This is a genomic window from Salinisphaera sp. T5B8, from assembly GCF_040361255.1.
GTDB lineage: Bacteria > Pseudomonadota > Gammaproteobacteria > Nevskiales > Salinisphaeraceae > Salinisphaera.
In genome coordinates this window covers 1-57,671 of the sequence record NZ_APNG01000010.1, presented here as the reverse complement: position 1 = coordinate 57,671, position 57,671 = coordinate 1, and the positions used below count along the sequence as shown (strand labels likewise).

The following is a 57,671-nucleotide window of genomic DNA, read 5'->3' as shown; positions in this document are numbered from 1 at the left end:
GGGCTCCAGACGCAAACGGGCGTCCGTGGTCGCAGGCGCGCTTTCGCCTTGGGCCACCGTGCGTTGGGCCGAGCTATCCGTGGCCGTCGAGGCCAGACGCTCGACAGCTTCGGCCTGCTGTGCGCGTACCACGGCACGCGCCTCGCCCGGCGCGATCGAACGAATACGTTCGACCGGCGGAATGGCGAGCATCGCGCCGCGCAGCAGAATGTTCATATTATCGCTGAACGCCTGCGGGTTGTTGCGATAGATCGCAACCTGCATCTGATCCAGCGTGGTATCCGGACGACGCAGACGCGCAGCGATACGCGAAAGCGTCTCGCCGGCCGCGACCGGCCCGTAGCGATCGCTACGCGGCTCGGCACGCGCCGGCGCGGCCGTTGGCTCGGGCGCGGCCGGCTCGGGCGCAACCGGCGCCGTATCGGCGGCCGATGCGCGCGATGACTGGGACGAGGCTGGCTGCGCGCTTGCACCGGCCATGCCCGAGGGCGGCTGCGGCGCCTGACCGGGCGGATCGAGCAGAACCGTATATTCGCGTAGCGCACGGCCATTGCCTGTATCGGCTTCGATGAGAAAACGCAGGAACGGCTCACGCACCGGCGCGTCCGTGGTCAGGCGTAACAGCACCTGGCTGGATTCATTGCCCGGGTTGGCCACGATGCGGATACGATCGGCCAGCGCCGTGCGCTCGATGCCGAAACGCTGGAACATGTCCACGCTGGCCATATCGACCTGCAGCGCGGTTTTCTCCTCGGGCGTCAGGGCCACCAGGTTGATGGTGGCGTCCAACGGCTCGTTGAGCGCCGAATGCACCCGAATGGCACCAAACCCCAGCGCGGAGGCCACGCCTGCGTTACACAACAAGGCGGCCACGGCTGCACCTTGCAGCCTGCGCCTCAAATACGACTTTGAATCGACCACGGCGCCTGCGTATCCCCCTCGATTCGACCCGTATCCCCGCGGTTGATGAACCGCCGGAACAACCCGGGCCGACGCGTATGCCGAACTACCCACATGACGCGTCGTATATCCCTAGATGTATTTCTCGATCAGCTTCTCGGCAATCTGCACGCTGTTGAGTGCAGCACCCTTGCGTATGTTATCGGCCACGATCCAGAAATTTAGACCATTCTCACACGAAATGTCTTGCCGAATACGTGAGACGAACACCTCGTCCTGATTCGCGGCCTCGGTGACCGGCGTTGCATAGCCGTCCGGCGCGGGCGTATCGACGACCATCATCCCCGGCGCCTGGGTCAGCAGTTGGCGCGCTTTGTCGGCCGACACACCGTCGCGGGTTTCCACATGCACAGCCTGGCCATGGCCAAAAAAGACCGGGACCCGGACCGCGGTCGGGTTGATCGGCAAATCCGGCTGCCCCAGTAGCCGGCGTGTCTGGGCGATCAGCCGCATTTCTTCGTCGCTGTAGCCGTTGTCCTGCAGCCCATCGATCAGCGGCAGCGTATTAAACGCGATCTGCCGGGGATAGACCGTCGGCTCACGGATCGCCTGGCCATTGAGCAGCCGGGCCGTCTGATCGGCCAGCTCGCGCAGTGCGGCCGTACCCGATGCCGACACCGCCTGGTACGTGGCGACGTTGACCCGCACGACATCGGCAAAATCATGAATCGGCTTGAGCGCCATGGCCAGGGCGATGGACGTAGCCGACGGACTGGCGATCATGCCGCGGGCTGCATGGTCGGCGATCGCCTCGGCATTAACCTCGGGCACGACCAGCGGCACATCGTGCGCATCGGCAAAAAAACCGCTGGTATCGATGACCGCACAGCCGGCAGCCGCGGCACGTTCGGCCAGCGCTTGCGATATGCGCGCGCCGGCCGCGAACAGTGCGATCTGCACACGGGCGAAATCGAAGGACGCCGCATCGCCCACGCTGAGGTTCTTGTCGCGAAAAGCCACACGCTTGCCGGCCGAGCCCTCGCTACCCAGGGCAAACAGCCGGCCGACCGGGAACTCGCGCTGCTCGAGCATTTCGAGCATGGCTTCGCCGACGGCACCGGTGGCGCCTACCACCGCAACATCGTATGCGTCGGCCATTCAGAATCCTGTTGAGGGCATCCGCCGAGGCGGCTGACTACGCGTGATTTCAGCGTAGCATATCGACGATGGCGCCCCCGATCTCCTGGGTACTGGCGATCTGGGTTTCGTCGTCCATGATATCGCGGGTACGCAGGCCGCGATCGAGCGCATAGCCCACCGCGTTTTCGACCTTGTCGGCCAGATCGCCGCGATCGAGCGTATAACGCAGCATCATGGCCACCGAGAGAATGGTGGCCAGCGGATTGGCCACGCCCTGGCCGGCGATATCCGGCGCACTACCATGCACGGGCTCGTACAGGCCCTTGCCATGACTATCCATCGAAGCTGAGGGCAGCATGCCGATGGAGCCGGTCAGCATCGCCGCGGCGTCCGAGAGCACATCGCCGAACAGGTTGCCGGTGACCAGCGTGTCGAACTGCTTGGGTGCGCGCACCAGCTGCATGGCCGCATTGTCGACATACATATGAGTCAGCTCGACGTCTTCGTATTCGGCATGCAACTCGGTCATGACATCGCGCCAGAGTTGCGAGACCTCGAGTACATTGGCCTTGTCCACGCTGCATAGCCGGCCGCCGCGCGCACGCGCGATATCGAAGGCACGCCGTCCGATGCGGCGGATTTCGTCCTCGTCGTAGCGCATGGTGTTGAACGCCTCGCGCTTGCCGTTGGCGTTCATGTGGCGACCGGCCGGCTTGCCGAAATAGATGCCGCCGGTGAGCTCGCGCACGATCATGATATCCAGCCCGGAGACGATATCGCGTTTGAGTGCCGAAACATGCGCCAGCTGCGGATACAGAATCGCCGGGCGCAGGTTCGCGAACAGGTCGAGTTCGCTACGCAGGCGCAACAAGCCCGACTCGGGCCGTTTCTCGCGCGGCTGATCGTCCCATTTCGGCCCGCCGATCGAGCCAAACAGAATCGCATCTGCCGCTCGCGCTGCCGCCAGTGACGACTCCGGCAGCGGATCGCCCTCGGCATCGATCGCCGCGCCGCCAACCAGGGCTTCTTCCAGCTCGATATCCAGGCCATGGTCGCTGGCCAGCGCATCGAGCACGCGCACGGCTTCGCGACAGATTTCAGGGCCCACGCCATCGCCGGGCATCACGAGAATTCTTGCAGTCATGAAATACTTTTATCCTTTACCGAAAAGGCGTCCCGGCCAGCCTGGACCGATCGCGATCTTAGCTCTACAGGTCGCGGAAAAGCCACGGCTTTTCTTGCTCGCGCCGGGCCTCGAAGGCGCGAATTTCATCCGCATGCTGCAAGGTCAGGCCGATGTCGTCCAGTCCGGCCAGCATGTTCTTGCGCCGATAGGCATCGATATCGAAGCTGAATTCCCGTCCGGCGGCAACGATTGTCTGCGCATGCAGATCCACACGGGCCGTCATCCCCACCTCGTCGTACGCGGCGGCGAACAGTGCATCGATATTTTCTTCTGACAAAGCAATGGGTAACACACCATTCTTAAAGCAGTTATTGTAGAAGATATCGGCAAAACTGGGCGCGATGACGCAACGAATGCCGAAATCTTCCAGCGCCCAGACCGCGTGTTCACGTGAAGAACCGCAGCCAAAGTTCTCTCGTGTCAGCAAAATACTGGCCTGGCGATACGGCTCGCGGTTGAGCACGAAATCGGGGTTCTCACGCCGATCGGCGATATCCGTCTCCAGACCGCCCTGATCGAGATAGCGCCAGTCGTCGAACAGATGCGGGCCGAAACCCGTGCGCCGAATCGACTTGAGAAACTGCTTGGGAATGATGGCGTCGGTATCGACGTTGGCGCGATCCAGCGGCGCCACCAATCCTTCATGTACCGTAAATGCTTGCATGGTGTTGTCTTCGCTGCTTTAAAAAAGAATGGCCCTATGCGCTTGGCGTATCGCCCGGCCGGTGCGCAACAAAACGCAGCCGTACATAGGGAACGACCCAGCGCCCCTGTTCGTCCTGCAGATCGTCGACCAGCCGCGCGCGTACCGCGGCGATATAGTCACGGCGCGGCGCACCGTCGGTAAACGCGTTCACGAACGGGCCGGCGAGCGTGCTCAGCCACGCGCTCATATCGCCCGGCAACGGCGTGGGCCGCTCGAAGCTCGACAGCTGATCCACCACGAATCCGGCCCGCACCAGGCGCTGGCGGTATTCGTCGTTAGTCGGGAAATACCACGGATCGAGCGCGTCCGGGTCGTGCCCGCGTACTTCGGCTTCGGCGCGCAGCGCCGATTGCACTGGCGCGACATTGCCTGCGCCGCCGAATTCGCCGACAAAGCGCGCACCGGGCACCAGCCGCTGATAGGCGCCGTCGACAACCGCCTGCGGATCGCGCTTCATCCAGTGCAACGCCGCATTGGAAAATATCGCGTCGAACGTCCCCGCAATCGCGGCGCTACTTCCCAGATCGTGCCCGTCCCCAACCACGGCGTTCACTCCACGCTCGCGTGCGGCGGCGACCATATCGGCGCTGGCATCCATGCCCAGCACCTCGGCGCCGCGCTCTGTGATCGCCTGGCTCAATACGCCATCGCCACAGCCGAGGTCCAGTATCCGCTCGCCGGCCTTCGGGTCGAGCACATCGACCAGCGACGCGGCCAGATCGGCCACGAAACGGGCATCGCGGGCGTAATCGCGCGCATTCCAGTCGCCTCGGCTCGTATCGACGCTGGCCGTGGCGTCGCTCATTGCTCGATACCCAATTCGCGGATATCCACAAAATGGCCATACACCGCCGCAGCCGCGGCCATCGCCGGGCTGACCAGATGGGTACGCCCGCCCTTGCCTTGGCGACCCTCGAAATTGCGGTTCGAGGTCGAGGCACAACGCTCGCCCGGCAACAGGTTGTCGTCGTTCATGCCCAGACACATGGAGCAGCCGGCATCGCGCCATTCGAACCCGGCGGATTTGAAGATCACATCCAGCCCTTCCTTTTCAGCCTGCTGTTTGACCAGGCCGGAGCCGGGCACGACCATCGCCAATTCGATATTGGGCGCGATCCGGCGGCCCTTGAGATAGGCAGCGGCCACCCGTAGATCCTCGATGCGCGCATTCGTGCACGAGCCCAGAAAGATCTTGTCGAGCATGATCTCGGTCATCGGCACGCCCGGGGTGAGGTCCATGTATTCCAGCGCCGCGCGCCAGCTTTCGGCCTGGGTCTCGTTGGCCGCATCGGCTGGCGACGGCACGCGATCGGTGACCGGGCCAACCATCTCCGGCGACGTGCCCCAGGTGACCTGCGGCGCGATATCGGCGGCGTTCAGCACCACGACCTTGTCATATTCCGCGTCTTCGTCGGACACCAGCGTGCGCCAATAGGCCTCGGCGCGATCCCACTGCTCGCCCGTGGGTGCATAGGTACGCCCGCGCATATAGTCGATGGTGGTGTCGTCGACCGCCACCATGCCCGCACGCGCACCGGCTTCGATGGACATGTTGCAGATGGTCATCCGCCCTTCCATCGACAGCGCCCGCACGGCGTCGCCGCCGTACTCGATGACATAGCCCGTGCCGCCTGCGGTGCCGATCTTGCCGATGATGGCGAGCATGATGTCCTTGGCCGAAATACCGGGCGCGACCTGGCCATCGACGCGTACCAGCATGGTCTTCGACCGCGCCTGGGGCAGCGTCTGCGTGGCCAGCACATGTTCCACCTCGGAGGTACCGATACCGAAGGCCAGCGCGCCGAAGGCGCCGTGGGTCGCAGTATGCGAATCACCACAGACGATGGTCATGCCCGGCTGGGTCGCGCCCTGCTCCGGGCCGATGATATGCACGATGCCCTGACGCGGGTCGCCCAGACCGAACAGGCGAATGCCGTGTTCGTTGCAGTTTCTGAGCAGCGCGTCCACCTGGGCGCGCGAGATGGTGTCGGCGATGCCGCCATCGCGGTTGACGGTGGGCACGTTGTGATCGGGCACGGCCAGATTGGCATTCACCCGCCAGACCGGCCGGTCGGCCAGCGCCAGCCCTTCGAAGGCCTGCGGCGAGGTCACTTCATGGACCATATGCCGATCGATATAGAGCAGGCCGTTGCCGTCCTCTTCGCGAACCAGATGTTCGTTGAACAGTTTTTCGTAAAGCGTCTGTGCCATGACCGGCTCCGAATCGTGAAGATGCGCGCAAGGGTAAGCAGCCCGCGCGAATTACTCAAATGAATCTTTTGGATATAATCGATTACCTTTCGGAAAGTAACGCCTATGCAAACCGAAGCGATCCAGGCTTTCGTCAGTGTCTGCGACCGCGGCTCGTTTCAGGCCGCTGCCGAGGCACTGCATCTGAGCCAGCCCACCATCAGCAAACGCCTGGCCGCACTGGAAACGCGCCTGGGTCACGAACTGTTTGATCGGGTCGGGCGCGGCGTGGCACTCACCGAGGCCGGTCGTGCCTATCTGCCCCATGCACGGGAGCTGCTGGCGGTGATCCAGGACGGGGCGCGCGCGCTCGACAACCTGCATGCCGATACCGCCGGGCCCTTGCGCCTGGCGCTATCGCATCATGTGGGGCTGCATCGCATGCCCGAGGTGCTGCGCGCCTATATCGCGCGCTATCCGAATGTAGCCCCGGAAATCGCGTTCGTGGATTCGGAAGCCGCCTGTCGTAGCGTGGTCAACGGCGAACGCGAACTGGCGGTCATCACCCTGCCCTCGCCGGCCCATCCCGGTCTGGTCGAGGACTGTATCTGGCACGATCCGATGAGCGTGTTCGTCGGCCGCGACCATGCGCTGGCCACGGCTGAATCGGTCGCGGCCACGGACCTGGCGGCCTATCCGGCGGTATTGCCGCCGGTGGAAAGCTATACCTATGCAATCATCGCCGATGCACTCGGCGCGGCAGGCCTGGATATCGCGCCGCGTATGACCAGCCACTATCTGGAAACGCTGCGCATGCTCGCCGGCGTGGGCATCGGCTGGACGGTACTGCCGACCTCGATGGAGCATCCCGAACTCGCCCGACTCGAGCTACCCGGCGTGGCGATCCAGCGCCGCCTGGGCGCGATTCGTCATCCGCGCCGCAGTCTGTCGAATGCGGCGCGCGCCCTGCTGACCATGCTGGACGCGCGCCGCGAGCCGAGCGCCCGCGCCTAGCTCTCGCGCACGATCCGCCAGCCGCCGTCTTCGCGTACCAGGGTGACCCGTTTACGCTCGCGGTCTTCGTAGGTGTTGGACTTGTAGTGCTGGTTGAAGCTCGCCTGGGCCCGATCGTCACCCAGCAGGCTGACCTGGATATCGCTGATTTCGATACGAATCCAGGCCGGACCCTTGACCGCCTGATCGCGGGACTTGGCCCACTGGGTCAGACTGGTGCCGCCCTGCGGCTGATAGTTGTCGCTATAGGCGTTCAGATAACGGCGCACGTCCTGCGACGACCAGGCCTCGGCCCAGTCCTCGAGCGCCTGCTCCACGGCCTTGCGCGCCTGCGCCTGGCTTTCGGCCTGCATCTGCGCCGGGGCCGAACCCGCAGCGGCTTGTGTGTTCGACGCGCCATTCGCCGCAGGGGCGTTGGCCGGCGCTTCGGAGGGCGCGCTGCTGGCCGGCGGTGCTTCCGAAGGTGCAGCGTTCGCTGCCGGTGCGTTATCGGCCGGGGGGGCTTCGCTCACGACCTGGCTGTCTACGCTTTCGGTTTGCGCGGGCGCCTGGGCGACGGTGAAATCGACCGCGTCGACGTCCCCTTCACGCAGAATCCGCCAGCCGTCGGCGCTTTCCTGCATGAGCAGCGCCTTGCGCTCACGATCCTGGTAGCTGTTCGACTTGTAGCGCTGGGTAAAGGTCACCAGTGCCTGCTCCCCGCGACGCTTGATCTGGGTATCGCTCAAGCTCACATCGATACGTTTGGGTGCGCTCACGCGCTGGCGCCGCTGCGCTGCCCAGGCCGAGCGGCTCATGCCGTCGTCCGGCATGAAGTCATCGCTGTACATCGACAGATAACCGTTCACGTCCTGGGCCGACCAGACCTGTGCCCAGCTTTGCAGCGTGGCCTGCGGGGTGCTGGTATCGATATCCACCGGCGCTTTCGTGCGCGCGGTCACGTTGGGTACCGCCGGCGGTGTCGGCTTGGACGATTTAGCCGACCCCGCGCTCATGCCGCCGCCGATGAATTCGGCCAGTTGCTGACTTTTCGCACGCGCAATGGCGTTGTCGCTTTCCAGCTCGCCGGCGCGGGCATAGGCCCCCTGCGCCATCGCTACATAGATATCACCCAGATTTTCCTGGGCCGGGCCATGCTCGGGATTGATCTCGACGGCCTTTTCCAGCGCCGCCTGCGCGCCTTCGAGATCGTTGTCGCGCGCGCGCAACACGCCGAGGTTGTTCCAGGCCTCGGCCATTTCGGGGTTGTCGGAAACCAACGCATTGAACACGTCCAGCGCACCCTGCGTATCGCCGCTGCGTGCCAGGGCCAAGCCCTTGAGAAAACGCGCTTCGGCATTGCCCGGGGTCTGGGCCAGTACGCCGTCCAGCTGCTTCACCGCTCCCGCATAATCGTTGCGGGACAGCGCATCGCGTGCCGCGTCCATATCCGCATGGGCCACGCCCTGTGACAGCGCGGCAACGATAAGGGCCGTGGCGGCCGTGGTCTTGATTCTGATGGTCATGGAAACGAAATCCCCCGAGCGAGTTCTGGTGCGTTCGTATTATGCCGTTTAGTCATGACGTTGCCAGACAAACATGACCGATCAAGCCCGCTCCGACGCAATCGGCGCCAGGCCACTGTTCACGTCGGCGTTCTGGGCGCGATGGCGCAGCGCGTGATCGAGCAACACCAGCGCGAGCATGGCTTCGGCAATCGGCGTGGCCCGCAGTCCCACGCAGGGATCGTGCCGGCCGGTGGTGCGCATTTGCGTGGCCTGGCCCTGCGTATCGATGGTATCGCCGGGAATGATGATGCTCGACGTGGGCTTGAGCGCCATGCTCGCGCGGATCGTCTGACCGCTGGAAATCCCGCCCTGGATACCGCCGGAATGATTGCTGGCAAAGCCATCCGGCGACATTTCGTCGCGATGCTGGGAGCCGCGCTGATTGACCACGGCAAAGCCGTCGCCGATCTCCACGCCCTTGACCGCATTGATGCTCATCAGCGCCTTGGCGATTTCGGCATCCAGGCGATCGAATACCGGCTCGCCCCAGCCCGGCGGCACACCGGTGGCGACGACGTTGATACGCGCGCCGATGGAATCGCCATCCTTGCGCAGCGCATTGATATAGTTTTCCAGTTCCTCGAGACGCGCCGGTTCGGCACAGAAGAACGGATTCCGATTGGCCGCGTCGAGATCCTCGCAGGCCAGTTCCAGCGGCCCCATCGCCGCGAGATAACCCTGGATACGCACGCCAAAACGATCGGCGAGCACCTTGCGTGCGATCGCGCCGGCAGCCACGCGGGCCGCGGTTTCGCGTGCCGAGGAACGCCCGCCGCCACGATAGTCGCGAATGCCGTATTTCTGCAGATAGGCGTAGTCGGCATGGTTGGGTCGGAATACGTCCTTGATCTTGGAATAGTCGCGCGAGCGCTGATCGGTGTTTTCGATGAGCAGCCCGATCGGCGTGCCGGTGGTCCGGCCTTCGAACACGCCGGATAGAATCCGTGCGCAGTCGTCTTCGCGGCGCTGGGTCACATAACGCGAGGTGCCCGGCTTGCGGCGGTCGAGATCGCCCTGCAGATCGGCCTCGCTGAGTTCGATGCCGGGCGGGCAGCCGTCGACGACACAGCCGATCGCCGGCCCGTGGCTTTCGCCGAAGGTCGTGACCGTGAATCGCTCGCCCCAGGTATTGCCTGCCATATCTATTCAGCTCGTCGAAAAACTATTGCGCGACTTCGGACTGGGCTTCCACCCAGGCATCGAGATCCTGCGCTTCCAGAACGCCCACGCCCAATCCCCCGCGCTGGAGTTCTATCCATGTTATCGGCAGGTCCGGGTAAGTCTGTTCCAGCGCGAACGCGCTGTAACCGACTTCCAGCACCAGCAGTCCATCTTCGCTGAGATAGTCGCGGGCGTCGAATAACAGCCGTGCCACCAGCGACAGGTCGTCGCTGTCGCCATGAAAGGCAAAACCCGGCTCATGGCGATACTCCGGCGCCAGCCCCGACCATTCGTCCTGGGTGACATACGGCGGATTGGTCACGATCAGGTCGAAGCGTTGTTCGGCCAGACCGTCGAACAGATCGGCCTGTACGTATTCCACCTGCGGGCCGATATCGTGCTTGTCGCTATTGATCCGGGCCACATCCAGGGCATCGCTGCTGGCATCGGTGGCCACCACCCGTGCCTCGGGAAACGCCAGCGCACAGGCGATGGCAATTGCCCCGCTGCCGGTACACAGATCCAGAATCGATAGCGGCTCGCGATGGCCCAGCCACGGCTGGAAGTCGGTTTCGATAAGCTCGGCGATCGGCGAACGCGGCACGATCACCCGTTCGTCGACAAAAAACTCGAGGCCCGCGAACCAGGCCTTTTGCGTGATATAGGCCGCCGGCTTACGGCTTTCGATACGCTGCTCGATGATCTGAATGACCGCGTCGCGCTCTTCGAAGGTGAGCGTGCTGTCGAGATAGGCATCCGGCAGGCTCGCATCCAGGCCCAGCGTATCGAGCACCAGATGCGCCGCCTCGTCGATGGCATTGTCGCTGCCGTGGCCGAAAGCCAGGCCGGCCGCGGCAAAACGCGATGCGCCCCAGCGGATATAGTCGAGTACGCGCGTGAGCGTGGCGGCGATTTCGGTGTTTTCGTGCTGCGTCATACCTGCTCGTATTTAGCCTGAAAACGGCCATACCCGGCTGCTGGCCGGGCCCGACCGTCGTGCAATTGTCGTGGCGCGCCGCGCCGTTTCGCGCAAGGATAAACCACATCCGCCCTTTGCGCGGCCCGACTCGCTCTGCGCGATCGATCGCGCGGCGCCAGGCCCGCCCCGATACATCGCGATAAAACCTGTGCGCGCGGCGCTGGCCCCGATCGCGAGTCGCGCCTGGCTGCGCGCTCATCACTAATTCGCGCCCAAACCGCTTGGCGGCCGGGGCTTTGCGCCGGCTCGTCGAAACCTCGCGAGCGACACCGACAAAGCGCCTGCGATACGCGCGTTTGCACGCCGCGCTCACGCGACGGCGCTTCGCGTGAGCGCGCGGGATTATGCAGAGCTTCGCAAGCGACGCTACCCTGCCCGCATTGACCGATTCACCGACCCGCGATCATGGCTTCATCGAACCCGGCAAGCACGGGCGACCGGCTTTTCGCCGCCTTGCTGTGGCTATTGCCCACCCGTGCGATCTCGCGCGCCGCCCATGCATTGGCGCGCGCGCGCCTACCCTGGCTCAAACAGGCGCTGATCAATGCCTTCATGCGCCTGTATCCGGATATCGACATGCGCGAGGCGGCCCAGCCCGATCCGACGGCCTATTCCAGCTTCAACGCGTTTTTCACCCGTGCACTCGCGCCGGGCCAACGCCCGCTGCCCGAGGACCGCGAACGGATCGTGTCGCCGGTCGACGGTACGCTCGGCGCCTTCGGCGCGGCTCGTACCGGCATGATCTGCCAGACCAAAGGCATGGCCTACGACCTGCGCACGCTCGTCGGCGGCAGCGAAGCCTGGTCGGCCGCATTTCTGGGCGGCTCCTATGCCACCTTCTATCTGGCGCCGAGCAACTATCACCGCGTACATATGCCGCTGGATGGCTGTGTACGCGAAATGCGCTACGTGCCGGGACGGCTGTTCGGCGTGAACCCGCGCTGCGTGCGTGCGATCCCGCGCCTGTTCGCCCGTAACGAACGCCTGGTGACGCTCTTCGATACCGCGGTCGGGCCCATGGCACTGGTCATGGTGGGCGCATTCATCGTCGGCGGAATCCATACGCGCTGGGCCGGTCAGCTGTGCCCGCCGCATCGGCGCGCACCGCGCGAAGAGAGCTTCATCGACGCCACGCTGGAAAACGCCTACTACGCCCGTGGCGAGGAAATGGGCCGCTTCTCGATCGGCTCCAGCGTGATCCTGCTGTTCGGCCCCGGCGCGCTGGGTTGGGACGAGGCCCTGTTCAACGGTCAGCCCGTACGCCTGGGCGATCCGATCGCGCGCCTGGGCAGCGGCGCCTGAGAGAACGTTTCAAGACAATACGCGAGTATGGCGCGGGCTCGGTCGGCGGCGCTCCCAAAAAGCAACTCGTCCACAAATGAACGCCAAGCGCGCAAATGACGGACAACGATGCGACCGCCAGCGAAAGGACGTAGGTTGGGTTAGCGAAGCGTAACCCAACAACAAACGAAGCCCGTGGAACCGATCCAATGCACGTCGCTGAACCACGCCAAGCTGGTCGATGCATGTTGGCTTACGGCCTGCCGGTCCAGGGCGTAGGTTGGATTAGCGAAGCGTAATCCAACAACGGACGAAGCCCGTAGGATCAAATTGATCCGCGTCACCGAAGGACGCCAAGGCGCCACCGCCTATTGGCTCAAGGCCTCCGACCCAGGCCAACCTACACGTCCTTTTGTTCAATTTATTCGCCTGCCTTCGCGTTCATTTGCGCACAACCCGCTTGCTTGAATGAACGCGATCAGCGGCGCAACCAATCAAACGTTAGCGCCTCGCCAATACCCTCGAAACCACAGATTAAAGCCAGCAGCCGATCCACGCCCAGCGCCACACCCGCGCACTCGGGTAAGCCGGCATCCATCGCCGCCAGCAGGCGTTCGTCGAGCGCGGCCGGATGCCCCTCATCGGTCGCGCCCAGGCGCCGTTCACGTTGCATGCGTTGGCGTGCGATATCGGCATCGGTGAGCTCGCGCGCGCCATTGGCCAGCTCCACGCCCTGCCAGAACCATTCGAAGCGATGGGCGATACCGGCCCGCGTGGCGTCGGTGGCGACCAGCACCGCGTCATCCGCCGGAAAATCGACCACACATTCCGGCGCGTCGCGCCCGAGCGTGGGTTGAACGGCCAGGCTCATGATCAGATCGAGCCAGAAAGCGCGGTCGTCTTCGGCATCGGCCGTCGCGGGCGCGAGCTGATGTCGGCGCGCCCAATCGGCAAGTTCGCCGACCGGGCTATCGATCGGATCGAGCCCGGTCACGGCCGCGAACACCTGGCGGTATTCGCGCACGCCGCCGCAGGCCACGCCCGCCACCGCTTCGATCAGATCCGCGGTCTCGGCCACCATGTCGGCCATGGTCGCGCCGGGGCGATACCATTCCAGCATCCAGAATTCGGGGTTGTGCCAACGCCCGGCCTCGCCGGCGCGAAACACCGGCCCGAGCTGGTAGATCGCGCCCGTACCGGCGGCAAGCAGGCGTTTCAGGCCATGTTCCGGCGACGGCACGAGATAGCCGCCCTGCTCGACCTGCATACCCGCGAGCCCACGTTCGGCCGGCGCGGCGCGCGCGATCAGCGGCGTGCTTACCTCCAGCACGTCGCGATCGGCCATGAATGCGCGCATATCGGCCAGCAGGCGCGCGCGGCGCACGAGCGTGGCCCGGGTCGCGCCCGGGCGCCAGTCGGTCATCGCCAACCCCGGGTTTAGCTGCGTTGCCCGCCTAGCCTTCGTTGGCGCGGGAGACGTACTCGCCCTTGCGGGTATCGATCTTGAGTGTTTCGCCTTCTTCGATGAACAGCGGCACGCGCACCACCGCCCCGGTTTCCAGCGTGGCCGGCTTGCCGCCGCCGCCCGAGGTGTCGCCCCGTACGCCGGGATCGGTTTCGGTGACCGTCAGGGTCACGAAATTGGGCGGGTCGACCTGCAACGGCGTGCCGTTCCACAGGGTCACGCTGCAGGTGTCCTGGGCCTTGAGCCATTTGGTGGCATCGCCGACCGCGGCTTCGCCGGCCTGATACTGCTCGAAGCTGTTCGGCTCCATGAAATGCCAGAACTCGCCGTCGTGGTAGAGATACTGCAAATCCACATCCATGACGTCGGCGGCTTCGACACTATCGCCCGACTTGAAGGTGCGCTCGATCACGCGGTTGGTCTTGAGATTGCGGATCTTGACGCGATTGAAGGCCTGGCCCTTGCCGGGCTTGACGAACTCGTTCTCGACGATGGCACAGGGATCGCCATCGAGAATGATCTTGAGCCCGCCCTTGAACTGGTTGGTATTGAAGGTCGCCATAAAAGCTTGTTTCTGGTTGGTTGAAAACCGCGCGCCCGCGGCGCGCCCGGTTGGCGCAGCGCAGGCGGCGCTCTACACTGGCCGCCATGCATCACGCCCAAGTCGAGACCTTGCGCGCGCCTGCCCGAAAGCGCGCCAGTCTATCGCAAACCGGTCACGGCTGGCAGCAGGCCATGCGCGAGGCGGTGACCGATATCGATACGCTCTGCGCGCTACTCGAGCTCGACGAGGCCGAGCGGCGCCTGCTGGCCGAGGTTCACACCGGCTTCGCCCTGCGCGTGCCCCGCAGCTATATCGCGCGCATGCGCCGCGGCGATATCAACGATCCGCTATTGCGCCAAGTGCTGCCGATCGCGGCGGAAAACGAAACCGTGCCCGGTTTTGGCATCGATGCGGTCGGCGATCACACCAGCGCGCTCGGCGACGGCGTACTGCACAAATACCACGGGCGCGCGCTGCTGGTAACCACCGGCGCGTGCGCGGTGCATTGCCGATATTGCTTTCGGCGGCATTTCGACTATGCCAACCAGCATGCGGGCGCGCGCCAGGGCGAAGCCGCGCTGGCGCATATCGCCGCCGACCCAAGCATCAACGAAGTCATTCTTTCCGGCGGCGATCCGCTGTCGCTGAGCAATGCGCGTCTCGATGCGCTGGCGCGTGCGCTGGATGACATCGATCACGTCACGCGCATCCGCATCCATACGCGCACCGCCGTGGTTCTGCCCGAACGCATCGATGCCGGGCTTGTCGCCTGGGTACGCGAACGCCCTCAGCAGTGCGTGATCGTCATCCATGCCAACCACGCGCAGGAGCTCGACGATACCGTCGGCGCGCGGCTGGCCGAACTGCGCGCAGCGGGTGCCACCCTGCTCAATCAGGCAGTTCTGCTCAAGAAGGTGAACGATCGAGTCGATACATTGATAGAACTCAGCGAACGACTCTTTGCGCTCGGTGTGATGCCGTACTATCTGCACCTGCTCGACCGAGTCGCCGGTAGCGCGCATTTCGAAGTCGATCTGGCGCGTGCCCGCGATCTGGTCGACCGGGTCGCCGCGCGTCTGCCCGGCTATCTGGTGCCCAGACTGGCACGGGAAACCGCCGGCGACGCGGCCAAGCAGGTGTTCGGTCATGACGCCGGCCCGAGCGCGGCCGATACGCGAGGATCTGAAAGGGGTAAGGATTGAACCAGCACAAAACGGCATCTGTACCCGGCACCGGGGTCGGCAAGACCCTAGCGGTCATGGCGATCACCGCCGAGGACGCCGTCTTCGAGCGTATTCGCACGCTGCTCGACGACAGCAATGACCCGGTGGATCTGATCCGCTGCGAGGACCCGAGCCAGTTGGGCGAGCAAGACGCCATTTCCGGCGTGGCGGTCATCGCCCTGCACTGTCACAGCGAAGACAGCCGCGCGCGCCGCGAACTCGGGCTCGTGCATGGGCTGGCCGGACTTGCCCCGGTGATCGTGCTCGACGATGGCGACGCCGGGCTCACGCGCGCCGATGCGCTTGAAGACGGTGCATTCGACGTGGTCCCGCTCGCCGAGACCGATCTGCTCGAACTGCGCCTGCGTCAGGCGCTCGAGATCGGGCGCGTACGCGTGGAACTCCAGGATGCCGCCCAGCGGCTCAACCAGACCCAGCGCCGTCTCGATGTGCTGCTCAGCCACGGTCAGGATGCGCGCGCGACGCTGGTGGGCCAGCGGGTCGCCGATCCGAGCCCGGCCTTCGCCCGCCTGATCGGCGTGAACGATACCGAAAGCGCGCGTGGCATCGATCTGCTCGATCGGGTGGCCCCGCACGACCGCGACCGGTTTTCCAACGCGCTCGACCAGGTGACGACCGAGCAATCCGATGCATCGCTGGTCTTCGACCTGACCACGCATCTGAATCACCGCCAGAGCGTGCGGGCACTCCTGACGCCCGGGGTCGCCGAAAAAGGCGACGAACGCCGTACCAACGTCGTGCTGCAATCGGTGGATAGCGAACGCCGCACCGGCGAGGCGGCCCGCGGCCCGGCGCTGGACGGGCGCATGGCGCTGCATTCGGTGCTTTCGCATACGGTCAGCCGGGCCAAGGAATATGTGCTCGGCATGGTCTTTATCGCCGTCGACGAGATTTCCGGCTTGCAGGATCAGTTCGGCCTGGCGGAAAGCGATCTACTGCTCCAGGAAGTGGGCCTGTACCTGCTGCAGGCCATTCGGGGTGAAGATCGTGTATTTCGCTTTGGCGCCGGCGAATACGTGACGATCGTCGAACGCCATTCGGTCAACGAGATCGAGGAATTCGCCCAGAGTCTGCATAGCGCGATCTCCGGCGAGGTCTTCGGCGATGACCGGCACGGCACCCGACTGTCTTCGAGCCTGGCCTACTGCGTGCTCTCCGGCGGCTCGGCACAGAACGACGCACGCCTGCAGCGGCTGATGGATACGGTCTACGAACTGCGCGAGGACGGCGGTAACGCCTGTCAGAAATGCATCGTCGACAGTGGCGAAAGCACCGGCGACGAAGGCCGCGATGCCTGGGTGGAACGCCTGCGCGAAGCACTCGATCACGACCGCTTCAACCTCGCCTATCAAGGCGTTACCAGCCTTGCGGGTGACAGCCAGCCGTATTTCGACGTACTCCTGCGCTATGTCGACGATCGCGGCGCGCTGGTTCGCCCGGGCGAATTCCTGCCCGCAGCCGAACAGGCCAACATGATGCCGGCGATCGATCGCTGGGTGGTGCAACGTGCGATCGATGTCATCTGGCAACAAAAAGCCAAGGCCACCGAGATCATTCTGTTCGTGAAACTCTCGCCCGCCACTATCAAGGACGGCGAAGCGTTCGCGACCTGGCTGGCCAGCGCGATCGAGCAGCACCCGATCGAGCCGAGCGCGCTCATCTTCAGTTTCCGTGAAGACGACGTGCGCAGTCATGTGCGACCGGCCACGCAGCTGGCGGAATCGCTAACGGATTCCGGCTTTCGTGTGGCCCTGACCCACTATGGCAGCACGCCTAAAGCCGTGCAGGTGCTCGATCGCATGCCGGCCAACTTCATCAAGCTCGCGCCCGATTTCGCCCGCCAGATGCTGGGCCGCGAACAGGATGAACGCCTGGCCCATATCATTGCCAGCGCCCGCGAGCGCGAGATTCCGCTCATCGCTGAACAGATCGAGGACGCCAACAGCATGGCGCGTCTCTGGCAGGCCGGCATCAACTATGTGCAGGGCCATTTCATCCAGGAGCCCGACACCGAAGCACTGGCCGGCGATACCGCAGACAATACGCTCTAGGGCGGTTTCCAGATTGCGATACCGGCGCCGACGCCTTGGCGCCGGCCGGGCCCAGCTACACCTAGGCGCGCTGCACGCCCGCGCTTTCGAGCGCGGCGATGCGTTCTTCCAGCGGCGGATGGGTCATGAAATAACGCTTGATGCCTAACGCCTTCTTGCCGGAAATACCCAGCGCCTGCATCTGATCGGGCAATTCCGTGGCAATCGTGCCTGCCTGCAGGCGGCGCAGCGCACCGATCATCTTGGCCCGGCCGGCCAGATGCGCGCCACCGGCATCCGCGGCGAACTCGCGCCGGCGCGAAAACCAGAACACGACCAGGCTCGCCAGCACGCCCAACACCATTTCCGCGAAGATCACGGTCAGAAAATAACCGATGCCGTGGCCGCGCTCGTTGCGCAGCACCATGCGATCGACGACATGCCCGATCACATGGGCGAAGAAGAACACGAAGGTGTTCACCACACCCTGAATGAGCGCCAGCGTGACCATGTCGCCGTTGGCCACATGCGTGACCTCGTGGCCGATCACCGCCTCGGCTTCATCATGGCTCATCTGGCGCAACAGGCCGGTTGAGACCGCCACCAGCGCGCTGTTCCGGCTCATGCCGGTGGCAAACGCATTCATATCGGGCGAGTCATAGATCGCGACTTCCGGCATGCCGATACCCGCCTGGCGTGCCTGACGCGTGACCGTGGAAACCAGCCAGCTTTCCATCGCGTTGGACGGTTGCGTAATCACCTGCGCGCCGGTCATGCGCTTGGCCATGAACTTCGACATGGCCAACGAAATCAGCGAACCGCCCATGCCGAACACGGCGGCAAAGATCAGCAGCGAGGGAAGATCGAGATTGACGCCATTGGCGGCAAGCAGACTGGTGACGCCGAACAGCTGAAGAATGACCGTCAGCACCAGCATGATGGCGATGTTGGTCAACAAAAACAGCGCAATACGTTTCATCGATGAGGTCTACGGTTGCAGGTATACCGATTTAGATAGCGCAACAGCGAATTGGTTTCAAGATAGACGCGCGCGTTTATTTTTCACCCGTTTTCAGCGTCGTGTGTGGTCATCAAAGCCAGCTGGCCGCGAGGGAATCGCGATCCTCAACGCGGTGCCTATGCCTTGAAGGCAGGACTGACCGCGAATGAACGCCAATTAACGCAAATAATAAAAGGCCCCAGCCCGAGCATTGCTTTTGAACACGCACCTAAGATGTCTGGGAAACGTCCGTACGCGTCAAAGCGGACCCCGAGAGCGCGGTCGCGCCCCCGTCACACCGCCCGCTTTCATTCGCGTGTATTCGCGTTCATTTGCGGACCAACATGCCTTTGAATGGTGGCCCACTAAGCGCAAGTCGCGCTACGAAACCGTGCCGGTGTCCGCAAGGCAAAACTGACCGCGAATGAACGCCAATTAACGCAAATGATAAAAGGCCTAAGCCTGGGCATTGCTTTTGAACACGCACTCAACATATCCGTCAGACGTCCGTACGCGTCAAAGCGGAGCCCGAGAGTGCGATCGGCCCCACCGCCCCGCGCTCCCTCATTCGCGTGTATTCGCGTTCATTTGCGGACCAACATGCCTTTGAATGGTGGCCCACTAAGCGCAAGTCGCGCCTCGACACCGTGCCGGTATCCGCAAGGCAAAACTGACCGCGAATGAACGCCAATTAACGCAAATAATAAAAGGGCTAAGCCCAGGCATTGCTTTGCACACACACCTTACGGTGCCCGGCAACCGACCCTCAGCGTCGCACCGGAGCCCGAGAGCACGATCGCGCATCCAATCGCCCCGCGCGCTTTCATTCGCGTGTATCCGCGTTCATTTGCGGACTGACTTGTCTTGTCTTTCCCCGGATCGCGAACAACTGAAAGACCCCGCGCCAGATCAGTTTTCGACCTGTACTGCCTGCACCTGCGTAAAGCCGCGTGGCAGGCGCTTACCACGTGAGGCACGTGGGCCGCGATAGGCATCGCGCTCGCCGGCCTTGAGCGTCATGTGCCGCTTGCCGCTATAGACCGTGAGCACCGCGCTGGCTGCAAGTGCGGCCAGCGCGACGACCTTTTCGTCCTTCTTGAGCGAAATGAGCTTGTTGCCCTTGCCCTTGGCGAGCTGGGGTAGTTCATCGAGCGGCAGGCACAGCAATTGCCCCGAACTGGTGACCACACAGACTTCCGGATCGTCGCCGGCGATCGGCGCGGGCGCAAGCGCATCGGCGTTCTTGCCCACGCTGAGCGCGGCTTTGCCGCTCTTGTTGCGGCTGCTGATCTCGCCCAGCGTCGTAGCAAAGGCATTGCCGGCGGTACTCGCGAGTACGCAACGCGTGTCGTCGTCGCCGAGGGCGATACCCACGAAACGCGCGCCGTCCGCCGGATTGAGACTGCCGGTAAGCGGCTCGCCCTGCCCGCGCGCGGACGGCAGCTTGTGGGCTGCCAGCGTATAGCTACGACCGGTGGAATCGAGCACGATCAGCGTTTGGTTGCTACGCCCCACCGCGTGGGTTAGATAGTCGTCGCCACTACGGAAATTCAGCCCCGCGGCATCGACATCATGGCCCTTGGCCGCACGAATCCAGCCCTGGCGCGACAGCACGACCGTAATCGGTTCGCTGGGGAGCAGATCGGCTTCCGACAGGGCTTTGGCCTGGCCGCGTTCGACCAGGCGGCTACGCCGGGCATCGCCGTATTTTTCGGCATCGGCCATGATTTCGTCGCCGATGAGCGTATCCAGCTTCTTGCGCGAGCCGAGGATGGCTTCCAGCGTCTTGCGTTCGGCTTCCAGTTCTTCCTGTTCGCCGCGAATCTTGAACTCTTCGAGCTTCATGAGATGACGCAGGCGCAGGTCCAGCACCGCATCGGTCTGGGTGCCGGTCAAGCCGAAGCGCTCCATCATCACCGGCTTGGGCTCATCCTCGGTGCGGATGATATGAATGACTTCGTCGATATTCAGATAGGCAGTCAGCAGGCCTTCGAGAATATGCAGGCGATCCATCACCGCATCGAGCCGATGTTCGAGCCGGCGGGTGACCGTCTGGCGGCGATAGGTCAACCATTCGGTGAGAATTTCGCGCAGGTTCTTCACCCGAGGGGCGCCGTCGAGGCCGATCACGTTGAGATTGACGCGGATGCCCTTTTCCAGCCCCGTGGTCGCGAACAGATGCGCCATGAGCGCTTCGGTATCCACGCGGTTGCTGCGTGGCACGATGATCAGGCGCGTGGGGTTTTCGTGGTCGGACTCATCGCGCAGATCCGACACCATGGGCAGCTTCTTGGCCGCCATCTGACCGGCGATCTGCTCGAGCACGCGTGCGCCGGAGGTCTGATACGGCAACGCGTCGATCACGATCTCGCCGTTTTCGATCGTGTAAGTCGCGCGTACGCGCACGATGCCGTTGCCCTTGGCATAGAGCTCGCGAAGCTCTTCAGCGGGCGTGATGATTTCCGCGCCAGTGGGAAAATCCGGCGCCGGCAGGTATTCGCAAAGCGCGTCCAGATCGGCCTCGGGGTTGTGCAACAGATGCACTGTTGCCTCGGCGACTTCGCGCAGGTTGTGCGGCGGAATATCCGTGGCCATGCCCACCGCGATGCCGGTGCCGCCGTTCAGAAGCACGTTGGGCAGACGCGCCGGCAGTGTCACCGGCTCGTTGAGCGTGCCGTCGAAGTTGGGCTGCCAGTCGACCGTGCCCTGGCCCAGTTCGGATAACAGCGTTGCCGCGTAGGCCGTCAGGCGCGATTCGGTATAGCGCATCGCCGCAAACGATTTCGGATCGTCCGCCGTGCCCCAGTTGCCGTGGCCATCGATCAGCGGATAGCGATAGGAAAACGGCTGGGCCATGATCACCATGGCCTCGTAGCAGGCCGAATCGCCATGCGGATGGAACTTGCCGATCACGTCGCCCACCGTACGCGCCGCCTTCTTCGGCTTGGAGGCGGCCGACAGGCCCAGTTCCGACATGGCATAGACGATGCGACGCTGTACCGGCTTGAGCCCATCACCGACATGCGGCAAGGCGCGGTCGAGAATGACGTACATCGCATAGTCGAGATACGCCTTCTCGGCGAAGGCATTGAGCGGCATACGCTCGTTATCGTGCGCAAGGGTCTGGGCCATCGTGAAAAAACGCCTGCAAGGTTGAATCGAAACCGGATCGGCCAGCGCGCGGAACAGCGTCCGCCCCCGTGGCCGCATACGCGCCACCGCGCGAGACGTTAACCCGCGCGCACAAAGCGAGCAAACGCAAGACCCGAATGCATGTGAGCCCGAGACCCGCCTGTCGGCGCGTGCGGCGTGGCCGCACCGGCATCGACCCGCGCCGATACATGCAAGCGCAACCGCTCGTCGGACCGCGGCTACGCGATCGCCGGGAATTCGATCCGGTCGCGCCCGTTGTCCTTCGCGCTGTAGAGCGCCTCGTCCGCGGCCGCGAGGAGGCTGTCTGCATCGTGCGAACCGCCGCCCGGACGCGTCATGGCCACGCCTACGCTCACCGTGATGCAGTGCTTGCCATCGGGCCGCGCGGGATGCGGTATGTCGAGCGCCCTGACGCCGTCAGCCAGTTCGTCCGCCACGGCTTGTGCCTGTCCGGGTTGGATATCGAATACCACGATCACGAACTCCTCGCCGCCGAAACGCGTACACAACGCCCCATGGCGTGCGCTGATCGAACGCAAGACCTTGGCAACCTGGCCCAGGCAACGGTCCCCGGCCGGATGACCGAGGCAGTCGTTATAGGGTTTGAAATGATCGATATCGAGCATGATCACGGCCAGGCCCGCCTCCTGCGGGCGCCGCGAGCCGCGAAACCAGCGTTGGAGTTCTTCGTCGAGCGCCCGCCGGTTGAGCAACCCGGTCAACGAATCAGTGCGCGACATGGTCTTGTAGCGCTGGCTCACGGACTCCGCATTCGCCGAGCGCTGCCACGCAGCCAATGCCGTGAGATAACCGGTGCAGCGCTGACGCTCGGTACGATAGTTCGCATAGAGCGTGAATATCGCGGCGCTGACGACCTGCAACGAAAACGCGAACTGGAGGCCGGGATCGCCCCCCGGCTTGGTATCGAAGGCGAGCAAGGTGACACTCACATGCACCGCCGTAAACACCAGCGCATGCACGAAGCGCAGGCATAGCAGCATATTCCCGTACGCCAGCATCAGCCCGAATTCGCCGACGGTATAGCCGGCATAAGCCGCGTTCGACACCCAGTAAAAGCCGATCGGCAGCAGTGCCGCGCCCAACAGGCTGATTAGCGCCAGACGTTCGCGCCAGCGCGCCGACAAGCCGTCCAGGCACACCGCGAATACCACCGCGACTACGGTCACCCCGAGCACGCGGACCGCGACCGTCGACCAGAGGATATCCGGCAACAGCACGACGCTGGTGATGTTGTAGAGGTTGTAGATGAGCAAACCGACGACGATGCTCGCGCGCATCGTGGCCACGCGCTGGCGACCGTGCGCGGCTTCGTAGCGTGCTTCGATCGGTTCGGGAAACTGCAATAGCCAACTCAGCTTCCCGGCTTCAAAGCGCCCTGATTGTTTTTCATCGACGGACATATCGGCGCACAACGCGTGTTGAAGCTCCGACCTGGGCGCTTCTACATAGCTGAAGTGGACCGGCCCGGCCGTCGCAGGTGAAAGCCGCATGCGACTCAGCGACTCGTGCCCAGAATATCGACGCGTAGCGGCGTAAATTGAATGCCGGGGTGGCGCACGGGTGCGCGCGTTCATGCCGGCCCCGCAGCGCAGGCAGAACCAGGGCCCAACGACCGGGCCAATAGCCTCACGCCACGGTGAAGCGAGCGCCTATTTACCGCCCAAACGCCCGCGACACCGCGCCTCGGCGCCGACACACCGAGGCAGTAACGCGGCACGCGAAGGCGCCGATCGCGACGCGGTGGCCGCAGCGTCGATCAGTCGGTATCGGCTTCGTGGCCGCGTGCTTCCAGCCAGCTACGGCGATCGGCGGCGCGTTTCTTGGCCAGCAGCATATCCAGCAGCTCGTCGACGCTCATCGCGCTGCCGGCTTCCGGGTCGATCGACAGCTGTACCAGTCGGCGCGTATCGGGGGCCATGGTGGTCTCGCGCAGCTGGAGTGCGCTCATCTCGCCCAAGCCCTTGAAGCGGGTGACGCTGATCTTGCGCTTTTTCTTTTCGTTTTCCAGCCGGCGCAGGATCACGTCGCGCTCGTCGCGGTCGAGCGCATAGAAGACTTCCTTGCCGGCATCGATACGAAACAGCGGCGGCATGGCCACGAACACATGCCCGTGCTCGACCAACGGCCGGAAATGCTTGACGAACAGCGCACACAACAGCGTTGCGATATGCAGGCCGTCCGAGTCGGCATCGGCGAGAATGCAGATCTTGTGGTAGCGCAGGCGGTCGAAGTTGTCGCTCGACGGGTCCAGGCCGAGCGCCACCGAAATATCGTGAATCTCGTTCGAGGCCATGATATCGGCGGGTTCGACCTCCCAGGAGTTGAGAATCTTGCCGCGTAGCGGCATCACCGCCTGAAAGTTGCGATCCCGTGCCTGCTTGGCACTGCCACCGGCCGAATCGCCTTCGACCAGAAACAGTTCGGATCGGGACGGATCGTCGGTCACGCAATCGGTGAGCTTGCCGGGCAAGGCCGGCCCGGCAGTCACGCGCTTGCGTTTGACCTTCTTGGCGCTGCGCGCACGGGCCTGGGCATTGCCGATGATCTGGGCGGCCAGCTGCTCGCCGGTTTCTGCATGGCGATTGAGCCAGAGCGAAAACGCATCCTTGACCGCGTTGGATACGAACCCACTGATATCGCGCGAGGACAGGCGCTCCTTGGTCTGACCCGAGAACTGCGGCTCGTTCATCTTGACCGACAGCACATAGGTACAGCCCGACCACACGTCTTCGGGCGCGATCTTCACGCCGCGCGGCAGCAGATTGCGGAATTCGCAGAATTCGCGCACGGCCTCGGTCAGGCCGGAGCGCAGACCGTTGACGTGGGTACCGCCGGACGCGGTGGGAATGAGGTTCACATAGCTTTCGGCCACGCCGTCCACGCCCGGTTGCTCGGGGGCGAGCCAGGTCAGCGCCCAGTCGACGGTCTGGCTACCGCCGTCTTCGCCGCCGGTAAACGCCGGCGTGATCACGCAGTCGATACCATCGAGCGCATCGGCCATATAGTCGGCCAGACCGTCGGCATACTGCCAAGTGATGTCTTCCTCGCCGGCCTCGTCGACGAAATGCACCTTGAGGTTCGGACACAACACGGCCTTGGCCCGCAACAGATGCTTGAGCCGGGCCGTGGCAAAACGGGGACTGTCGAAATACTGCGGATCGGGGTCGAAATGCAGCTTGGTGCCGGTCTTGTTCTTGGCACAGCTGCCGATTTCAGTCAGCGGGCTTTCCAGCTCGCCGCCGGCGAAACGCATTTCGTAATGCGTGCCGCCACGCCAGACCTGGGCGACCAGCGAACTCGACAGCGCGTTGACCACCGATACGCCCACGCCGTGCAGCCCGCCCGAGAACTGATACTGCTTGTTGGAGAACTTCCCGCCGGCATGCAGCCTAGTCAGAATCAGCTCGATACCCGGTACACCCTGCTCGGGATGCACATCCACCGGCATGCCGCGACCATTGTCGGTCACCGATAGCGAGCCATCGGCATGCAGCACCACCTCGATTTCGGTGGCATGGCCGGCCAGCGCCTCGTCGACGCTGTTGTCGATGACTTCCTGGGCGAGATGGTTCGGCCGGGCAGTATCCGTGAACATGCCCGGGCGTTTACGCACCGGGTCCAGTCCGGACAGTACTTCAATATCGGCAGCGTCGTAGCGGCTGGCCATGGGCCCTCTTCTTGCTTGCAATGGCCGCGGTCGGTGCGCGTTGACCTGCACAGACCGTGTATCGGCGAATGCGCGGCACGTTAAGCCAAGGCGACAACGCTGGCAATAGAGCCCTGTTTTACCCGCGCTATGCCCATGGCGATTCCAGTAGACTGTTCGCCCAGATTTTCGCCGAGCAAAGACACCGCATGGCCAAAGACACCACACCCGCCGAGCCCGCCGACAGCCAGCCCCGTCTGGCGGCCTTTGAAGAATCGGTCACCGAACTCGAAGCGCTGGTCGAGGCGCTCGAAAGTGGCGACGTATCGCTCGAACAGGCCCTGGCCAAGTTCGAACGCGGCGTAACGCTGGCGCGCGCCTGCCAGCAGACGCTCAAACAGGCGGAACTACGTGTCGATCAACTGCTCGCCGAAGGCGACGGCGAGCGCGTCGCGGATTTCGATGCGCCGGTGGACGACGAACGCGACGACGGGCTGTCGTCCTGAAACAGGCTATCGCGCGCCCGCTGCCGGTCGCGTCAGGCACGTGATCCGCAAGCCGGGCAATACCGCTCGTAGCGTCCGGCGCTAACGCATCTTGGCGTGAACCTGGGCGCCGTGGACATGGGCATCGTCGTCATCGGCGGCGCTGAAAATATGCACCGCGCCCTTGCCGGTCTGCTTGACCGTATACAACGCCCGGTCGGCATTGTGCATCAGCCGATCGGCGTTCTGACCATTGGCCGGGTAGAAGGCCAGACCGATGCTCACCCCGACGCTGATTCCGTTGGTGCCGCCCGCGCACGGCAATGAAATGGGCGCGCTCAGACGCGCCCGTAATTCTTCGCACAGGCCGATACAGGTGTCTTCGTCGTCCACGTTTTCCAGGATCAGCGCGAATTCGTCGCCACCGAAGCGTGCGACCGTATCGGTCTGGCGCGTATTCTCGCGCAGCCGGTCGGCAATGGTCTGGAGCGTGATATCGCCGATGCCATGACCAAATTCGTCGTTAATGGGTTTGAAGCCGTCCAGATCCATATAGCCCAGCGCAAAGATCTGACCGTTGCGCCTGGCTCGCTGCATGCTCGTGGCCAGCCGATCGAGAAACAGTAGTCGATTGGGCAGCCCCGTCAGGGCATCGTGGGTCGCCAGCTGCTGGGCACGATCCTCGGCGCGACGACGTTCTTCGATTTCGCGCTCGAGTTGGCTGTTGCGCTCGTCGAGTTCGGCCAGGGCCTGCTTGAGCGCACGCCGGCTTTCATAAAGCTCGATGAAGTTGCGTACCTTCGCCGAGAGCAACGAGGGGTTGAGCGGTTTGGTGATGTAGTCGACCGCGCCCACGTCGTAGCCCTTGAGCCGATCCATATCGTCAGTCGCGCCGGCGGTCACGAAGATGACCGGGGTATGCTGGGTCGATTCCTCGCCGTGCAGGAACTGGGCGACCTCCATGCCATCCATGCCCGGCATCTGCACATCCAGCAGGATGAGCGCGAATTCGGTGTCGATACAGGCCGCCAGCGCGTCGTTGCCGCTTTCGGCCTCCATCACGTCGACCTGCAGTGTGGCCAGCACGCGCCGCATCGCCAGTCGATTGGCATACAGATCGTCGACGACCAATATGCGCGGTCGCGCGTAGTCGGACGAACTATCGGGGTTGGACATCATCTTTCACCGTGCTCCCTGGGATAGACCGCGCACGGCGTCTACGAGTTGACCGGGTGTATTCTGCCGATCGGGATCGAATCGTTTCAATGCGGACTGTGGCATGACCGGGGCGCTCGCGGTATCCGGGCGCTGCACGATGGTCAGCCCGCCCAGACGATGGATCGCCTGCAAACCGGCCGCACCATCCGCATTGGCGCCGGAAAGCAGCATGCCGGCCAGGTAGCGCCGATAGGTTTCGGCCATGGATTGGAAAAGGACATCGATGCTCGGGCGTGCATACTGAATACGCGGACCCGCACACAGGGCGAATGTCGCCGCGCGCTCGACAAGCAGATGGTAGCCGCCGCCGGCGACATGCACCTTGTTGCGCGCGACGGGTGCACTGTCGCGGGCTTCGACCACGGGCACCGGCGAATAGCGCGACAGCACGGCACACAACTCGTCGACTTCGCGACTGGCTGTATGCAGGCAGATGACCACCGCCAGTCGCGTGGGCGCGATCAGGCCTTCGAGCAGCGCGCAGACCACTTCGAGGCTACCGGCCGAGCCCCCGATCGCCAGCGCCGCATAATCCGAATCGCCCATCACAGCGCTCCCTTGAGCCGGTAGATGCGATCGTTGGCACTAACCAATTCGAAACGATCCGCTACGGGCGAGGACGGGCTTAACGCTTCCTTGTTGCCCAGCACAAGAAAGCCGCCACGCACCAGGCTATCGGCGAACAGTTCGAGCACCCGATCCTTGAGTGGCTGGGTGAAGTAGATCAGCACGTTGCGGCACATAATCAGATGCGCCTCGGCGAACACGCCGTCGGTGACGAGATTATGATGGGCGAACACCACCCGTTCGAGCAGCTCACGGCGCATGCGCATGAGGTCGTAGCGGGCGTGATAATAGTCCGAAAGCCGGGCCCGGCCGCCGGACGCCGTATAGTTGCTGCGGTATTCGGCCAGATTCTTGCGATCGAAGATCCCTTCGGCGGCGCGTTCGAGCGCGTAGTCGTTGAAATCCGTGGCATAGATCTGCGAGCGCTGGGTCAGCTCGGCCTCGGCCAGCATGATCGCCAGCGAATACACCTCTTCGCCATAGGCACAGCCGGCCAGCCAGATATTGATTCGTGGCCAGGACGCCAGCATCGGCAATACTTCTTCGCGCAGGCGCAGGAACACTTCCGGATCGCGAAACAGCGACGATACCGGCACCGACAAATGCGACACGATCTCGCGCACCAGCGCGGGCTCGTAGAGCGTGCTGGGAATCAGATCACCCAGGCGCTCGACCCCAAGCTTGCGCGCGAGTTCGAGCGCGCGGCGCTTGAGCGATGCCCGCGAATACCCCGAAAAATCGTAGCCATGACGCAGTTTGAGCGCATGAATGAACACCTCGAGCGCCATATCATCGGCTTCGAGGGCTTGTTCGGCCTGTACTTCGCGACGCTTGATCATGACCTAGAGCAACCGCGCCATGAGCGCAACCAGCGCCTCGATATCCAAGGGCTTGGGCAGATAATCGGTCGCCCCGGCTTCGATACATTTTTCCCGGTCACCGGCCATGGCTTTGGCCGTCAAGGCGATGATCGGCAAGGATTCGTATTCGGCTTGCGCACGGATACGACGGATTGTCTCGTAGCCATCCATGCCGGGCATCATGATATCCATGAGCACGATCGTAACCTGCGGATTGGCGCTGAGTTGGTCGAGCGCCTTGAAGCCGTCGCTGGCCATGAGCACCTTCAGACCCTTTTCGCGCAGTGCCCGCGACAAGGCAAAGGTATTACGCATATCGTCATCGACCAGCAACGCGGTCTGACCGACGAGATTGGCCGGCGCGGCCACCGCCGCTGCGCTTTCGCCATCGGCGCTCTTGGGCTTGGCCGGCGGCGTATCGCTGCGCTCGCTCAGATGGTGGAAGAATAGCGAGACTTCGTCGAGCAGCCGTTCCTGCGCGCGCGAGCCCTTGATCACGATGCTGTCGGTATGCGCACGCAGGCGCCCGGTTTCCTCTTCGGAGAGCTCGCGTGCCGAATACACCACCACCGGCGGCGCATCGTCGCGTTCGGCGATCCGTTCAAGCAGCTCGAAGCCGCTGATATCCGGCAGGCTCAGATCCAGCACCACGCAGTCGAAATCCTGGCTGTCGAGTCGCTCGAGCGCCTCGGCACCGCTGACCACTGCCGTGATCTCCACGCTCTCGGCACGCAACAGATGGGTGATCGCGGTATGCGCGTCGCGATCGTCGTCGACCACGAGCACGCGCCGGGCCTCGCGGCCGCTGAGCACCTCGGCGCGCGCGAACAGCGTTTCCAGATCCTGTCTTGATACCGGCTTGGTCAGATAACCCACCGCCCCGGCCTGCTTCGAGCGGCCCGTGTCGTCGGCAGCCGAAATGACATGCACCGGGATCGCGCGGGTGCGTTCATTGGCCTTGAGCCGGTCGAGTACGGCCCAGCCATCCATGCCGGGCAGCCCCAGGTCCAGCACGATCGCGTCGGGCAGCTGTTGGCGCACCATATCCAGGCCGCGCTCGCCGTTGGCCGCGGTCGTGCAATCGAAGCCGCGCTCTTCGGCCGCCTTGGCCACGATACGGGCAAAGTTCTCATCGTCGTCGATGATCAGTACATGCGCGCGCTCGGCGGATTTCGCGCCCGTGTTCTGCGCTTGCGTGAGCGCAGGCCCCAGTTTCGATTCCTCGTCGATACGGCGGGTTTGTGCCTTGTCGCTGATCTTGGGCGATATTTCGATATCGCTATCGAGCACGCGCCGGACATAGATCGAAAAACGACTGCCTTCGCCCAGTTCGCTTTCTACGCTGATCTCGCCGCCGAGCAGGCGTGCGAGCTCGCGCGATATCGACAGTCCCAGGCCGGTACCGCCATAGGTTCGGCTGGTGCCCGCATCGACCTGTTCGAAGGCCTGGAATATCTGTTCCAGGCGGTTTTTGGGAATACCGATGCCATCATCAATGACATGGATGGCCAATGCCTCTTCGGCAACCAGCCCCTGGGTGCGAAACACCGTATCCGGCGCCGGCGCCATGATTTCCACACGAACCGTCCCCTGCTCGGTGAATTTGATCGCATTGCTGATCAGGTTGCGAATGACCTGATCGAGCTTGCCGGGATCGGTGACCAGCGTATCCGGCACGCCCGCACCCACGTGCACTTCGAAGGCAATGCCCTTGCGCTGGGCGACATGGGCGAAGTCGCGTTCGATGCGCCGCACGATGCCGTCCACATCCGTGCGTTCCGGGTTCACGGCCATCTTGCCGGCTTCGATCTTCGACAGATCGAGAATATCGTTGATCAGACTCAGCAGACCGGTGCCGGATTCATGGATGATCGACGCCGCCTCGGCTTCCTCTTCGTCCAGATGGCCCGCGGTGTTGTCGGCCAGACTGCGCGAGAGTATGAGCAGACTGTTGAGCGGCGTACGCAACTCGTGCGACATATTGGCCAGAAAGTCGGATTTGTACTGGCTGGTTCGTGCCAGCTCTTCGGCACGCCGCTTGGTTTCGGAATGCAGCCGCGCCAGTTCCTTTTGCTGCTTGCGCATGAGTTCCTGACGCTGGCGCAGTTCTTCGTTGGTGGCCTGCAGTTCGTCGGACTGGACCTTGAGCTCTTCTTCGGAGGCGCGCAGTTCTTCGGACTGGGCATTGAGCTCTTCGCTTTGCATGCGCAGTTCGCTGTTGGCGTTCTTGAGCTCTTCCTGGCGGTCACGCAGGCGCTGCTCGGATTCCTTGAGCGCCTCGGTCTGGGCACGGCTTTGTTCGAGCAATTCCACCGCACGCCGGGTACGCGCCAATGACAACAGCCCCAGACCGACACTGGGCAATAACGTATCCAGCAATTCCTGCTGGGCGGCGCTGGGCTCCTGGAGCATGCCCATTTCGAGCACACCGAGAATATTCGTGCCCGCGCGCGCGGGCGCGATCAACAACACCTTGGGCCGGACCTCGCCAAGCCCGGAGCGCACCGTCAGATACTGTTCGGGCACGTCCGTGAGCACGATCTGGTCACCGCTGACGACCACCTGACCGACCAACCCCTCGCCGACCTCGAAGGTCTGGGGCACATCGCGGCTGTAGCCATAACTCGCGGCCAGGGCGAATATATCCTCATCTTCGGCGCCGGCGACCGATGTAAAGAGCGCCGCATAGCCCACACCGAACAACGGCGCCAGCTTCTCGAGCAACTTCTTGCCGACTTCCTGCTCGCTTTTGCACTGCTGCAGCGCCACGGTCACCCGCGCGCGATGATCCCGAATCCAGAACTGGCGATCCTGTTCGAGAATAATCTGACGAAACTTCTCCAACGCATTGGCGACCTGGCCGATTTCGTCGTTGCGCTCGCGAAAATGGATCTCCAGCGCGCGCTCGCCCTCGGCCAGCCGTGTGGTCATCTTGGCCAGGGCGCCGAGCGGACGGGTCACCCGACGCACGATCGCCCGGACCGTGAACAGACCGGTCAAAAGACCGAAAAGCAGAACGCCGAGCAACAGCCAGCGCGCGCGCTCCTGTCGATAGTCGATCAGGGCGACGCTGCGATCGAGATCGTTTTGAACCTGAAACCGAAACTGATCGAGTGTCTGGCGCAGCGGGTCGGTCATGCTGGTATCTGCGCCACGGGTCAATGCACGCCGCGCCTGTTCCAGCTGGCCACGCTCGACCTGACTCATGATGGGCGTGATCACACGATTTTTCCAATCGTGCTGAAGCTGTTCGATTTGACTGAGCCGGCGCCGCTGGCCGGCCGATCGTTCGCTGTATTCGTAGAGGTTATCGAGCGCGGTTTCGAACTGTTGGTCCATGCGTTCGATCGTATCGACGAAGCGCGGATCACCAGACAAGGCATAGCCACGCAGCGCGCTCTGGGTACGTGTAATGGCCTCGTCGAGTTCGGCGGTACGAATGAGCGTCGCGGTGACCTCGCCCGACAGCACGCGCGCCGAATGCACGTTTTCGAATGCCAGCAACGCGACCGCGCAGGCCAGGCCAAAGAGCACGAGAATGAAGACCACGGAGCTGATCAGCCCCTGACGAATCGACAGACGCCGCCAGAACGACGTGGATTCCTGGACCCATTTCTTGTTTTCAGGCATCGATGCTCTACTCATTCACCCGGGCGGATATGCGCCATCGGTCCAAGTTTTCACGAATCGCCGCAGCGCTCGAAATTCAGTCGTATCCCATCACGATCCCGCCAGCGTGCCGCATAGCGTGCGGGCATGCACGCCAGGCCAACCAATCCGAACCGCCGCACCGGCGCCGCCGATTGTTCCAGCCGCGCCTGGCGCGATGGCGACAGCGCGGGTAGAAAATCCAGCCCGGTCAATGCCTCGATCCGGTCGATCGACACCAGAAAACGGCTTAAAGGCTCGTCCCCGCGTACCGATTGCGGCACGACAAACGCCATGCTCTGCCACGTACCCGTGGCATCCCGTGCCAGCCAGATTCGAAAGAAGGCCACCGGTCTATCTTTACTATCGGCCGCGATCGGCCCCAGCATTACCCACAGCGGCGAATTGTGCGCTGCGATGTCGTCGATCTCGATTTCTTCCAGCCGCTGCCAGACCAACTGGTTGAGCCGCGGCCGCTGGGGCGCGATATTGCTGTAATAGAAGCTCTGGCGCTGGGCGCGCGCGCCGTAGAGCTGACTCATGGCGTAGTTGGGCGCCAGATGGCCGCGATCGTAATCCGGCCCATCGTAGATGGTCGTGTCCGCGTGTGTCTGCAGGCGCGGATCGGCGATGAAGGGCGGGCGCGGTCGGTTGACGTAATCGGCCACCGCCGTCAAACGATACGCGACCCAGGCTGCCCGGGCGCTTGCGCGATCGTAGCCGACCACGAATCCATCGTTATCAAGACGGCGTATATCGGTATTCGGCGCCCGCGGCACGCCAAGGCTTTCGGGCCATGACGGGGCAGCACACGCGCAGGGTCCGAAAAAGCCCGCGACAAGCAGGCAGAACATCACCATCGCGGGAACGTCTGTCGTGCGCCACGGTCTATACAGCGACGCCAGATTACGCCGTAGAAAACGGTTTGTATGCATTGTTCAGACAAAGATTTCTTTGCGAATAAAGCGTGATAGCCTCTCAACCATAGTCACTACGAGACCGACAAATGAACGCGGAACGTACTCTTCGAACTTCGCGCGCGCAGACTGCGCTGGCTACCAACAGCGTACTGCGCAACACCTACATGCTGCTGTCGCTTACGCTGCTGTTTTCAGCGGTCGTGGCCGGCACGGCCATGGCGCTGAATGCGCCGCACCCGGGTATCATCATTACCCTGGTCGGTTACTTCGGCCTGTTGTTCGCGGTCGAAAAGACCAAGAACAGCGCGATGGGCCTGGTCAGCGTGTTCGCACTGACCGGGTTCATGGGTTATACCATCGGCCCGATTCTCAATCTCTATATCAATAACTTCTCCAACGGCACCGAGATCGTCATGCTCGCCCTCGGCGGCACGGGCACGATCTTTCTTGGCATGTCGGCCTATGCCCTGGCCTCCGGCAAGCGCTTCAACCAGTGGGCCGGAATGCTGTTCATGGGCATTCTCGTGGCCTTCGTCATGGGCATCATCGCCGCCGTATTTTCAATTCCGGCGCTGTCGATGGCCGTATCCGCCCTGTTCGTACTACTCATGTCGGCCCTGATCGTCTATCAGACCGGCGAGATCGTGCACGGCGGCGAAACCAACTACATCACGGCCACCGTGACGCTGTTCGTGACCATCTACAACCTCTTCCTGAGCCTGCTTCAGTTGCTGGGCGTGTTCATGGGCGAAGAATAGCGCATAACGTCTTGAACGGCCGACAATGTTGGCCCTGTAAAAGCCCGGAGCGTGTTACGCGCTCCGGGCTTTTTTATTACGTTAACCCAACCCAATCGACTCGGCTTCGTTTGGGCCGCGCGGCACGTTCTTTCTCATCCGCAAATTTACGCAAATACGCGCAAATGGCACGGCGCGGGCGTCGCTGCCAATTCCAGGCGGGCGAGCTGAAACGACCTGCCGAGCTTCTGTCCTTGTTGGGTTACGCTTGGGTTACGCTGCGCGAATCAAACCGACACAAGGGAACGGCTCGCCGGTCATGCGCGTGAATTCGCGACATTTGCCGACGCGCAACGCTCGGCCTGGCTGCTCAAGGATCGGGCCGGAACCAGCCGAGTGTTTCGTTCAGGCGTACCACCGCACCCACGATCAATAATGCCGGACCTTCGATGGTCTGCTCGGCCACCCGTGCTGGGAGGTCGGCGAGCGTACCCACGACCAGCCGCTGGCGTACGGTCGTGCCTTCGATGATCAGCGCGGCCGGCCAATCAGGCGCCAGGCCATGCGCCTGTAACGCATCACAAATAACCGGCAAGCTTTTGACCGCCATGAAAAAAACCACGGTCTGCCCCGGCTGTGCCAACTGCGACCACGGCAAATCCAGTTCGCCCTGTTTGAGATGCCCCGTCACGAAAGTGACCGACTGGGCATGATCGCGGTGGGTGAGCGGAATACCGGCATAGGCGGCACAGCCACTGGCTGCGGTGATACCGGGCACGACCTGAAAATCGATCCCCGCATCTGCAAGCTGGGCGATCTCCTCGCCGCCGCGACCGAACACGAACGGGTCTCCGCCTTTCAAGCGCAGTACCCGTTTGCCCTGTCCGGCCAGGCGCACCATTAGTGCGTTGATATCCTCCTGCGGCAGGGTGTGCCGGGCCGCGCGCTTGCCTACATGAATACGCTCGGCCTCGGGGTTGGCCAGTTCGACGATCGCGCTCGGAATGAGACTGTCGTAGAGCACCACGTCCGCCCGTTGCATCAGCCGCAGTGCTCGTGACGTCAACAGATCCGGATCGCCCGGCCCGGCGCCGACGAGATAGACCTCGCCACGCGCCGGCGCGCCCGGCCGATCGGCGTCCAGGGCCTGTTCCAGCGCGTGGCGCGCCTCGGTCATCCGACCGGTGAAGACTTTTTCGGCGATGGGGCCATCGAGCACACGCAACCAGAAGCGCGCCCGCTGACCACGCGGCAACCGTTGCTTGACGCGGTCGCGAAAATCGCCGGCCAGACGGACGAGATCGCCGTACGCCCGCGGCAACCAGGCATCGAGGCGGCTACGCAGGATGCGCGTGAGCGTGGGCGCCTGGCCGTCGCTGGAAATCGCGATCTGTAGCGCATCGCGGCGTACCACGGCCGGCACCAGAAAATCCGAAGTGCTCGCATCGTCGGCCCGCTGAACGAGCACACCGCGGGCCCGGCCGTGCTCGGCCACACATGTATTCACGCTCGTGTCATCGGCACAGGCGAACACCAGCGACTGACCGGCGAGATCGCTTGCCTCGAAACCACGCTCGATGAGATCGAGCCGCCCGGCGTCGGCCCAGGCCCGCACAGCATCGCTGACACGCGGCGCTACCACCCGTACCCGTGCACCACTGTCGAGCAGGCGCTCGATACGACGCGTACCGATACGCCCGGCGCCGACCACCAGCACTGGGCGCTCGGCAACACGGACGAAGATCGGCAGCGTAGAGACGTGTTCGGACAAGACAGCAGTCGGCGCGTAGCCTTCAACCGAGGGATACGAGCGACGTGACGCTATCGAAGAGCATCCCGGCGCCGATCACCAGCAACAGAACCGATATGATCGGCCGCAACAGCCCGTCGGGCAAGCGCGAACCCAGGCGCGTACCCAGATAAATGCCCGGCAACGAGCCCAGCAGCAGAAAACCCAGCACCGGCAAATCGGTGGTGCCCAGGCTCAGATGACCGATGCCGGCCACCAGCGTCAGCGGCACGGCATGGGCGATATCCGTGCCCACGATCCGAATCGCCGCACGGCGCGGGTACAGCAATAACAGCAACGTGGTGCCCAATACGCCCGCGCCCACGGACGACAGCGTCACCAGTACACCCAACACCACGCCGCCGATGACAGTGATCGACGGGCGCAGCGCCAGCAGGCGCGGCGGCAGGCCGGATTCGCTACCCTCGTCGTCGCCGATATGCGCCATGATGCGCTTGCGCACCAGTGTAAGAACGGCAGTCGCAATAATGGCCACGCACAGGGTGATGGTCATCAGATGCTCCACCCAGGGCGCAAGCCCCACATGGTGCAGCCAGGCGATGGTCAGCAGCGCGGCGGGCAGGCTGCCGCTGGCCATGAGTCCGACCACAGACCAGTCGACGGTCTGCTGACGGCCGTGCAACCAGGTGCCGAAACCCTTGGTGCCAGCGGCATACAAAAGATCGGTACCCACCGCGGCAGACGGCGCGAAACCGAAGATAAGAATCAGCAGCGGCGTCATCAACGAGCCGCCACCTACGCCGGTTATGCCGACCGCCATGCCGACAATCAACCCGGCTACGCTGAACGCAATCATTGGCTGCGCTACTCTCGGACCATGCAAGAAAGCGCGCAGGCTAGCAGTTGGTCGTCAAATCCGATAGAACTATCTAATCATGGTTTAATAAGATATCGGCATAACGCGATCGACCTTTGCCTATGAAACTGCGCCAACTCGTCTATATCAATGAAGTCGCCAAACGACGGCTGAATATCACCGCCGCCGCCGAGGCGCTACATACCTCGCAGCCGGGCGTGAGCAAGCAGATTCGCCTGCTCGAAGAAGAACTCGGCGTGCTCGTGTTCGAGCGCAACGGCAAGCATCTGGACCGTATCACCCCGGCCGGGGCACGCATCCTGGAAACCACGCGGCGAATTCTGTCCGAGGTCGAAAACATCACCCGCACCGCCAGCGAATTCGCCGATGCCGATCGCGGTTCGCTATGCGTGGCCACGACCCATACCCAGGCGCGCTACGCCCTGCCGCCGGTGGTCGATACCTTCCGCCACGAATACCCGCAGGTATCGCTGCATCTCAACCAGGGCGCGCCGCCACAGATCGCCGGCTGGGCCGCCGCGGGCGATGCCGACTTCGCCATCGCCACCGAAGCACTCGAACACTACGACGAACTGGTGATGCTGCCCTGCTATCACTGGAATCGGTGTGTGCTCGTGCCCCGCGACCATCCACTGGCCGATACGCCCCGCCTGGAGCTGGCGCGTCTGGCCGAGCAACCGATCGTGACCTATACCTTCGGCTTTACCGGGCGCTCCCATCTGGATGCCGCCTTCGAAGCCGAAGGACGTACGCCCAACGTGGTACTCACCGCGGTGGATGCCGACGTCATCAAGACCTATGTACGCCTGGGCCTGGGTGTGGGCGTAATCGCGAACATGGCCTACGACCCGGTAGCCGATGCCGATCTCGTGCGCCTGGACGCCAGCCACCTGTTCGCCTCGAGCACCACCCATATCGGCTTTCGGCACAATCTGTTTCTACGTGGCTATATGCGCCGCTTCATCGAAATCTTCGCCCCGCATCTGACCAGCGCGGTTATCGACGAGGCGCTCGAACACTATCCGGGCACGCGCTACGACGCGCTCATCGAACGGCTCTGGGCGGAATTGCCCGAGCTGTAGTCTTGTCTTCGCGTTCATGTGCGGACAAGCTGCTTGTTTGAGCATAGCGAACCGAGTTTCATAAATGCTCAAGAAAAACGCGTCATTCCGGCTGCTTCGTTTCGGCGGACATGGTTTCCCGCGACCGGCTGCGTTTTTCGAAAACCGTCCGCAGATCGACGCAGATTCACGCCGATAAAACGCGGCGCAGTCGACGCTCGTCTATGACACGGACAAAGAACAAAACCGGCGCCGCCAAGTCGCTCGTCTCGATCTGCGCTGATCTGTGTCGATCTGCGGACAATCGCCTTATGGCCGTGTCTTCGCGTTCACGCGCGGACAACCTGCCTGCTTGAACAAAGAAGTAACCGTTTATCCGCCGATTACGCCGATTGATTATTTGGCCAGAATGTGCGATCGGGCTGTATTGATGCCTCGGCTTTGTTGGCAGCAGCCAAATGCAACAGTCCGCAGATCACGCAGATCAAAGACAAGAAACCGCAGTTGCGTGGTGCGCTTGCTCATTTGTGTAATCTGAGAAATCTGCGGTTACGCTTGAAGAACGAAGCCATCGCACGGTCGATTTCCGATACCCGTATACATCCGTCTGCGGAGTGCCCTTCGCATGCGACGTGACCCGCAGACTGTTCGACCTTCGAGCGCTTTGTCTTATTCGCGTGTCTTCGCGTTCATTTGCGGACAACCTGCCTGAGCACAGCCAACTGAGTTGCAAGCACAGTAAAGAAAGAATCTGCCTCGCTGCGAGACACAAACGACGCCTGGGTCTCGCGGGCTACGCCTCGATACGTTCGACCCCGCCCATGAACGGCTGCAATGCGCGCGGAATATCCACACCGCCGTCCGCGTTCTGGTAGTTCTCCAGCACGGCCACGAGCGTACGCCCGATAGCCAGACCGGAGCCGTTGAGCGTATGCACGAGCACCGGCTTGCCGGTGTCGGGATCACGATAACGCGCGCTCATGCGCCGGGCCTGGAAATCGGTGCAGTTGCTGCAGGAGGAAATCTCGCGATAGGTGTTCTGGCTCGGCAGCCAGACTTCCAGATCGTAGGTCTTGGCCGCGGCAAAGCCGATATCGCCGGTACACAGCGTGACCACGCGATACGGCAGTTCCAGCCCCTGGAGAATGGATTCGGCACTGGCGGTCAGCGCTTCCAGCGCGGCATCGGATTCGTCCGGGGCGACGATATTGACCATCTCCACCTTTTCGAACTGATGCTGGCGGATCATGCCGCGTACGTCGCGCCCGGCCGCCCCGGCTTCGGCACGAAAACACGGCGAATGGGTGACGAATTTCAGCGGCAGCTTTTCGTGTTCGACGATCTCGCCGGCCACGATATTGGTCATCGGCACTTCCGCGGTCGGAATCAGGTAATAATCCTCGGGCTCGGCTAGGCGGAACAGATCCTCGCCGAATTTGGGCAACTGGCCCGTGCCGTAGAGCGATTTCGAGTTGACGATATAGGGCACGTTCAACTCGGTATAGCCGTTGGCGGTATGGGTGGCGAGCATGTAGGCGATCAACGCCCGGTGCAGTCGGGCCACGCCGCCCTGCAGCACGGTAAAGCGCGCGCCCGTGAGCTTGGCGGCGGTGGCCGCATCCAGGCCGTCGAGTATTTCGCCGATCTCGACATGATCGCGCACCGCGAAATCGAAGGCGCGCGGCTCGCCCCAGCGCCGCGTTTCGACGTTATCGTCCTCGCTTTCGCCCACCGGTACGTCGTCGGCGACCAGATTGGGCAAACCGGCGCGAATAGCGTCCTGTTCGGCCTGGATCGTGTCGAGTTCCGCCTTGGCGGCATCGAGCTGGTCGCCCAGATCGCCGACCTCGGCCTTGAGCGGTTCGATATCCTCGCCGGCGGCCTTGGCCTTGCCAATCGCCTTGGATCGCCGGTTACGCTCGCCCTGGAGTTCCTCGGTGCGCGTTTGCAGCGTCTTGCGGCGCGCATCGAGATCGGCATATGCCGCGGCATCGAAATCGAAACCGCGCTTTTTCAGCGCCGCGGCAACAGCCTCGGGATCGTTACGAAGCAGGCGGGGATCGAGCATAACGTCGTCGTCAGTGGATTTGCGCGGCATTATATGGGCCACAGCCGCGGGCTGCAGCCTGCGTTCGACGAAGATCAAAGGCGGCCACGAATGGCCGCGGGGGAAGTCCGCCATCATCAGCGCCTGGATACTGGTCGTCAGTTCGATCGTCTATATCGGCATCCTGTTCGCGATTGCCCATTTCGGCGACCGGCGCGGGCGTGCGCACAAGCGCCCCGGCCCGCGCCCCGTGGTTTATGCGCTATCGCTGGCGGTCTACTGCACGTCCTGGACGTTTTTCGGCAACGTCGGTAGCGCCGCCACGCACGGCTGGCCCTATCTGCCGATCTATGTCGGGCCCATGTTCGCGCTGCTCGTGCTGTCGCCGATCCTGCGCAAGATGCTGTTGATCGCCAAGCAACAGAACACCACGTCCATCGCCGACTTCATCGCCGCGCGCTACGGCAAGTCGCAGGGCCTGGCAGCGCTTGTCTCCGCTATCGCGCTGTTCGTGGTGCTGCCCTATATCGCGTTGCAGCTCAAAGCGCTGACCATGTCGTTCTATACCCTGTCGCAGGGTCCGCATATCGCCAACGCCGATACCAAGCCGCACGTGCCGTGGGTTGATACCGGTCTCTATGTGGCGGTGTTGATGGCAGTGTTCACCATCTTCTTTGGCACCCGCCATGTGAACCCGCGCGAATCGCACCAGGGCCTGATCCTGGCGATTGCCTTCGAATCGGTGGTCAAACTCGCGGCGTTTTTGTTCGTGGGGCTGTTTGTGGTCTACGGCATGTTCAACGGTCTTGACGATCTGTTCACCCAGGCTGGGCAAATCGACAAGTTCAACCGGCTGTTCGACGCGCCGCTGCTGGATGCCCGCTTCGTAACCACCTGCATTCTGGCCGTGGGCGCCACGCTGTGTCTGCCGCGCCAGTTTCATGTCGGCGTGGTGGAGAACACCGACACCCGCGATCTGAATACCGCGCGCTGGCTGTTCCCGCTGTATCTGCTGCTGATGTCGCTGTTCGTGATTCCGCTGGCCGCGGCCGGCCTCGTGCTGTTCGAACCCGGCACGATCAATCCCGATCGCTTCGTGCTCGCCCTGCCGCTGGCCGCAGACGCGCCGGGCGTGGCCCTGGCGGCCTATATCGGCGGCGTATCCGCGGGCACCAGCATGGTGATCATGGCCACGGTCACCCTGGCCACCATGCTGTGTAACGAGGTGGTCGTGCCGCTGATCCTGCGGATTCCGCGGCTGGGCTTCATCGGCCGGCGCGATATCGGCGATGCCCTGTTGCATATCCGCCGTGTCCTGATCGTTCTCATTCTCGCGTTGGCCTGGTGCTGTTATCGCCTGTTCGGCAATTCGGAAGCGCTGGCCTCGATCGGGCTGCTGTCGTTTGCCGGCGTCGCCCTGTTTCTGCCGCCGCTGATCGGCGGGCTCTATATTCGTGCCATCGGCCGCCGCGGCGTGGTCGCCGGCCTGGCCGCAGGGCTGGTCGTTTGGGGTTATACGCTGGTCGTGCCCAATCTCGCCGCGATCGGCTGGTTCAATGCTGACTGGGTGGCGACGGGCCCGTTTCATATCAGCTGGCTCGCGCCGCACGCGCTGTTCGGCTACGACTTCGGCGATCCCCTCACCCACGGCGTGTTCTGGATCCTGTTGGTGGATATCGTCGTGATGACCGCCGTGTCGCTGAACAGTTCGACCAGCCTGATCGAACGCGCCCAGGCGATCGCTTTCGTCGATCTGGGTCTGCAGCGGGGTCAGCGTCGGCGCGTGGAAACCCGCCAGCCGGCGATTCGCGTCGGCGAACTGGAAGTGCTGCTCCAGCGTTTCCTCGGCGTTCAGGCCGCCCATGCCGCGCTCAACGAATATGCCGGCAATCACGATCGCGAGATTCTCTCGAACCAGCTCGTGGACGCGCATATGCTGCAATTCGCCGAGCGCCGGCTGGCCGGCGTGGTCGGCAGTGCCTCGGCGCGGCTGATGCTCGCCTCCGGGCTGCGCCAGCGCGATCTGGCCATCGAAGACATGGTGCGCCTGATCGATCGCACCGCCGATGCCGTGCAGTTCAATCGCAGCGTGCTACAGGCCGCGCTCGAGAATATCGACCAGGGCATTTCCGTAATCGATCAGGATCTGCGCCTGGTCGCCTGGAATACCCGGTATCTGGAGCTGTTCGAATACCCGCCCGGGCTGGTGCGCACCGGGCGCCCGGTGGCCGATCTGATTCGCTTTAATGCGATGCGCGGCGAATGCGGGCCGGGCCCGGTAGAAGAACACGTGCGCAAACGTCTGGCGCATATGCGCGAAGGGCGTGCCCACCGTTTCGAGCGCCACCGGCACAACAACACCGTGTTGCAGATGACCGGCAGCCCCATGCCGGGCGGCGGTTTCGTGACCACCTTCAACGACATCACCGCCTTCAAGCGCACCGAAGCCGCGTTGACCCGTGCCAACGAACAGCTCGAAGCCCGAGTCGCCGAGCGTACCGCCGCGCTCAGTCGTGCCAACGAAGGCCTGCGCCGCGAAAACGACCAACGCGCCGCGGCCCAGCAGGCCGCCCAGCAGGCCCGGCGCGAAGCCGAGCGGGCCAATCTGAGCAAGACCCGCTTCCTGGCCGCAGCCAGCCACGATCTGTTGCAGCCGCTCAATGCGGCCCGGCTTTTCGCGGCGACGGCACGCGAACGCGGCCAGGCGGACCAGCGCGAGGCCTTGACCCATATTCAGACGTCGCTGGAAGCCGCCCAGTCCCTGCTCGAGCCGCTGCTGGATATCTCCAAGATCGACGCCGGCGCCTGGGACGTCAGCCCGGTCGCGTTTCCACTCGCCCGGGTCATCGAACCATTGACCGCCGAGTTTTCCGTTCTGGCCGAGGAAGCCGGGCTGTCGCTGCACAGCGTATCCTCCCGCTGCTGGGTGAAATCCGACCCGGCGCTACTGCGCCGAATCCTGCAGAATTTCCTGTCCAATGCCGTGCGCTACACCCCCAGCGGCCGCGTGTTGCTGGGCGTGCGCCGTAGCCAGGATCGCGTGCGTATTCAGGTCTGGGACACCGGCCCCGGCATTGCCAACGAACAGCTTGGCTCGATCTTCGATGAATTCTCGCGTGGCGCGTCAGCCAGCGTGTCCGGCGATCGTGGCCTGGGGCTGGGGCTGTCGCTGGCCGATCGCATGGCGCGCCTGCTCGGCCACCGTATCGAAGTGCGCTCGCAGCTCGGGCGCGGCACGCTGTTCTGCCTGGAAGTCGAGCGCGTCGCGGCCGGTCGCGACAGCGGCGACGCTACCCCGGCGCTACGGCCCGCGGATGAGGCCCAGGCACTGACCGGCTGTCAGATACTGTGCGTGGACGACGACGATGCCTCGCTGGACGCGCTCACCGGTCTACTCGAACGCTGGCAGGCCGAATGTATCACCGCCCCGGCTGCAGACGCCGAAGCAATCGTGGCCGATCTGGAGATCGAGATCGCCGTGCTGGATTTCGATCTCGGCGCCGGCATGCCGGATGGCCTGGCAATCGCCGAAAAACTCACGCGGGTGCGTGATCTGCGCTGTCTGCTGATTACCGCCAACCGGGAAAAGGCAATCGTCGATCGGGCCCGCGAAATGGGCGTTAGCGTGCTCTACAAACCGCTCGAACCCGCGAAGCTACGGGCAACCCTCGCCACCCTCGCGCGCCGCGAGGATTCTTGACCCGGCCACACACTGACTCGAATCGCGCGCCGAATCGGCGCACGTTTCCGGGGCGCAGCCGGGCGCGGCTTCGCCTGACACACAGGCGGCGACATCTGCGCAATCAAGGATTTCTGTCTTCAAACAGCAAAGACGGTCCGCGAATGCATGCCAATACACATGCATGAAAGACGGTTTGCGGATCGGTCGCGCTTCGCGCCAGTCGATTGCATAGTATTGATAATGCGCTAACTTGAGCGGCGCGCTTGAAGTGCTGGTAGCGCGCCCGGCACGAATCGGCCTTCGGTCTTAATGGCGTTTCTTCGTGTTCGTTTGCGAACAAGATGCGGGCTCAAGCACAGCCGATCAGCTGTCGCTATTGCTCGGCGCGCCCGGCGCGCTACGGCCATAGCTGGCCCAGTCGATGTCCAGACTGCGCGCGGCAATCACTGCCTGGGTGCGCGTATGCACACCGAGTTTGCGCAGGATGGCGGTGATATGCGCCTTGACCGTGGCCTCGGAAATATCCAGATCGATGGCGATCTGCTTGTTGAGCAGGCCATCGGTGAGCATGACCAGCACCCGCTGCTGCTGGGGGGTGAGCAGGGCCAGCTTGTCGGTGAATTCGTTATCGCTATTGGGCACTTCGTCGACCGTTTCCGGCGCCCAGCGATCGCCGGCGAGCACTGTCTCGATTGCGTGCGCCATCATCTCGGGCGACGCCGATTTGGGAATGAAGCCAGCCGCGCCGTGGTCGAGCGCGGCACGCGCCACGCCGGCATCCTCGTAGGCCGAGACCACGATCACCGGTAGCGCCGGGGCCACACTGCGTGCATGCACCAGCGCGGAATAGCCGCGCGCGCCCGGCATGTTCAGATCCAGCAACAGCAGATCCAGATCGCCACCGCGCTTGAGCGTATCGCTGAGTTCGTCGAACGAGCCGACCGTCTCCAGCACCGGCGTATCCAGGCATTGCTTGACCGCCTGGCTGAGCGCGGAACGAAACAAGGGATGGTCATCTGCAATTAGGACTTTCATCGCGCCTCTAGAAGGTTGGCCGCCGTAGCCAGCACAACGGCGACGTTCAATGCCGTGATCATAAACGACCTGCCGGACTCATACCTACGATCGTCCGTCGGTTCTGCCCTGAAACCGCTCGATTTTATCGACTTATCAAGCCCGCATGAAAATACCTTCCAAGCGATGTTGCCGCAGACAGACACCCGCGACTGCGCCGCACCCCGCGCTCGGTCCATACGCAACGGTCGCTCGTAATGCCGGTTATCCATCGAGACATGGAATCACTGCCGGTTTTATCCGCGCGTCGGGCGCAAACCGGCGCTGCAAACCATGACCCCTGATTGACCCTGAATGGCCTGATGTTCGCCGCACGCGATATCGCAATCGGCCGGCTGCGTCCGTAACATCCGAGTAACATGCATTTTCCCGCCCCGAGCGTCATGCCCCATCGCCATCTCGTTTTCGATGTCAACGAAACGCTGCTCGATCTCGCGCCGCTGGATTCGGTGTTCGAAAGCCTGTTCGGCAGCGCCGCTGTGCGCCAGCAATGGTTCGAGAACCTGTTGCACTGGTCGACGATCACCACACTGACCGGCGAGTTCCGCGACTTTACCCAGCTCGCCGATGCCTGTCTCGAAGCGCTCGCGGGCGACAAGCCGCTCGCGCGCAGCGACAAGGATCGTGTCTTCGACGCCATCGCCACCCTCGCACCGCACCCCGAGGTCAGCGACGCGCTCACCCTGTTGCGCGAGCACGGCTTCAAGCTGGTCGCGCTGACCAACTCCGCGCAAAAGACCGTCGACCAGCAGTTCGCCCATGCCGGGCTGACGCCCCTGTTCGATCATGTGCTGTCAGTGGATCATGCGCGCAAGTACAAACCGCACCCGGCAGCCTATGCCGTAGCGGCCAACGCACTCGACTGCGACCTGTTCGCGCTGCGGCTGATCGCCGCGCACGACTGGGACGTCACCGGCGCTATTCGGGCCGGCTGTGCCGGCGCATTCGTTGCGCGCGACGGCGCGGTCATGAACCCCGTCGGCGAAGTCCCCGATATCGTCGGCACGGATCTGGCTGACGTCGCACAACGCATCATCGAACACGACGGCTAGGCGGGGCACAAATATTCACCGGCGGGCGCCGAGCCCACGCCGCGGCGTTCGACTAGGCGAGCAACTCGCCCTGCCTGCCCGCGATACCGACGGCATCACGAAACGCTTCCATAAAGGCGTTCGTATCGATACCGATTGCACGTAATACGGTCCACGGTGTGGCTTCGAGATCGCCGCGCTCGTGGCGTAAGGTCGCCTCCAGAATCGCGCCAAGCGGGCCTTTGCGTTCTACGACCGCGTCGATAATGATGGGATCGAACGGTGCCTGCTTGAGTATCTCCGGCAACGGGCGGTCCATGAACGCATCCAGGCACGACAACAGGCCGATCATGAACCCCATCGGCCCCTCCCCTGCCGCGCGCTTTTCGCAAAGATGCTGACACATCAGACTGCGGCTGATCGCAATGTACTGCAGCGCCCGCGGTTTGCGCTCGAGCCGCGACAACACCAGCAGGCTGGCAAACGCGCGTACGCGGTTTAATCCCAAAGCCAGAATGGCACGGCTGAGCGACGTGATTTTACGCGCGACACCGAATGTCGATGAATTGACGAGCTTGAGCAAGCGCAGACTCAGATAGGGATCGGCGCTGACCAGCCTGCTGACCTGCTCGACGTCGGCCTTCGGGTCGTTCAGGCGGGCCAGCAATTCGATGACGCGCACGTGGGCCGCCGGTAACAGCTGGCCATGAACCGGTTCCGGGCGGGCCAGAAAATAGCCCTGAAAAAGATCGCAACCAAGCGAGCGACACCGTTCGAAGTCTTCCCGGGTTTCGATTTTTTCCGCCAGAATCCGAATAGCCGGGTAGCGCGCGCGCAACGCCTTGATCGCGCGCGCCAGCGATGTCGGCGAAAACGCCGGGTACTCAAGCTTGACGATCTGCGCGTACGACAGGAGTGGATGCTCGGCGTGGGCGTGCGCGTAGTCATCCAACGCGATCCGGTAACCCGCCGAATTCAAGCCCATGAGCGCTGCATGTACGTCAGGCGTGGCTTCGACACTTTCCAGCACCTCGATAACCAGCCGTTCGGGCTCGAACGGTAGCGCGTGCGTAATGGTCTTGGCGGTGAAATTCACGAACGCGGGCCGGCCCTCGCAGACCAGATCGATATCCGCATTCGAAAACGCATTGACCAGAACCCGGCCCGTCGCCGCCTCGCCATCGAACATGGCGGGCGCACTGGCCGCATCGCCACTATCTCGAAACAATAATTCGAACCCATGACGTTGCGTATGGGCGTCGTAAATGGGCTGACGAGCAAACAGAATATCGGTGGCGACCATGGCAACGACCAACCATAAATAAGCGTAACGGACCGCACCTCGCGTCAGAAACGGCCGTTTGACAGGCAAACAAACGTGCCAGCCTGTAAGAGGACGGCCACGTTTTTTCGACGACTGAGTATTTTTGACATCGAAGCAGACAGGGGGCCTCGATACGACCGAACTATCGGCAAATAAGGAATTTCCTTAATTCGATCGGACCGTTTGATATAGGCCGTGCCGATGTGCGCCGCCGTAGGCGGCTGGGTTGCGTGTTGGATTACGCTGCGCGAATCCCCTACGGCCCCCGGGCGGGTGCGGTGACGACTATTCGTCGCCTGGGTGGCTGCGGGTCACGCGCTGATCGCGGGCCTTGGCATCCTGCGCGCGCAGTCGTGCCAGCTTTTCGCCGATCTTGATTTCGAGGCCACGTGCGACCGGTTCGTAGTAGCGGGTGCCGGCCAGTTCCTCCGGCAGATAGCTATCGCCAGCCGCATAGCCTTCGGCCTCGTGATGCGCATAGCGATAGCCCTCGGCATACCCGAGGTCCTTCATCAGCTTGGTCGGCGCATTGCGGATATGCATGGGCACTTCCAGCGTGCCGTGCTCGCGGGCGTCGCGCCAGGCGGCGTTGAACGCCATGTACACCGCGTTCGACTTGGGCGCACAGGCCAGATAAACGGCCGCCTGGGCGATGGCCAGCTCGCCTTCGGGCGAGCCCAGACGTTCGTAGGTATCCCAGGCATCGAGCGTGAGCCGCAGCGCGCGCGGATCGGCATTGCCGATATCCTCGCTGGCCATGCGCGTGACACGGCGGGCGACATAGCGCGGGTCGCAACCGGCTTCGAGCATACGCGACAGCCAGTAGAGCGTGGCGTCCGGGTCGCTGCCGCGCACGCTTTTATGCAAGGCCGACACCTGGTCGTAGAAATAGTCGCCGCCCTTGTCGAAGCGCCGTAGCCCCTCGCGCAGTACTTCGTCGAGATCGGCCTGGGTGATTTCGCCGGTGCCGTCATCGCGCCCGGCCGCGATATCCGCCGCCAGTTCGAGCAGATTGAGCGCGCGCCGCGCATCGCCATCGGCACGCGCAGCCAGCTGGTCGCGCAGCGCGTCGGACATATCCAGATCGCGCGCGCCCAGGCCATGCTCGACGTCAGCCAACGCACGGTCGATGAGTTCACGGACGACGCCGGGATCGAGCGCGCGCAAGACATAGGTTCGCGTACGCGAAAGCAACGCGTTGTTGACCTCGAACGACGGATTTTCCGTGGTCGCGCCCACGAGCACGACCGTGCCATCCTCGACGTAGGGCAGCAGCCCGTCCTGCTGGGCCTTGTTGAAGCGATGCACCTCGTCGACGAACAACAGCGTGCCGCGGCCTTCGGCCTCACGCGCCTGGCGGGCCTCGGCGACGGCGGCACGAATATCCTTCACGCCGGCCATCACGGCCGAGATTTGCACGAAGCGGATATCGACTTCGGCGGCCAGCAGCCGCGCGAGCGTGGTCTTGCCGGTACCCGGCGGGCCCCACAGGATCATGGAATGAATACGCCCGGCTGCCAGCGCACGCGCCAGGGGTTTATCCGGCCCCAGAATATGCGTCTGGCCGACATAATCGGCCAGGCGCGCCGGGCGCATGCGGTCGGCCAGCGGCCGACCGGCGCTGGCTACGGGGCTATCGAGGTTGATCTGCTTTTGTCGCGACACGCGCGTCAAGATACCCCAGCCAGCGCATGGCGCCAAAGCGGGCCAGCGTCACGCCCGCCAGCACACCGAAGGAATCGGCCATCAGATCGTGCATGTCGGCGCTGCGATAGGGCGTGAACGACTGCGCAATCTCGATGAATGCACCGAACAGAATCATCAGTATGATCACGCGCCCATAGCGCGGCGCCAACAGATTCCCGAACCAGCCCGAGAGCAACGCGAACGCGGCGAAGTGCTCGAACTTGTCGAAGTTCGCGACCTGTGGCTGCGGTGGATGCGGCATGAGACAGGCGTAGGTCAGAACGCCGCAGCCCAGCAGCCCGAGCGCGAGCCAGAACCGGCCGAGCGAGTAATCCTGACGTACGAGAGTCATTAGCGTGCCTGTGTATTCATTCCGCGGCCGTCCACCACTTCCACGTCGTCGGGAATATCCAGCGTGAAGCGCGAGTCCGCGAGTTTCGGGTTGAGTTCGATATCGGAAAAACGGATATGCGTGGTCTGGCCGAGATTGTCGTCCAGCTCCATGACGCTGGGTACCTGATCTTTCAGGCCGAGGCGTACTTCCTGGAAGTCGGTGTCATCGGCGCGCGGCGTCAAACGCACCCAGCTCATGCCATCGCGCGTACCGGCCGACACGATATCGAAGGCATCTTCGAGCGCGGCGCCGCCGGTGAGCAATAGCGCAGGCGTGGCCTGGAGCGTGGCATCGATACTGCGAATGGTGACCTGGGCCAGATCGACATCGTAAAAACGAAAGGTCTCACCGTCGCTGACGATCACCTGCTTATAGGGCGCGGTATATTCCCAGCGGAACCGGTCCGGGCGCGACAACAAAAATGTGCCGCTGGCCTGTTGCAGGGTCTGGCCGTTGTCGTCCTTTTGCTCTTGCTCGAAATGAGCCGACAGGCTGTCGACATTGTTGTAGAAGGCTTCGAGATCGCCCACGCCGTCGGCCTGCGCGGTGAGCGCGGCGCACAACAGAACGAGGGCTACGAGAATTCGACGCAGAGGCATTACAGCGCTCCTTGGTAGAGAAAACGGGCGGGCATGACCAACCGATGCTAAGTGCCGGCTATGAATCACGCCTGAACTGATCGTCCATCACGCCCGTTTGAGAACTTAACGGCCGCAGCCGGAGAAAAACTCAGTCCTCAGGCGGCGGCGGTGCGAGCACCTCGCGTCCGCCGCTGCCTTCGGCGGCACTCACGATACCGGCATTCTCCATTTGCTCGATCAAACGCGCCGAGCGGTTGTAGCCAACCCGCAGGCGCCGTTGTACGTAGGAAATGGAGGCCTTGCGGGTCTTGGTGACAATCGCCACCGCCTGGTCGTAGAGCGGATCGGCCTCGGCGTCTTCCTCGTCGTCTACACCACCCTCGCCGTCGGCACCGCCGCCGTCGAGGATTTCGTCGATATAGTCGGGCGCGCCGACCTGCTTGAGATATTCCACCACCTTGTGCACTTCATGGTCGTCCACGAACGCGCCATGCACACGGGTGGAAAAGCCCGTGCCCGGCGGTAGATAAAGCATATCGCCGTGACCGAGCAGACTTTCCGCGCCCTGCTGATCGAGAATCGTGCGCGAGTCGATCTTCGAGGCGACCTGGAAACCGATACGCGTGGGAATATTGGCCTTGATCAGGCCGGTGATCACGTCCACCGAGGGCCGCTGGGTGGCCAGAATCATGTGCAACCCGGCTGCGCGTGCCTTCTGGGCAATACGCGCGATGAGTTCTTCGACCTTCTTGCCGACCACCATCATCATGTCGGCCAGTTCATCGACGATGATCACGATCGCCGGCATCGGCTCGAGCGTGGGCACTTCTTCGCCGGCCTCGGCCTGATCGTTGGATTGCGCATTCTTGAGCAGCGGATCCTCGATCGGCGTACCGGCTTCGATGGCCTTGCGCACCTTGGTGTTGTAGCCGGCCACGTTACGCACGCCGAGCGCAGCCATGAGTTTGTAGCGCCGCTCCATTTCGCCCACGCACCAGCGCAGCGCATTGGCGGCATCCTTCATGTCGGTCACCACGGGCGCCAGCAAATGCGGAATGCCCTCGTAGACCGACAGTTCCAGCATCTTCGGGTCGATCATGATCAGGCGCACCTGTTCGGCGGTCGCCTTGTGCAGAATCGACAGAATCATGGCGTTCACCGCCACCGATTTACCCGAGCCGGTCGTACCCGCCACCAGCAGATGCGGCATCTTGCCCAGATCGGCCGTGACCGGATTGCCGCCGATATCCTTGCCCAGCGCCATGGTCAGCGGCGACTTGTTGCCGGAGTACAGCGGCGATTCGAGAATTTCGCGCAGCGCGACGATTTCGCGATCGGCATTCGGGATTTCGAGGCCGACCACCGATTTGCCGGGAATGACCTCGACCACGCGTACGCTGGTGGTCGACATCGCACGCGCCAGATCCTTGGCCAGATTGGAAATCTGGCTGACCTTCACACCGGGCGCCGGGTCCAGCTCGAAACGGGTGATCACCGGCCCCGGCTCGACCGCCACCACCTTGCCCTGGACATTGAAATCCGCCAGATGCTGTTCCAGCTGCTCGGACATGCGCTGCAGCACGGCCTCGTCCTGATCGTGCTTGGACTCGCGCGCCGGATCGAGCAACGCGGTGGGCGGGATCGGGCTATCGCGTTCCGGATCGTAGGTGGGCACATCGACATGGGCTTCGATGGGCAGATCCAGCTGGCTGGCCTTGACCGATTTCTTGGGCTTTTTGACCTTCACGCCGCCGCTGGACACAACCGGTGTCGCAGCCTCTGCCTCTTTCGAGGCGCCATTGTCGAATTTAGGCTCGATCCGCGACTTCTTCTTCGGCGCCGGTTTCGTCGGGGCTGCGGCTTTACGCTCCGCCCGGTTGGCCTGCCAGGCACGGAATCGATCGAGCGTTTCGGTAAAGCCGCCGTGCAACAGGCTCAGCACGAAATGACCGGTGCGCTCGGTGACCACCAGCCAGGAAAAGCCCAGCCCGACGGAGAGCGTGATCACGAACACCGTAATCAACAGCCACGCCGCGCCCAACGTATTGATCACGCTGGCAATCGCGCCCGCGCTGGCTGCCCCCAGAATACCGCCACTGCCCTGCGGCATGACCTGGGTCTGATCGCCCAGGGCAAGCCACGCCAGGCCACAGCCGGACACCAGCCACAGCAATAGCGCGCTGGCGCGGATACTGCGCGAGAACACATCGCTGCGTTCACGCTCGCTGTTGGCGAATACCAACCAGCCCCCGTAAAGCACCAGCCAGGGAAAGATGAAGCCCAGATAGCCGAACAGGCTCAGCAGCACATCGGCAAACCAGGCGCCCGGCGCACCAAACAGATTGCGGATCGCCGTACCGTCGCCCAGGCCCGACCAGCCCGGGTCACGCGGGCTGTACGACACCAGTGCGGCCAGCAGGAATAAAGTAATCGCCGCGGCCGCGAACAGCACGGCCTCACGCATCAGCCGCCCCAGGCGCTGCCGATAGCGGCTCGGCGGCGCACTGGGCGTGTCTTTCTCACGCGCCTTGGCGCTGGGCTTGGGCCCTGCTTTACTGGCTTTGGTTTGCTTGGCGGCTGCCTTTGCCATCAATCGCCCTTCACGGCCGTGGATCGAACACGGCGTTGCCAATCCAACAATTCACTTGTCATCGCGCGAATTGTACCCGACACCACCCACCGCAGCGCAGCCAGACCTCGAACACCTGAGCGCAGCACCTTGAATCGGCGCGATTTGTGCACCATTTACTGGTGTACGATCAAACCAGAGATCGCAGCCGAATATCAGCACGCGCGGCGGTCGCTGGCCGGATCGAAAACACGGCCAAGCGCCGACGGTTTTGTGGCCCAACCCATAGCGGAGTACGTCATGTCCGTACATCATTTCCTGCTCACCCAGGACGGGGCGATCGAAGAATTCAGCGAAGACGAAGCCGCCGCGGTGGCCGAGGGTAAACGCGAGCTGCCCCAGTTCGCCGACAAACGCCTGCGCTATGTCCAGGTCGCCTACGAGGATCAGGCCAACGAAAACGGCGAGATCCACGTCAAGACCATGGGCGCGATCGTGAGTTTCGACGATGCCGGGCGGCTGCGCGAGGCCGGCAGTGCCGACAACGAACAGGACAAACTCGACGCCTTCGAGCACGATGCCTGCGTACAGTATGCGCTACGCGATACGCTGGGTCAGCGGTACGCGCTCAACTAGATACGATCTAGTGACGCTGTCTTTATGCGTCAGCCGCGTTGCCCTGTGCGTATACGGTGGCTGTCCGTCTATGTTCTTATTCACATGCGACCGGCATACCGACACGGGCGTTAAACGGCTGATACCCAGTTAATGTCAACGCGTGCGACAACGCGCGCAGCGCACGACATGCATAAGCTCGCGCGGCCGTGACCCGTTCGCTCTACCGCATCGCCTTGAATTCAACGTGAACCACTCACCAACTCGCTGCCCCGATTAGCAAGATGTGATGCCGTCATGGCGCAACTCGTCCAGCTCGATTCCATTCTCGACATCCCTGCCGACCGCTGGGATGCGCTGTGCAGCGACGGCCAGCCGTTCGTGCGCCACGGCTTTCTGGCCGCGCTGGAAGCCAGCGAGAGCGTAAGCGCGGCCAGCGGCTGGGTGCCTGCCCACGGTATCCTCAAGAACGATACCGGCGAGATCATCGCCGCCGCACCGCTCTACGAAAAACATCACTCCTACGGCGAATTCGTGTTCGACTTCGCCTGGGCCAACGCCTATGCGCAGGTCGGTCTCGACTATTATCCCAAGCTGCTGAACGCCGTGCCCTTTACGCCGGTCTGTGGGCCACGTGTACTCGCGGTGGATCACAACGCACGGCGCGAACTCGCCCAGGCGCTGGCTGAACTACCGGGCAGCCAGAACGCATCTTCGCTGCATAGCCTGTTCGTCGATGACGACAGCGCCGTGGCCTTGCGCGAAAGCGGGGCAATCGCCCGAAGGGGCTGTCAATATCGCTGGTACAACCGCGGCTATGACGATTTCGACGCATTTCTCGCCCAGTTATCGTCGAAGCGCCGCAAGGAAATCCGGCGCGAACGAAAGCGCATGCACGATGCCGGGGTCGAAGTTCGCGTATTACGACCCCAGGATATCGACGCCGAGCTTTGGCAAACGCTATATGCGTTCTACGGGCGCACTTACGCCATTCGCGGTCAGGCGCCCTACCTCACGCCGGCGTTTTTCAACGAGCTATGCCAGCGCATGGCCGAGCGCGTGCGTTTTTTCGTGGCCTATCACCGCGAACGTCCCGTGGGCATGGCCTTCATGATGCTCGGCGACGATACGCTTTACGGTCGCCATTGGGGTTGCGAAACTGATTACCATAGCCTGCACTTCGAAACCTGTTACTACGCCGGTATCGACTACTGTATCGAACACGGCTTGGCCTGTTTCGACGCGGGCGCCCAGGGCGAGCACAAGATCCGGCGCGGCTTCGAACCGGTGGCCACTTGGTCGTATCATGTGATTTCGCATCCGCGGCTCGCGGCGGCCATCGATGACTTCTGTGTACGGGAAGCGGACATGATGGAATCCTTCCAGCGCGAGCAACGCGAGCGCAGCAACTTCGCCGCCCATCCCGCGCACGGCACGTGAGCCGGTTACGCGTGTACTGGCTGGATCCGAATACGCCCGACGGCGCGTTCCCCGATCCGGAGCTCGCGCTGGACGAGCCCAACGGCCTGCTGGCCATGGGCGGCGATCTGTCGCCGCAGCGCCTGCGCCGCGCCTATGCCCAGGGTATTTTCCCCTGGTACAACCCCGACGAATCGATTCTGTGGTGGTGTCCTAATCCGCGCACCGTATTCGAAACCGACGCGGTTCACGTCTCCCGCCGGCTCAAGCGTACGCTCGCCAAGGCCGACTACGCGGTCACCCTCGACGAGGACTTCAACAGCGTCATCAGCAGCTGTGCCGGCCTGCGCGCCGGCAACCCAGGCACCTGGCTCGGCCCGGAAATGCGCGCGGCATACGCCAAGCTCCACGCGCTGGGTAATGCCCATTCCGTCGAGGTGTGGCGCGAAGGCGCGCTCATCGGCGGCCTCTACGGCGTAGCCCTGGGGCGCATGTTCTTCGGCGAATCCATGTTCTCGCGCGAAAGCGACGCCAGCAAGATCGCCCTGGTCTGGCTTGCCCGCCAGCTGCACGCCTGGGGCTTCCCCCTACTCGACGGCCAGGTCGGCTCCGAACACCTCTATCGCATGGGTGCAATTGACCTGCCCCGCAGCAAGTTTCTCAAGCGCGTTCGCCAGGCCATCGACAAACCCGGACCCAGCGGCCCTTGGCAATTCGATATCGAAGTCCCCGCGGCGCCCCACCACCTCGGTCGCTAAGTCCGCGAACAAGCGCAGCGATTGAACCACTAACGCAAATCACCGATAATCCACCGGTTAAACCGTCAGAATCGAGATCAGGAGTCAATGGCCAAAGAAGACCACATCGAGATGGAAGGCACCGTCGTCGAGACGCTGCCCAACACCACCTTCCGCGTCAAGCTGGAGAACGGACACATCGTCACCGCCCATATTTCCGGCAAGATGCGCAAGCACTATATCCGTATCCTGCGCGGCGATACCGTCACGGTACAGATCACGCCCTACGACCTGAGCAAGGGCCGGATCACCTACCGCGGCCGCTAGTGACCAAACGCGTCACCTTGTGACGTCCGAAGAATGACGAGCCACGTCACCACTGCCGCAGGCTATTGATAATAAAGGCCTAAAAAACTGGCATATGCCATGCAGGGATAGCAGCACGTCATCACAGACGCCGCTCTTCTTTCACGCCAAACGGGGAACCCAAATGCAAAAGCAGCAAGGCTTTACACTTATCGAACTGATGATCGTGGTCGCGATCATCGGCATTCTGGCGGCCATCGCCATTCCGCAGTATCAGAACTACACCACCCGCGCCAAGGCCTCTGAAGGTCTGACTCTTGCCAGTAGCGCCAAGACGGCAGTGGCCGAAACCTACCAGACGGATGGTGCCTATCCCACCAGCAATGCCGAGGCGGGACTGCCTGGTACGATTTCGGGCGAATACGTCAGCAGCGTAGTAGTCGGAAATGGCGGCGTTATCACGGTGACGTTTAACAGCACCGATAGCGCGCTGAACGGTAAAACTCTCACGTTGACGCCAAGCACGACGACCGGCTCGGGTTCGGCAGCTACTGCTACCGGCTCTATCAGCTGGGTCTGCGACGGTACCTTGGACAACCAGTATAAGCCTGCCAACTGCCGCAGCTCGGCTACTTAAAACAGGGAAAGAAAATTATTCCAGCGACGCTGGTCTAACGATCTCAGAAGGCTGGATTCGTCCAGCCTTTTTTATGCTAAGAAAAACAGTTCTTTTTACCTTTTTAGGCGCCTTGTGCTTCATTGCGCAAGTTATAGGCTCCGCGGCATCGTCTGGAAGCATTAGCCTTGGCAGCGCTCTGCCCATTGAACTGCGACATCAGCTGGTGCAAGCGCTATCGAGTTCCAATGTGCTTGGATTCGTGTTTCTTTATGTCGTCGTCGGTATAAGTATTCACGCGCTAATTCTAGGCGTCAGTGCACGAATCTTTAGCGACATCAGCCGCGCCTGCCGGAAGGAAGGAAAGGCGGCCACGGGATGGACCATAGCCGGCGTTATGCTGACGTGCGGCTATCTGGTGTTACTTAACGAAGAGCTGTTCCCCAAGTCATCGGCTATGCCGTTTCTGGTACGGCCCAGCGAACCAAATCTAACGTATGGGTTGGGGTTGTTATTGACGGTGTTAGGCGCCTACTGGTTTATTCGGTTAGCAAACCTTCGCGCCCGTGTTTCGTGCTTAGTGCTCGTGGGTTTGCTGTTTTTACCAGCCGCCATTCCGGGCCAGCCGCCGACGGACTCTTCCGATCGTACTAACGTCATATTGGTAGGACTGGACTCGTTCCGTCTCGATCATTTGAAGAATGACGAACTTGCCATTCGAATAGTCCCGAGAGTCCACAGATGGCTATCGAGCGCAGTGCTCTTCGACGATGTGACCACACCGCTTGCGCGTACTTTCCCCGCACTTACGAGCATACTGACCGGCCTATATCCGATCCATAGCGGCATACGCTCCAACCTGGCGGAGAAGAGCGATCTCGAAGGCCTCTGGACTTTGCCTAAATACCTTTCGTCAAACGGCTACGCCACCGTTTTTTCGATGGACGAGGTACGGTTCGCGGATTTCTCCGAAGGCTTCGGCTTTGGGACAATCGTCACCCCGCCGGTGGGATTGACGGACTTTTTGCTCGGCGACGCCGTAGATACTGTAGGAACGAATCTACTTACGCTCATGCCAATTGGGGCCTGGCTGACACCGATACATTTCGCGAACAGAGGCGTGAGCTCACTATACAAGCCAAGTCGATATACCGCGCGATTAAAGCGAATGGTTACAGACTTACCCGATCGGTCCGTAATGCTTATGGTTCACCTGACCGCAGCCCACTGGCCCTATGCGTATGAGACACCATTCGATAACCAATCATTCGATCAGGCAGCCAGGCAATTCAAGACTTTCGCCCCTTACCTGCGTGCGCTCACGCATGTCGATGGGCAATTCGATGGTCTAATGACCCAATTGAAAAGAAGGGGCTTATTAGAAGACGCTATAGTAGTAGTCTATGCCGACCATGGGGAGGAACTCCCGACCGATCGTGACCGTGACTTCGCCAACAAGGCCGGATTCAGTCCCGCCCCATTTGGACACGGCACCTCAGTTTTTTCCCCTGCTCAGAACAAGGTATTCATCGGAATTCAGCGGTACGTGAAAGGTCATGCGACGCTCCAACCTGGGCCCGCCAAAGCGACCCCGGCCACGCTTTTCGACATCGCACCTACGATTCTCGGAATGCTGAAGGTACCTGCGCCACCCGCTAACGCGCTAGATGGGGTCGATCTTCTATCCCCACCAAACGACGTCGCAAGTAGAAAAAGATATATTGAAAGCGCTTACCTTGCGCCAGCGATAGATGGCACTACGGCCGATCAAAATACCTTGGTTCGGAATTTCGGCCGATTCTACCGTATAGATAAAGAAGGCAAACTAATATTCAGAAAAGCCCTCGTTGGGCCAAGCATGAAACAGTACGCCGTGGTACATCAAGGCGAGCTCGCCGGATTGAAACGAACCGCGGCGACTCACTGCCGTCACGGCGCAGAGGTGGGGAGTTTATTCCTAACTGTTGGTTGGAATAGAGCATCCGCGCGCGACCCCTCTATCAGGTTGTCCGACATGACCGAGCTTCTAGATTTCTTCAGCCTCACGAATACGCCCAAAAGAAATATACTAGCCTCATGCAACGATCCTGAATAGAGCAGCTACGAACCTGAATCCCCTGCGGAAGGATATAATAGTAAATAATGCTGTCCACTTTAATTTACCGCCAGGGCGTAGGTTGGTTTAGCGAAGCGTAATCCAACAAAAAACAACTTGATTAGCCCCGAAACTCAGCAGCGCGCAGTCGCGATTCGGGCCAAC

At 62.6% G+C, this 57,671-nt stretch carries 44 protein-coding genes (1 of these 44 running past the window's edge); 15 read left to right on the top strand and 29 right to left on the bottom strand.

The features are described from left to right. The 6 genes from T5B8_RS10430 to leuC form a co-directional block, all read right to left on the bottom strand. Positions 1 to 873 carry the beginning of a FimV/HubP family polar landmark protein gene (locus T5B8_RS10430; protein ID WP_353178525.1) on the bottom strand. 1,755 nt of this gene lie to the left of the window's left edge, so only the first 873 of its 2,628 coding nucleotides appear in the window; it begins with the start codon at positions 871 to 873; its stop codon lies beyond the left edge, outside the window. 159 nt (positions 874 to 1,032) lie between these two features. Continuing rightward, complete coding sequence (locus T5B8_RS10425; protein ID WP_353178524.1) at positions 1,033 to 2,058, bottom strand: aspartate-semialdehyde dehydrogenase; 1,026 nt, start codon at positions 2,056 to 2,058, stop codon at positions 1,033 to 1,035. Positions 2,059 to 2,107: 49 nt separating this feature from the next. Then, on the bottom strand, positions 2,108 to 3,184 hold the full coding sequence (gene leuB, locus T5B8_RS10420; protein ID WP_353178522.1) for a 3-isopropylmalate dehydrogenase: 1,077 nt from the start codon (positions 3,182 to 3,184) through the stop codon (positions 2,108 to 2,110). A gap of 64 nt (positions 3,185 to 3,248) precedes the next feature. Continuing rightward, on the bottom strand, positions 3,249 to 3,890 hold the full coding sequence (leuD, locus tag T5B8_RS10415; RefSeq protein WP_353178520.1) for a 3-isopropylmalate dehydratase small subunit: 642 nt from the start codon (positions 3,888 to 3,890) through the stop codon (positions 3,249 to 3,251). Between the two features lie 34 nt (positions 3,891 to 3,924). Beyond that, complete coding sequence (locus T5B8_RS10410; protein WP_353178519.1) at positions 3,925 to 4,737, bottom strand: class I SAM-dependent methyltransferase; 813 nt, start codon at positions 4,735 to 4,737, stop codon at positions 3,925 to 3,927. Continuing rightward, positions 4,734 to 6,143 (bottom strand): 3-isopropylmalate dehydratase large subunit, encoded by a 1,410-nt coding sequence (leuC, locus tag T5B8_RS10405; RefSeq protein WP_353178518.1) that lies wholly within the window; start codon positions 6,141 to 6,143, stop codon positions 4,734 to 4,736. The genes T5B8_RS10410 and leuC overlap by 4 nt, the downstream gene beginning before the upstream one ends. A gap of 105 nt (positions 6,144 to 6,248) precedes the next feature. Here leuC and T5B8_RS10400 point away from each other — a divergent pair, with 105 nt between their 5' ends. Then, on the top strand, positions 6,249 to 7,136 hold the full coding sequence (locus tag T5B8_RS10400) for a LysR family transcriptional regulator (protein ID WP_353178517.1): 888 nt from the start codon (positions 6,249 to 6,251) through the stop codon (positions 7,134 to 7,136). Here the strand turns inward: T5B8_RS10400 and T5B8_RS10395 are convergent. The 3 genes from T5B8_RS10395 to prmB all read right to left on the bottom strand — a co-directional run bounded on the left by T5B8_RS10395 (position 7,133) and on the right by prmB (position 10,781). After that, entirely contained in the window at positions 7,133 to 8,641 is a 1,509-nt protein-coding gene (locus T5B8_RS10395; protein WP_353178515.1) for a nuclear transport factor 2 family protein, read from the bottom strand. The two genes, T5B8_RS10400 and T5B8_RS10395, sit on opposite strands and share 4 nt — an antisense overlap. Before the next feature lie 81 nt (positions 8,642 to 8,722). Beyond that, entirely contained in the window at positions 8,723 to 9,823 is a 1,101-nt protein-coding gene (gene aroC / locus T5B8_RS10390) for a chorismate synthase (RefSeq protein ID WP_353178513.1), read from the bottom strand. Between the two features lie 22 nt (positions 9,824 to 9,845). Then, the gene (gene prmB / locus T5B8_RS10385) at positions 9,846 to 10,781 is read right to left on the bottom strand and encodes a 50S ribosomal protein L3 N(5)-glutamine methyltransferase (RefSeq protein WP_353178511.1); all 936 of its coding nucleotides are present in this window, start codon (positions 10,779 to 10,781) and stop codon (positions 9,846 to 9,848) included. A gap of 447 nt (positions 10,782 to 11,228) precedes the next feature. On the opposite strand from prmB, the gene asd reads away from it, so the two are divergent. Further along, positions 11,229 to 12,125: an archaetidylserine decarboxylase gene (gene asd, locus T5B8_RS10380; RefSeq protein WP_353178509.1), complete on the top strand. Its 897-nt coding sequence runs from the start codon at positions 11,229 to 11,231 to the stop codon at positions 12,123 to 12,125. Positions 12,126 to 12,582: 457 nt separating this feature from the next. Here asd and epmA read toward each other — a convergent pair whose 3' ends face one another. Both epmA and efp read right to left on the bottom strand, forming a co-directional pair. After that, positions 12,583 to 13,527 carry an EF-P lysine aminoacylase EpmA gene (epmA, locus tag T5B8_RS10375; protein WP_353178507.1) on the bottom strand — a complete coding sequence of 315 codons (945 nt, stop codon included), beginning with the start codon at positions 13,525 to 13,527 and terminating at the stop codon, positions 12,583 to 12,585. A gap of 31 nt (positions 13,528 to 13,558) precedes the next feature. Further along, positions 13,559 to 14,131, bottom strand: a complete 573-nt coding sequence (gene efp, locus T5B8_RS10370; RefSeq protein WP_353178505.1) for an elongation factor P — start codon at positions 14,129 to 14,131, stop codon at positions 13,559 to 13,561. Positions 14,132 to 14,217: 86 nt separating this feature from the next. On the opposite strand from efp, the gene epmB reads away from it, so the two are divergent. Together epmB and T5B8_RS10360 are read left to right on the top strand one after the other, a co-directional pair. Then, complete coding sequence (gene epmB, locus T5B8_RS10365) at positions 14,218 to 15,315, top strand: EF-P beta-lysylation protein EpmB (protein ID WP_353178503.1); 1,098 nt, start codon at positions 14,218 to 14,220, stop codon at positions 15,313 to 15,315. Beyond that, a complete protein-coding gene (locus T5B8_RS10360; RefSeq protein WP_353178501.1) occupies positions 15,312 to 17,408 on the top strand; it encodes an EAL domain-containing protein in 2,097 nt (698 codons plus the stop codon). Before epmB ends, T5B8_RS10360 begins: the two co-directional genes overlap by 4 nt. A gap of 61 nt (positions 17,409 to 17,469) precedes the next feature. Here T5B8_RS10360 and htpX read toward each other — a convergent pair whose 3' ends face one another. The 4 genes from htpX to parE all read right to left on the bottom strand — a co-directional run bounded on the left by htpX (position 17,470) and on the right by parE (position 25,228). After that, positions 17,470 to 18,366 (bottom strand): protease HtpX, encoded by an 897-nt coding sequence (gene htpX / locus T5B8_RS10355; protein WP_353178499.1) that lies wholly within the window; start codon positions 18,364 to 18,366, stop codon positions 17,470 to 17,472. A gap of 930 nt (positions 18,367 to 19,296) precedes the next feature. Next, a complete protein-coding gene (parC, locus tag T5B8_RS10350) occupies positions 19,297 to 21,519 on the bottom strand; it encodes a DNA topoisomerase IV subunit A (protein ID WP_353178497.1) in 2,223 nt (740 codons plus the stop codon). A gap of 239 nt (positions 21,520 to 21,758) precedes the next feature. Next, complete coding sequence (locus T5B8_RS10345; protein WP_353178496.1) at positions 21,759 to 22,961, bottom strand: GGDEF domain-containing protein; 1,203 nt, start codon at positions 22,959 to 22,961, stop codon at positions 21,759 to 21,761. Positions 22,962 to 23,317: 356 nt separating this feature from the next. Then, on the bottom strand, positions 23,318 to 25,228 hold the full coding sequence (gene parE, locus T5B8_RS10340) for a DNA topoisomerase IV subunit B (RefSeq protein WP_353178494.1): 1,911 nt from the start codon (positions 25,226 to 25,228) through the stop codon (positions 23,318 to 23,320). A 188-nt stretch (positions 25,229 to 25,416) separates the two neighbouring features. On the opposite strand from parE, the gene T5B8_RS10335 reads away from it, so the two are divergent. Further along, a complete protein-coding gene (locus T5B8_RS10335) occupies positions 25,417 to 25,713 on the top strand; it encodes an exodeoxyribonuclease VII small subunit (RefSeq protein ID WP_353178493.1) in 297 nt (98 codons plus the stop codon). Positions 25,714 to 25,794: 81 nt separating this feature from the next. Here the strand turns inward: T5B8_RS10335 and T5B8_RS10330 are convergent, their stop codons facing one another. The 5 genes from T5B8_RS10330 to T5B8_RS10310 are packed head-to-tail and all read right to left on the bottom strand — an operon-like array spanning position 25,795 to position 32,839. Then, a complete protein-coding gene (locus T5B8_RS10330) occupies positions 25,795 to 26,868 on the bottom strand; it encodes a diguanylate cyclase domain-containing protein (RefSeq protein WP_353178491.1) in 1,074 nt (357 codons plus the stop codon). 6 nt (positions 26,869 to 26,874) lie between these two features. Continuing rightward, positions 26,875 to 27,456, bottom strand: coding sequence for a chemotaxis protein CheB (locus T5B8_RS10325; RefSeq protein ID WP_353178490.1), 582 nt, complete (start codon positions 27,454 to 27,456; stop codon positions 26,875 to 26,877). Then, positions 27,456 to 28,316: a CheR family methyltransferase gene (locus T5B8_RS10320; protein ID WP_353178488.1), complete on the bottom strand. Its 861-nt coding sequence runs from the start codon at positions 28,314 to 28,316 to the stop codon at positions 27,456 to 27,458. Before T5B8_RS10320 ends, T5B8_RS10325 begins: the two co-directional genes overlap by 1 nt. Before the next feature lie 3 nt (positions 28,317 to 28,319). After that, a complete protein-coding gene (locus tag T5B8_RS10315; RefSeq protein WP_353178486.1) occupies positions 28,320 to 31,967 on the bottom strand; it encodes a response regulator in 3,648 nt (1,215 codons plus the stop codon). Between the two features lie 50 nt (positions 31,968 to 32,017). Next, the gene (locus T5B8_RS10310; RefSeq protein WP_353178669.1) at positions 32,018 to 32,839 is read right to left on the bottom strand and encodes a DNA/RNA non-specific endonuclease; all 822 of its coding nucleotides are present in this window, start codon (positions 32,837 to 32,839) and stop codon (positions 32,018 to 32,020) included. Between the two features lie 152 nt (positions 32,840 to 32,991). Between T5B8_RS10310 and T5B8_RS10305 the strand changes: the two genes are divergently transcribed. Further along, a complete protein-coding gene (locus T5B8_RS10305; RefSeq protein WP_353178484.1) occupies positions 32,992 to 33,663 on the top strand; it encodes a Bax inhibitor-1/YccA family protein in 672 nt (223 codons plus the stop codon). A 349-nt stretch (positions 33,664 to 34,012) separates the two neighbouring features. Here the strand turns inward: T5B8_RS10305 and cysG are convergent, their stop codons facing one another. After that, positions 34,013 to 35,413, bottom strand: coding sequence for a siroheme synthase CysG (gene cysG, locus T5B8_RS10300; RefSeq protein WP_353178483.1), 1,401 nt, complete (start codon positions 35,411 to 35,413; stop codon positions 34,013 to 34,015). 22 nt (positions 35,414 to 35,435) lie between these two features. Beyond that, positions 35,436 to 36,248 carry a sulfite exporter TauE/SafE family protein gene (locus T5B8_RS10295; protein ID WP_353178482.1) on the bottom strand — a complete coding sequence of 271 codons (813 nt, stop codon included), beginning with the start codon at positions 36,246 to 36,248 and terminating at the stop codon, positions 35,436 to 35,438. A gap of 122 nt (positions 36,249 to 36,370) precedes the next feature. Here T5B8_RS10295 and cysB point away from each other — a divergent pair, with 122 nt between their 5' ends. Continuing rightward, positions 36,371 to 37,351 (top strand): HTH-type transcriptional regulator CysB, encoded by a 981-nt coding sequence (cysB, locus tag T5B8_RS10290; RefSeq protein WP_353178480.1) that lies wholly within the window; start codon positions 36,371 to 36,373, stop codon positions 37,349 to 37,351. Positions 37,352 to 38,123: 772 nt separating this feature from the next. On the opposite strand, the gene serS is transcribed toward cysB, so the two are convergent. Beyond that, positions 38,124 to 39,398, bottom strand: coding sequence for a serine--tRNA ligase (serS, locus tag T5B8_RS10285; protein WP_353178478.1), 1,275 nt, complete (start codon positions 39,396 to 39,398; stop codon positions 38,124 to 38,126). 19 nt (positions 39,399 to 39,417) lie between these two features. Between serS and T5B8_RS10280 the strand changes: the two genes are divergently transcribed. Then, the gene (locus tag T5B8_RS10280) at positions 39,418 to 43,077 is read left to right on the top strand and encodes a hybrid sensor histidine kinase/response regulator (protein ID WP_353178476.1); all 3,660 of its coding nucleotides are present in this window, start codon (positions 39,418 to 39,420) and stop codon (positions 43,075 to 43,077) included. A gap of 345 nt (positions 43,078 to 43,422) precedes the next feature. On the opposite strand, the gene T5B8_RS10275 is transcribed toward T5B8_RS10280, so the two are convergent. Then, positions 43,423 to 44,094 carry a response regulator gene (locus tag T5B8_RS10275; RefSeq protein ID WP_353178474.1) on the bottom strand — a complete coding sequence of 224 codons (672 nt, stop codon included), beginning with the start codon at positions 44,092 to 44,094 and terminating at the stop codon, positions 43,423 to 43,425. Positions 44,095 to 44,516: 422 nt separating this feature from the next. Here T5B8_RS10275 and T5B8_RS10270 point away from each other — a divergent pair, with 422 nt between their 5' ends. Then, positions 44,517 to 45,185 carry a haloacid dehalogenase type II gene (locus T5B8_RS10270; RefSeq protein ID WP_353178472.1) on the top strand — a complete coding sequence of 223 codons (669 nt, stop codon included), beginning with the start codon at positions 44,517 to 44,519 and terminating at the stop codon, positions 45,183 to 45,185. Between the two features lie 52 nt (positions 45,186 to 45,237). Here T5B8_RS10270 and T5B8_RS10265 read toward each other — a convergent pair whose 3' ends face one another. The 5 genes from T5B8_RS10265 to T5B8_RS10245 form a co-directional block, all read right to left on the bottom strand. Then, on the bottom strand, positions 45,238 to 46,467 hold the full coding sequence (locus tag T5B8_RS10265; protein WP_353178471.1) for an EAL and HDOD domain-containing protein: 1,230 nt from the start codon (positions 46,465 to 46,467) through the stop codon (positions 45,238 to 45,240). A gap of 306 nt (positions 46,468 to 46,773) precedes the next feature. Next, positions 46,774 to 48,153: a replication-associated recombination protein A gene (locus T5B8_RS10260; protein ID WP_353178469.1), complete on the bottom strand. Its 1,380-nt coding sequence runs from the start codon at positions 48,151 to 48,153 to the stop codon at positions 46,774 to 46,776. Next, entirely contained in the window at positions 48,122 to 48,526 is a 405-nt protein-coding gene (locus T5B8_RS10255) for a VanZ family protein (RefSeq protein ID WP_353178467.1), read from the bottom strand. The genes T5B8_RS10260 and T5B8_RS10255 overlap by 32 nt, the downstream gene beginning before the upstream one ends. Beyond that, a complete protein-coding gene (lolA, locus tag T5B8_RS10250) occupies positions 48,526 to 49,167 on the bottom strand; it encodes an outer membrane lipoprotein periplasmic chaperone LolA (protein WP_353178465.1) in 642 nt (213 codons plus the stop codon). Before lolA ends, T5B8_RS10255 begins: the two co-directional genes overlap by 1 nt. A 130-nt stretch (positions 49,168 to 49,297) precedes the next feature. Further along, the gene (locus tag T5B8_RS10245) at positions 49,298 to 51,739 is read right to left on the bottom strand and encodes a DNA translocase FtsK (protein WP_353178464.1); all 2,442 of its coding nucleotides are present in this window, start codon (positions 51,737 to 51,739) and stop codon (positions 49,298 to 49,300) included. Between the two features lie 279 nt (positions 51,740 to 52,018). On the opposite strand from T5B8_RS10245, the gene T5B8_RS10240 reads away from it, so the two are divergent. The 6 genes from T5B8_RS10240 (at position 52,019) to T5B8_RS10215 (ending at position 57,506) form a co-directional block, all read left to right on the top strand. Further along, the gene (locus T5B8_RS10240; RefSeq protein WP_353178461.1) at positions 52,019 to 52,354 is read left to right on the top strand and encodes a hypothetical protein; all 336 of its coding nucleotides are present in this window, start codon (positions 52,019 to 52,021) and stop codon (positions 52,352 to 52,354) included. Positions 52,355 to 52,630: 276 nt separating this feature from the next. After that, positions 52,631 to 53,773 (top strand): GNAT family N-acetyltransferase, encoded by a 1,143-nt coding sequence (locus T5B8_RS10235; RefSeq protein WP_353178459.1) that lies wholly within the window; start codon positions 52,631 to 52,633, stop codon positions 53,771 to 53,773. Continuing rightward, positions 53,770 to 54,510: a leucyl/phenylalanyl-tRNA--protein transferase gene (aat, locus tag T5B8_RS10230; protein ID WP_353178457.1), complete on the top strand. Its 741-nt coding sequence runs from the start codon at positions 53,770 to 53,772 to the stop codon at positions 54,508 to 54,510. The genes T5B8_RS10235 and aat overlap by 4 nt, the downstream gene beginning before the upstream one ends. A gap of 87 nt (positions 54,511 to 54,597) precedes the next feature. Further along, positions 54,598 to 54,816 carry a translation initiation factor IF-1 gene (infA, locus tag T5B8_RS10225; RefSeq protein WP_006912554.1) on the top strand — a complete coding sequence of 73 codons (219 nt, stop codon included), beginning with the start codon at positions 54,598 to 54,600 and terminating at the stop codon, positions 54,814 to 54,816. Positions 54,817 to 54,979: 163 nt separating this feature from the next. Next, a complete protein-coding gene (locus tag T5B8_RS10220; RefSeq protein WP_353178455.1) occupies positions 54,980 to 55,432 on the top strand; it encodes a pilin in 453 nt (150 codons plus the stop codon). Between the two features lie 73 nt (positions 55,433 to 55,505). Beyond that, on the top strand, positions 55,506 to 57,506 hold the full coding sequence (locus tag T5B8_RS10215) for a sulfatase-like hydrolase/transferase (protein WP_353178454.1): 2,001 nt from the start codon (positions 55,506 to 55,508) through the stop codon (positions 57,504 to 57,506). Positions 57,507 to 57,671 lie beyond the last annotated feature (165 nt).

Coding starts and splice junctions, on each gene's coding strand:
- T5B8_RS10425 (WP_353178524.1), bottom strand. CDS start 2,058: ATGGCCGACGCATACGATGTTGCGGTGGTAGGCGCCACCGGTGCCGTC.
- leuB (WP_353178522.1), bottom strand. CDS start 3,184: ATGACTGCAAGAATTCTCGTGATGCCCGGCGATGGCGTGGGCCCTGAA.
- leuD (WP_353178520.1), bottom strand. CDS start 3,890: ATGCAAGCATTTACGGTACATGAAGGATTGGTGGCGCCGCTGGATCGC.
- T5B8_RS10410 (WP_353178519.1), bottom strand. CDS start 4,737: ATGAGCGACGCCACGGCCAGCGTCGATACGAGCCGAGGCGACTGGAAT.
- leuC (WP_353178518.1), bottom strand. CDS start 6,143: ATGGCACAGACGCTTTACGAAAAACTGTTCAACGAACATCTGGTTCGC.
- T5B8_RS10400 (WP_353178517.1), top strand. CDS start 6,249: ATGCAAACCGAAGCGATCCAGGCTTTCGTCAGTGTCTGCGACCGCGGC.
- T5B8_RS10395 (WP_353178515.1), bottom strand. CDS start 8,641: ATGACCATCAGAATCAAGACCACGGCCGCCACGGCCCTTATCGTTGCC.
- aroC (WP_353178513.1), bottom strand. CDS start 9,823: ATGGCAGGCAATACCTGGGGCGAGCGATTCACGGTCACGACCTTCGGC.
- prmB (WP_353178511.1), bottom strand. CDS start 10,781: ATGACGCAGCACGAAAACACCGAAATCGCCGCCACGCTCACGCGCGTA.
- asd (WP_353178509.1), top strand. CDS start 11,229: ATGGCTTCATCGAACCCGGCAAGCACGGGCGACCGGCTTTTCGCCGCC.
- epmA (WP_353178507.1), bottom strand. CDS start 13,527: ATGACCGACTGGCGCCCGGGCGCGACCCGGGCCACGCTCGTGCGCCGC.
- efp (WP_353178505.1), bottom strand. CDS start 14,131: ATGGCGACCTTCAATACCAACCAGTTCAAGGGCGGGCTCAAGATCATT.
- epmB (WP_353178503.1), top strand. CDS start 14,218: ATGCATCACGCCCAAGTCGAGACCTTGCGCGCGCCTGCCCGAAAGCGC.
- htpX (WP_353178499.1), bottom strand. CDS start 18,366: ATGAAACGTATTGCGCTGTTTTTGTTGACCAACATCGCCATCATGCTG.
- parC (WP_353178497.1), bottom strand. CDS start 21,519: ATGGCCCAGACCCTTGCGCACGATAACGAGCGTATGCCGCTCAATGCC.
- T5B8_RS10345 (WP_353178496.1), bottom strand. CDS start 22,961: ATGTCCGTCGATGAAAAACAATCAGGGCGCTTTGAAGCCGGGAAGCTG.
- parE (WP_353178494.1), bottom strand. CDS start 25,228: ATGGCCAGCCGCTACGACGCTGCCGATATTGAAGTACTGTCCGGACTG.
- T5B8_RS10335 (WP_353178493.1), top strand. CDS start 25,417: ATGGCCAAAGACACCACACCCGCCGAGCCCGCCGACAGCCAGCCCCGT.
- T5B8_RS10330 (WP_353178491.1), bottom strand. CDS start 26,868: ATGTCCAACCCCGATAGTTCGTCCGACTACGCGCGACCGCGCATATTG.
- T5B8_RS10325 (WP_353178490.1), bottom strand. CDS start 27,456: ATGGGCGATTCGGATTATGCGGCGCTGGCGATCGGGGGCTCGGCCGGT.
- T5B8_RS10320 (WP_353178488.1), bottom strand. CDS start 28,316: ATGATCAAGCGTCGCGAAGTACAGGCCGAACAAGCCCTCGAAGCCGAT.
- T5B8_RS10315 (WP_353178486.1), bottom strand. CDS start 31,967: ATGCCTGAAAACAAGAAATGGGTCCAGGAATCCACGTCGTTCTGGCGG.
- T5B8_RS10310 (WP_353178669.1), bottom strand. CDS start 32,839: ATGTTCTGCCTGCTTGTCGCGGGCTTTTTCGGACCCTGCGCGTGTGCT.
- T5B8_RS10305 (WP_353178484.1), top strand. CDS start 32,992: ATGAACGCGGAACGTACTCTTCGAACTTCGCGCGCGCAGACTGCGCTG.
- T5B8_RS10295 (WP_353178482.1), bottom strand. CDS start 36,248: ATGATTGCGTTCAGCGTAGCCGGGTTGATTGTCGGCATGGCGGTCGGC.
- cysB (WP_353178480.1), top strand. CDS start 36,371: ATGAAACTGCGCCAACTCGTCTATATCAATGAAGTCGCCAAACGACGG.
- serS (WP_353178478.1), bottom strand. CDS start 39,398: ATGCTCGATCCCCGCCTGCTTCGTAACGATCCCGAGGCTGTTGCCGCG.
- T5B8_RS10275 (WP_353178474.1), bottom strand. CDS start 44,094: ATGAAAGTCCTAATTGCAGATGACCATCCCTTGTTTCGTTCCGCGCTC.
- T5B8_RS10270 (WP_353178472.1), top strand. CDS start 44,517: ATGCCCCATCGCCATCTCGTTTTCGATGTCAACGAAACGCTGCTCGAT.
- T5B8_RS10265 (WP_353178471.1), bottom strand. CDS start 46,467: ATGGTCGCCACCGATATTCTGTTTGCTCGTCAGCCCATTTACGACGCC.
- T5B8_RS10255 (WP_353178467.1), bottom strand. CDS start 48,526: ATGACTCTCGTACGTCAGGATTACTCGCTCGGCCGGTTCTGGCTCGCG.
- lolA (WP_353178465.1), bottom strand. CDS start 49,167: ATGCCTCTGCGTCGAATTCTCGTAGCCCTCGTTCTGTTGTGCGCCGCG.
- T5B8_RS10245 (WP_353178464.1), bottom strand. CDS start 51,739: ATGGCAAAGGCAGCCGCCAAGCAAACCAAAGCCAGTAAAGCAGGGCCC.
- T5B8_RS10240 (WP_353178461.1), top strand. CDS start 52,019: ATGTCCGTACATCATTTCCTGCTCACCCAGGACGGGGCGATCGAAGAA.
- T5B8_RS10235 (WP_353178459.1), top strand. CDS start 52,631: ATGGCGCAACTCGTCCAGCTCGATTCCATTCTCGACATCCCTGCCGAC.
- infA (WP_006912554.1), top strand. CDS start 54,598: ATGGCCAAAGAAGACCACATCGAGATGGAAGGCACCGTCGTCGAGACG.
- T5B8_RS10220 (WP_353178455.1), top strand. CDS start 54,980: ATGCAAAAGCAGCAAGGCTTTACACTTATCGAACTGATGATCGTGGTC.
- T5B8_RS10215 (WP_353178454.1), top strand. CDS start 55,506: ATGCTAAGAAAAACAGTTCTTTTTACCTTTTTAGGCGCCTTGTGCTTC.